Annotated in this window: 50 protein-coding genes and 4 pseudogenes; 14 read left to right on the forward strand and 40 right to left on the reverse strand. The window is 47.6% G+C overall.

Annotated features, from left to right (window positions below):
- The 6 genes from Q0393_RS04105 to Q0393_RS04130 form a co-directional block, all read right to left on the reverse strand.
- Window positions 1-749, reverse strand: a 749-nt coding sequence (locus tag Q0393_RS04105) for a threonine/serine dehydratase (RefSeq protein WP_298978089.1), incomplete at its 3' end; no start/stop codon positions are given.
- 103 nt (window positions 750-852) lie between these two features.
- Complete coding sequence (locus Q0393_RS04110; RefSeq protein ID WP_298978091.1) at window positions 853-2,322, reverse strand: tRNA (uridine(54)-C5)-methyltransferase TrmA; 1,470 nt, start codon at window positions 2,320-2,322, stop codon at window positions 853-855.
- Window positions 2,319-4,019 (reverse strand): Na+/H+ antiporter NhaC family protein, encoded by a 1,701-nt coding sequence (locus Q0393_RS04115; RefSeq protein ID WP_298978093.1) that lies wholly within the window; start codon window positions 4,017-4,019, stop codon window positions 2,319-2,321. The genes Q0393_RS04110 and Q0393_RS04115 overlap by 4 nt, the downstream gene beginning before the upstream one ends.
- Window positions 4,020-4,689: 670 nt before the next feature.
- The gene (locus Q0393_RS04120) at window positions 4,690-5,922 is read right to left on the reverse strand and encodes an ankyrin repeat domain-containing protein (RefSeq protein ID WP_298978095.1); all 1,233 of its coding nucleotides are present in this window, start codon (window positions 5,920-5,922) and stop codon (window positions 4,690-4,692) included.
- A gap of 386 nt (window positions 5,923-6,308) precedes the next feature.
- Window positions 6,309-8,486 (reverse strand): cation-translocating P-type ATPase, encoded by a 2,178-nt coding sequence (locus Q0393_RS04125; RefSeq protein ID WP_298978097.1) that lies wholly within the window; start codon window positions 8,484-8,486, stop codon window positions 6,309-6,311.
- Window positions 8,487-8,489: 3 nt separating this feature from the next.
- The gene (locus Q0393_RS04130; RefSeq protein WP_298978099.1) at window positions 8,490-8,714 is read right to left on the reverse strand and encodes a heavy-metal-associated domain-containing protein; all 225 of its coding nucleotides are present in this window, start codon (window positions 8,712-8,714) and stop codon (window positions 8,490-8,492) included.
- Window positions 8,715-8,846: 132 nt separating this feature from the next.
- Between Q0393_RS04130 and Q0393_RS04135 the strand changes: the two genes are divergently transcribed.
- Genes Q0393_RS04135 through acpS form a run of 3 tightly spaced genes read left to right on the forward strand, consistent with a single transcriptional unit; the run spans window position 8,847 to window position 10,488 of the window.
- Window positions 8,847-9,581 (forward strand): YebC/PmpR family DNA-binding transcriptional regulator, encoded by a 735-nt coding sequence (locus Q0393_RS04135; RefSeq protein WP_297988357.1) that lies wholly within the window; start codon window positions 8,847-8,849, stop codon window positions 9,579-9,581.
- Between the two features lie 9 nt (window positions 9,582-9,590).
- On the forward strand, window positions 9,591-10,085 hold the full coding sequence (locus Q0393_RS04140; RefSeq protein ID WP_298978109.1) for a peptidylprolyl isomerase: 495 nt from the start codon (window positions 9,591-9,593) through the stop codon (window positions 10,083-10,085).
- A 28-nt stretch (window positions 10,086-10,113) separates the two neighbouring features.
- Complete coding sequence (gene acpS, locus Q0393_RS04145; protein ID WP_298978110.1) at window positions 10,114-10,488, forward strand: holo-ACP synthase; 375 nt, start codon at window positions 10,114-10,116, stop codon at window positions 10,486-10,488.
- Between the two features lie 1,060 nt (window positions 10,489-11,548).
- On the opposite strand, the gene Q0393_RS04150 is transcribed toward acpS, so the two are convergent.
- Entirely contained in the window at window positions 11,549-12,892 is a 1,344-nt protein-coding gene (locus tag Q0393_RS04150; protein ID WP_298978112.1) for a class II 3-deoxy-7-phosphoheptulonate synthase, read from the reverse strand.
- A 104-nt stretch (window positions 12,893-12,996) separates the two neighbouring features.
- Between Q0393_RS04150 and rarD the strand changes: the two genes are divergently transcribed.
- Window positions 12,997-13,869 (forward strand): EamA family transporter RarD, encoded by an 873-nt coding sequence (gene rarD, locus Q0393_RS04155; RefSeq protein ID WP_298978114.1) that lies wholly within the window; start codon window positions 12,997-12,999, stop codon window positions 13,867-13,869.
- Window positions 13,862-14,272 carry a hypothetical protein gene (locus Q0393_RS04160; protein WP_298978116.1) on the forward strand — a complete coding sequence of 137 codons (411 nt, stop codon included), beginning with the start codon at window positions 13,862-13,864 and terminating at the stop codon, window positions 14,270-14,272. The genes rarD and Q0393_RS04160 overlap by 8 nt, the downstream gene beginning before the upstream one ends.
- Before the next feature lie 272 nt (window positions 14,273-14,544).
- On the opposite strand, the gene Q0393_RS04165 is transcribed toward Q0393_RS04160, so the two are convergent.
- From Q0393_RS04165 to lgt, 6 genes are all read right to left on the reverse strand, one after another.
- A complete protein-coding gene (locus tag Q0393_RS04165) occupies window positions 14,545-15,981 on the reverse strand; it encodes an ankyrin repeat domain-containing protein (RefSeq protein ID WP_298978118.1) in 1,437 nt (478 codons plus the stop codon).
- A gap of 373 nt (window positions 15,982-16,354) precedes the next feature.
- Window positions 16,355-17,329 (reverse strand): hypothetical protein, encoded by a 975-nt coding sequence (locus Q0393_RS04170; RefSeq protein WP_298978119.1) that lies wholly within the window; start codon window positions 17,327-17,329, stop codon window positions 16,355-16,357.
- Window positions 17,330-17,504: 175 nt separating this feature from the next.
- Window positions 17,505-18,242 (reverse strand): fumarate reductase iron-sulfur subunit, encoded by a 738-nt coding sequence (locus tag Q0393_RS04175; RefSeq protein ID WP_298784469.1) that lies wholly within the window; start codon window positions 18,240-18,242, stop codon window positions 17,505-17,507.
- A complete protein-coding gene (locus Q0393_RS04180) occupies window positions 18,235-20,253 on the reverse strand; it encodes a fumarate reductase flavoprotein subunit (RefSeq protein WP_298978120.1) in 2,019 nt (672 codons plus the stop codon). Before Q0393_RS04180 ends, Q0393_RS04175 begins: the two co-directional genes overlap by 8 nt.
- A gap of 10 nt (window positions 20,254-20,263) precedes the next feature.
- A complete protein-coding gene (locus tag Q0393_RS04185) occupies window positions 20,264-20,947 on the reverse strand; it encodes a fumarate reductase cytochrome b subunit (RefSeq protein ID WP_298978121.1) in 684 nt (227 codons plus the stop codon).
- Between the two features lie 94 nt (window positions 20,948-21,041).
- Entirely contained in the window at window positions 21,042-21,860 is an 819-nt protein-coding gene (lgt, locus tag Q0393_RS04190; protein WP_298978122.1) for a prolipoprotein diacylglyceryl transferase, read from the reverse strand.
- Window positions 21,861-21,948: 88 nt separating this feature from the next.
- Here lgt and Q0393_RS04195 point away from each other — a divergent pair, with 88 nt between their 5' ends.
- Entirely contained in the window at window positions 21,949-22,191 is a 243-nt protein-coding gene (locus Q0393_RS04195) for a hypothetical protein (RefSeq protein ID WP_298978124.1), read from the forward strand.
- Window positions 22,192-22,467: 276 nt separating this feature from the next.
- Here Q0393_RS04195 and Q0393_RS04200 read toward each other — a convergent pair whose 3' ends face one another.
- The 13 genes from Q0393_RS04200 to exbB all read right to left on the reverse strand — a co-directional run bounded on the left by Q0393_RS04200 (window position 22,468) and on the right by exbB (window position 34,785).
- The gene (locus Q0393_RS04200; protein WP_298978126.1) at window positions 22,468-23,007 is read right to left on the reverse strand and encodes a hypothetical protein; all 540 of its coding nucleotides are present in this window, start codon (window positions 23,005-23,007) and stop codon (window positions 22,468-22,470) included.
- A 19-nt stretch (window positions 23,008-23,026) separates the two neighbouring features.
- Complete coding sequence (locus Q0393_RS04205; RefSeq protein WP_298978128.1) at window positions 23,027-24,184, reverse strand: DNA polymerase IV; 1,158 nt, start codon at window positions 24,182-24,184, stop codon at window positions 23,027-23,029.
- Window positions 24,181-25,182, reverse strand: a complete 1,002-nt coding sequence (locus Q0393_RS04210) for a bifunctional 3,4-dihydroxy-2-butanone 4-phosphate synthase/GTP cyclohydrolase II (protein ID WP_298978130.1) — start codon at window positions 25,180-25,182, stop codon at window positions 24,181-24,183. The genes Q0393_RS04205 and Q0393_RS04210 overlap by 4 nt, the downstream gene beginning before the upstream one ends.
- A 16-nt stretch (window positions 25,183-25,198) precedes the next feature.
- Window positions 25,199-26,035, reverse strand: coding sequence for a WG repeat-containing protein (locus tag Q0393_RS04215; RefSeq protein ID WP_298978132.1), 837 nt, complete (start codon window positions 26,033-26,035; stop codon window positions 25,199-25,201).
- A 15-nt stretch (window positions 26,036-26,050) separates the two neighbouring features.
- Window positions 26,051-26,539 (reverse strand): HIT domain-containing protein, encoded by a 489-nt coding sequence (locus Q0393_RS04220; protein WP_298978134.1) that lies wholly within the window; start codon window positions 26,537-26,539, stop codon window positions 26,051-26,053.
- A 1,089-nt stretch (window positions 26,540-27,628) separates the two neighbouring features.
- Window positions 27,629-28,429 (reverse strand): indole-3-glycerol phosphate synthase TrpC, encoded by an 801-nt coding sequence (trpC, locus tag Q0393_RS04225; protein WP_298978140.1) that lies wholly within the window; start codon window positions 28,427-28,429, stop codon window positions 27,629-27,631.
- A gap of 2 nt (window positions 28,430-28,431) precedes the next feature.
- Window positions 28,432-30,276, reverse strand: a complete 1,845-nt coding sequence (locus Q0393_RS04230) for a hypothetical protein (RefSeq protein ID WP_298978141.1) — start codon at window positions 30,274-30,276, stop codon at window positions 28,432-28,434.
- Complete coding sequence (locus Q0393_RS04235; RefSeq protein WP_298978143.1) at window positions 30,255-30,614, reverse strand: YkgJ family cysteine cluster protein; 360 nt, start codon at window positions 30,612-30,614, stop codon at window positions 30,255-30,257. The genes Q0393_RS04230 and Q0393_RS04235 overlap by 22 nt, the downstream gene beginning before the upstream one ends.
- Window positions 30,607-31,848 (reverse strand): methyltransferase, encoded by a 1,242-nt coding sequence (locus tag Q0393_RS04240; RefSeq protein ID WP_298978145.1) that lies wholly within the window; start codon window positions 31,846-31,848, stop codon window positions 30,607-30,609. The genes Q0393_RS04235 and Q0393_RS04240 overlap by 8 nt, the downstream gene beginning before the upstream one ends.
- The gene (locus Q0393_RS04245) at window positions 31,845-32,792 is read right to left on the reverse strand and encodes an NAD(P)-binding domain-containing protein (RefSeq protein WP_298978147.1); all 948 of its coding nucleotides are present in this window, start codon (window positions 32,790-32,792) and stop codon (window positions 31,845-31,847) included. The genes Q0393_RS04240 and Q0393_RS04245 overlap by 4 nt, the downstream gene beginning before the upstream one ends.
- Window positions 32,793-33,136: 344 nt before the next feature.
- Complete coding sequence (locus Q0393_RS04250; RefSeq protein WP_298978148.1) at window positions 33,137-33,985, reverse strand: energy transducer TonB; 849 nt, start codon at window positions 33,983-33,985, stop codon at window positions 33,137-33,139.
- Window positions 33,982-34,365 (reverse strand): TonB system transport protein ExbD, encoded by a 384-nt coding sequence (gene exbD, locus Q0393_RS04255; protein ID WP_295151962.1) that lies wholly within the window; start codon window positions 34,363-34,365, stop codon window positions 33,982-33,984. The genes Q0393_RS04250 and exbD overlap by 4 nt, the downstream gene beginning before the upstream one ends.
- Window positions 34,366-34,785 carry a TonB-system energizer ExbB gene (exbB, locus tag Q0393_RS04260; RefSeq protein WP_040304198.1) on the reverse strand — a complete coding sequence of 140 codons (420 nt, stop codon included), beginning with the start codon at window positions 34,783-34,785 and terminating at the stop codon, window positions 34,366-34,368.
- A gap of 285 nt (window positions 34,786-35,070) precedes the next feature.
- On the opposite strand from exbB, the gene Q0393_RS04265 reads away from it, so the two are divergent.
- From Q0393_RS04265 to tsaD, 3 genes are all read left to right on the forward strand, one after another.
- Window positions 35,071-37,140 (forward strand): TonB-dependent receptor, encoded by a 2,070-nt coding sequence (locus tag Q0393_RS04265; protein ID WP_298978150.1) that lies wholly within the window; start codon window positions 35,071-35,073, stop codon window positions 37,138-37,140.
- 362 nt (window positions 37,141-37,502) lie between these two features.
- Window positions 37,503-38,897, forward strand: coding sequence for a cell envelope integrity protein CreD (creD, locus tag Q0393_RS04270; protein WP_298978151.1), 1,395 nt, complete (start codon window positions 37,503-37,505; stop codon window positions 38,895-38,897).
- Between the two features lie 292 nt (window positions 38,898-39,189).
- The gene (gene tsaD / locus Q0393_RS04275) at window positions 39,190-40,197 is read left to right on the forward strand and encodes a tRNA (adenosine(37)-N6)-threonylcarbamoyltransferase complex transferase subunit TsaD (protein WP_298978153.1); all 1,008 of its coding nucleotides are present in this window, start codon (window positions 39,190-39,192) and stop codon (window positions 40,195-40,197) included.
- Between the two features lie 271 nt (window positions 40,198-40,468).
- Here tsaD and Q0393_RS04280 read toward each other — a convergent pair whose 3' ends face one another.
- From Q0393_RS04280 to Q0393_RS04290, 4 genes and pseudogenes are all read right to left on the reverse strand, one after another.
- Window positions 40,469-40,951 (reverse strand): hypothetical protein, encoded by a 483-nt coding sequence (locus tag Q0393_RS04280; protein ID WP_298978155.1) that lies wholly within the window; start codon window positions 40,949-40,951, stop codon window positions 40,469-40,471.
- Window positions 40,952-41,276: 325 nt separating this feature from the next.
- Window positions 41,277-41,690: pseudogene (locus Q0393_RS04285) on the reverse strand (7-cyano-7-deazaguanine synthase); the annotation flags it as partial.
- 421 nt (window positions 41,691-42,111) lie between these two features.
- Window positions 42,112-42,204, reverse strand: a pseudogene (locus Q0393_RS10760) (hypothetical protein); the annotation flags it as partial.
- Window positions 42,162-42,410 (reverse strand): annotated as a pseudogene (locus Q0393_RS04290) (7-cyano-7-deazaguanine synthase); the annotation flags it as partial. The pseudogenes Q0393_RS04290 and Q0393_RS10760, both read right to left, overlap by 43 nt.
- A gap of 55 nt (window positions 42,411-42,465) precedes the next feature.
- Between Q0393_RS04290 and ybeY the strand changes: the two are divergent.
- Window positions 42,466-43,095 carry an rRNA maturation RNase YbeY gene (gene ybeY / locus Q0393_RS04295; RefSeq protein ID WP_298978156.1) on the forward strand — a complete coding sequence of 210 codons (630 nt, stop codon included), beginning with the start codon at window positions 42,466-42,468 and terminating at the stop codon, window positions 43,093-43,095.
- A gap of 214 nt (window positions 43,096-43,309) precedes the next feature.
- On the opposite strand, the gene Q0393_RS04300 is transcribed toward ybeY, so the two are convergent.
- The 10 genes and pseudogenes from Q0393_RS04300 to mscL form a co-directional block, all read right to left on the reverse strand.
- The gene (locus tag Q0393_RS04300) at window positions 43,310-44,116 is read right to left on the reverse strand and encodes a hypothetical protein (RefSeq protein ID WP_298978159.1); all 807 of its coding nucleotides are present in this window, start codon (window positions 44,114-44,116) and stop codon (window positions 43,310-43,312) included.
- An 8-nt stretch (window positions 44,117-44,124) separates the two neighbouring features.
- Window positions 44,125-44,925: a hypothetical protein gene (locus Q0393_RS04305; RefSeq protein WP_298978160.1), complete on the reverse strand. Its 801-nt coding sequence runs from the start codon at window positions 44,923-44,925 to the stop codon at window positions 44,125-44,127.
- A 187-nt stretch (window positions 44,926-45,112) separates the two neighbouring features.
- Entirely contained in the window at window positions 45,113-45,661 is a 549-nt protein-coding gene (locus Q0393_RS04310; protein ID WP_298978162.1) for a hypothetical protein, read from the reverse strand.
- A gap of 280 nt (window positions 45,662-45,941) precedes the next feature.
- The gene (locus tag Q0393_RS04315) at window positions 45,942-46,853 is read right to left on the reverse strand and encodes a hypothetical protein (protein WP_298978164.1); all 912 of its coding nucleotides are present in this window, start codon (window positions 46,851-46,853) and stop codon (window positions 45,942-45,944) included.
- A 640-nt stretch (window positions 46,854-47,493) separates the two neighbouring features.
- Window positions 47,494-48,822 (reverse strand): annotated as a pseudogene (gene priA / locus Q0393_RS04320) (primosomal protein N'); the annotation flags it as partial.
- A 1,021-nt stretch (window positions 48,823-49,843) separates the two neighbouring features.
- On the reverse strand, window positions 49,844-50,329 hold the full coding sequence (locus Q0393_RS04325) for a prepilin-type N-terminal cleavage/methylation domain-containing protein (RefSeq protein ID WP_297923772.1): 486 nt from the start codon (window positions 50,327-50,329) through the stop codon (window positions 49,844-49,846).
- A gap of 94 nt (window positions 50,330-50,423) precedes the next feature.
- Entirely contained in the window at window positions 50,424-51,482 is a 1,059-nt protein-coding gene (asd, locus tag Q0393_RS04330; protein WP_298978166.1) for an archaetidylserine decarboxylase, read from the reverse strand.
- Window positions 51,483-52,610, reverse strand: coding sequence for a metallophosphoesterase (locus Q0393_RS04335; protein ID WP_298978168.1), 1,128 nt, complete (start codon window positions 52,608-52,610; stop codon window positions 51,483-51,485).
- Window positions 52,611-52,613: 3 nt separating this feature from the next.
- Entirely contained in the window at window positions 52,614-53,252 is a 639-nt protein-coding gene (locus Q0393_RS04340) for a Crp/Fnr family transcriptional regulator (RefSeq protein ID WP_297962290.1), read from the reverse strand.
- Window positions 53,253-53,261: 9 nt separating this feature from the next.
- Entirely contained in the window at window positions 53,262-53,663 is a 402-nt protein-coding gene (mscL, locus tag Q0393_RS04345) for a large-conductance mechanosensitive channel protein MscL (RefSeq protein WP_005872182.1), read from the reverse strand.
- A 114-nt stretch (window positions 53,664-53,777) separates the two neighbouring features.
- Here mscL and gltX point away from each other — a divergent pair, with 114 nt between their 5' ends.
- From gltX to Q0393_RS04365, 4 genes are all read left to right on the forward strand, one after another.
- On the forward strand, window positions 53,778-55,094 hold the full coding sequence (gene gltX, locus Q0393_RS04350) for a glutamate--tRNA ligase (protein ID WP_298978170.1): 1,317 nt from the start codon (window positions 53,778-53,780) through the stop codon (window positions 55,092-55,094).
- On the forward strand, window positions 55,081-55,377 hold the full coding sequence (locus Q0393_RS04355; RefSeq protein ID WP_298053459.1) for a YggT family protein: 297 nt from the start codon (window positions 55,081-55,083) through the stop codon (window positions 55,375-55,377). The genes gltX and Q0393_RS04355 overlap by 14 nt, the downstream gene beginning before the upstream one ends.
- Complete coding sequence (locus Q0393_RS04360) at window positions 55,374-57,038, forward strand: lytic transglycosylase domain-containing protein (protein WP_298978172.1); 1,665 nt, start codon at window positions 55,374-55,376, stop codon at window positions 57,036-57,038. Before Q0393_RS04355 ends, Q0393_RS04360 begins: the two co-directional genes overlap by 4 nt.
- 181 nt (window positions 57,039-57,219) lie before the next feature.
- Window positions 57,220-57,435 carry a hypothetical protein gene (locus Q0393_RS04365; RefSeq protein ID WP_298978173.1) on the forward strand — a complete coding sequence of 72 codons (216 nt, stop codon included), beginning with the start codon at window positions 57,220-57,222 and terminating at the stop codon, window positions 57,433-57,435.
- Window positions 57,436-57,671 lie beyond the last annotated feature (236 nt).

Below are 57,671 nucleotides of genomic sequence, written 5' to 3' on the forward strand. Positions count from 1 at the left end.
AGCGGCACCATGCGGGGCACCAGGACGGGGGCGAGGGACTCCATGCCCTCCACCGCGATGCCGTCGGCGATGGTGCGGACCGATTTGGAATTTAGAGGCTTTTTCGCGATGAAGCTATCGTGCATCGCGGGCGCACCCTTGGCGGCTACGGCGATGATTTTGATATCCGGGTTGATCTGCTTGGCGCAGCTGCAAACCCCCGTAGCAAGCCCGCCGCCACCAACCGGAACGACGATGTATTCAAGATCTGCGACCTCTTCGATCATCTCAAGTGCGATCGTGCCTTGGCCCGCTTGGACGAACTCGTCGTTGAAGGGATGCACGAACGTCAGATTGTGCTCTTTGGCATATTCCAGCGCAAACGCGTACGCCTCGTCGAAATTATCGCCCTGCAAAATGATCTCCGCGCCCAGGGCCTTCGTACCGCTTACCTTAAGTAGCGGCGTGGCCTCAGGCATTACGATCACGGCGCGCACGCCGAATTTTTGCGCGCTCATCGCTACGCCCTGGGCGTGGTTACCCGCGCTTGCGGCTATTACTCCATGTGCCCGCTCCTCATCCGTAAGATGCGCGATTTTATTATAAGCGCCGCGAATCTTATATGCGCCGGTGCGCTGCAAGTTCTCGCTTTTGAGATACACTTCCGCGCCGTAAAGCTTGCTGAGCTTCGGCGCCAGAGCAAAGGGCGTTTTATAGACGAAATCGTTTATCGTGCGCTTTGCTTGGATGATTTTATTTAGATCAACCATCTATTTCCTTTCGTAATTTTAAATTTTGTTATTATACATATTTTAGGCGAAATTTTATCCCACGCGAAACCTAAATCCGCGGCTTCGGCTCTAGGCTCACACTCTAACTCCTGCGCTTTAGCAGCACGCCGCATTCGATATGCGCCGTATGCGCGAACTGATCGAAGATCGCAAACCTGCGCACCTCATGCGTAGCGCAAAGTGAGCGTAAATTTTCAAAAAGCGTCTGCGGATTACAGGAGATGTAGATCAAATTTTGAAAATTTTTTATGAAATCAATCACGCTAGGCTCCAGCCCAGCGCGCGGCGGATCGATCAAGACGTGCGAAAAATCGTAGCTGAAAATATCGATCCCCTTTAGCCGCTCAAACTCGCGCCTGCGCGCAAACGCGCTCATCAGCTCATCCGCGCTAAGGCGGACGAATTGCGCATTGCAAACGCCGTTGAGCTCGCAGTTTATGCGGGCATTCGCAATCGAGCTTTTTGAAATTTCGCTCGCCAGCACGCGGTTAAATTTAGCCGCAAGCGGGATAGTGAAATTGCCATGCCCGCAGTACAGCTCCAGCAGATCGCGCGCAGCGGAGCTTTCTGGGCGTACGGAATGTTTTTCGCAGCTCGAATTTTGCGCGGCGGAATTTTGCACCCCAAAATCCTTACGAGTGGAATTTTTATCCGCAGAGCTTTCGTATGCGGAGGCACAGTTAAATTTCACGGAATTTTCGCCGCTACATTCTGCGCAAGCGGAATTTGCTTCAACAGAATTCCTGCTGGCAGCGCCCAATCCGGCGGAATTTTCAGAAGCGAAATTTCGATCCGTAGAATTCTGCAGGGCAGACTGCTCGCAGCTCGAATTTTGCTCGGCAGAATTCTCTGCTATGGAATTCTTTGCGGCGAAATTCTGTGCAGCGCGCACCTCGCCCATGCCCTCTTTGCCGAAGTCCACGCAGCTTCTCGCCCAGGCGATCATCTTTTCGTTCACGCCGCGGTTTGGCTGGATGAAGGCGTTTTCGCCGAAGCGAAATTTATAAACTCGCCCGTCCACGCAAAGCTCGTCCGTGAGGCTTAGCTCTCCGCTTAGCAGCTTCTGTCCGCGTGCGCGCGCCATAACCCTAATGCCAAGCTTGTCCGCTAGTTCGCAAATCGCCCCCTGCTCGCGCTCACCCAGACGCTTGTGATAAAGCAGCGTTGCCAAAATCCCGCTGGCGCACGAGATAAACTCGACGCCGAAGAGCCTTTCTTTTAAAGCTTCGCTCCGCCTAAGCGCCTCTAGCAGCCGCGGCATTAAATTTGCGATAGGAAGCGCTACTTTAGGGCATTCGTTAATTAAAATTTTCTTGCTACGTGCGCCGCCCATCGTGTAGGCAAGATCAAATGCGCTATGCCAAATATCGTGCCAGATGCCAAATTCCGCCCTGATGCGGTAATTTTGCGGCTGTGAGGCAAAAAACTCAAACTCGCCTCCAAAGAATTCTCTAAATTTATCGGCGATCAGACGCTTTTTGTATAAAATTTGATCCTCATAAGACTCGCCGAGCGTGCAGCTGCCGCAACTACCGAAGCTTTCGCAATTCATACATCCACTCTTTTACCCACCACGCGTAGTAAAAGAATGATAGCCGCGATACCCAAGATCAGACATCCCCACACGCTAAGCCCAAAGCCCGCAGGCAAGTAGCCGCAAACGATACTAATGCCGCAAACTACCAGAGCATAGGTCATCTGCGTGCTTACGTGCTCGATGTGATCGCAGCCCGCGCCCATCGATGAAAGAATCGTCGTATCCGAAATCGGCGAGCAGTGATCGCCGAAGATCGCCCCCGTAAGCACCGCGCTTACGTTTACGCACATAAAAACGTGAAATTCCTCGCCGCTAAGGCCATATTTTTGCCCCACGGCGTGCGCTAACGGTACGGCCAGAGGGGTGACGATGCCCATGGTGCCGAAGCTCGTGCCCGTTGAAAAGGAGATGAACGAGCTAAGCACAAAGATCACGATCGCAAGAGCAAAATGCGGCGTAGCGTCGCTTAGAAGCTCGACTAGGTAGCGCGAAGTGCCGAGCTCCTTGATAACCGAGCTTAGCGACCACGCAAAAAGCAGGATTATGACGGTATTTAGCATACTTTTCCAGCCGCCAACCCAGACCTCGATCGCCTCTTTGACGCCGTAAATTTTTTGCGCGATGCCCAAAACGACGGCGATGATCGACGAAAAGAGCGCGGATTGAAACAGCACGACCGAGGCGTCCGCCGCGCTAAATGCGGTGCGGATCGAGGTAAAGCTAAGAGGGGCTGCCTTGACCGCCTCCAAAGTCTCGCCCTCCAGCGAGCTGTAGCCATTAAAATAAAATCCGATGACGGAAAGAACGATCATCGCTCCTAGCGGGATTATCGCGTTTATCTTGCGGAGTACGACGCCCTCTTTGGGTACGAAAATTTGATCCTCTAAATTTTTGATCTTAAAATCCGCAGCTCCGCTCTTTCCGCCGCGAGATGCGATCTCTGCGCGATACATCGAGCCAAACTCCCTACTCATCACTGCCGTGGCGACTACGAAAAAGATCATGAAAATATTATAAAATCTATACGGGATCGTCTCAACAAACACGGTGAAGGCGTTTATATTTTCTATACCGATCTGCGAGTAGGCCTCTTTGATCGCCGAAATTTCGACTCCGACCCAGGTGGAGATCACCGCGATGCCGGTGATCGGCGCGGCGGTCGCGTCGATGATGAAGGCGAATTTCGCGCGCGAAATTTTAAATTTATCCATAAGCGGCCGCATGATAGGGCCCACGATTAGGGCGTTTGCGTAATCGTCAAAAAATATCACGATACCCATCAGCCAGGTGTAAATTTGACCCAAAACCGGAGTGTCTGCGTGCTTGCTAAGCCAGAGCGCAAGCGCCTTCGTGCCGCCGCTTTTGGTCACCAAAGCGATGAGCCCGCCGATACACATAACCTGAAGCAAAATACCCGCATTCCACGTATCCGCCATCGATTTTACTACGCGCGAGCACAGGTTCGTAAAGGCAAAAAGCGCCGAAGCAGCGATGCCGTGATCTACCATACCGACGAGAAAAGTCCCGCTTAGCACGCCCAAAAACAGCGACAAAATCACGTCTTTGGTGATGAAAGCAAGCACGATCGCCACGACCGGCGGGATCAGCGTCAGCATGCCGTAAAGCTCGCTGTTTCGCACGGCGGGCTCCACGTCCGCAAGCGCCAGCGCGGGCAAAAAAATCGCCGTAAAGATAAGCAAATTTTTCAACATTTTAATCCTTGATGATTGATAAAATTTTAAAATTTAACCTCCGATCGGGGGTTAAATTTTAAAATTCTGCGCGCCTTGCAGCAATTATTCGTATTCACGCGCTTTCTTTTACGGCGATTTTTGAGCGCCTTAATCGCACAGCAAGCTCTGCTATTTTGCTGCGTTTGCAATTTTGCGAACGCATTTTTAAGTAACTTGTCGCGCAGTAAAATCTCTCCGGTGCAAAATACCGCGCGCAGCGTAATCAAAAACGTTTTATAAGCGAATTTAAAATTTTACTTAACATAGCAAAAGACCCAAACTAAGGTAAAATTCCGCAATACTGCAACACTTGCTTTGTCGCAAAAGCGATAAATTTCTCGCGCAAAATTTGACAAAATCCCGCTCTTGATCGCAGACCAAAATCCATCAGTAAAAATTTTATCGCGCATAAATTGCACAAATCGCCATTTTTAAAGCTCGTCTGCGCGTTTATAAAATTTCAGTGCATGCAACCTGCGCAAGCAAAGCGATAAAATTTTAAAGCGTTAAATTCTACCAACTCGCACTCGAAAAATCCGCTAAATTTATAGAATTTACAAAGCGGCAAAACTCTAAATTTAAAGCTCATAAGGCTTTTGCAAACCCAAAACGACGACGAAGCGGCGAGCGACCCTTTAAATCAAGCCCGCTAATTTTCACGCTCAGGTGCATCTTGCGGATCGCTCGTAAAATCATCGCTTGCTTGCGTAGGACTCAATCCAAGAGAGCGCAAATAGCTCTGCGTAGCCGCTTCACCACCCGCAAGCGCGTAGTCTAGCGCATTTAACCCCGCCTCATCGATCGCCTTTTCGTTTGCGCCCGATTTTACGAGCAATTCAACGATCTGCTTGGTACTTTTTTGCGCCGCAAACATCAGCAGTGTCTTGCCCACGCCCGAACGCTCACAGCCGTCGCTACGCTCGCCTAACGATGCTAGAGCCTGGGCCTCGGCGCTGCCGATCTGGCGGACATTTACGCTAGCATGCGAGTAAATTAGCAACTTTACGAGCTCATAATTTTTTGCCGCGGCGGCGAAAAATATCGGAGTTTGCCCAAGTGAGTTTTTATAGCCAACCAAGGCGCCTTTAGAGATCATAAATTTAGCGCTTTGAACGTTATTCATCGCGTAAAATAGAGAGTTTTCCTCGCCCGCATTCACCTGCGCGCCTCGCTCGATCAAAGCGCCGCTAAAGCGCTCGTCATATCCTAGCAAAAGCGCCAGATCCAGGGCATTATCAAGCTCGTAAATCGCAAAATCCTTGCTAAAAAGTAGCGTACGAAACTCATCTGCGCCTACTCCGCCTTTTAGCGCCAGCTCAAGCTCACCGTAATCTCCCGCCTTGCGATCCTTTGCAGCGTATGCGATAAATTCCGCTATAACGGCGCTTGCCAGCTCATCGGCGTCGTTTTTATTAAATTTGGCGGCGAAATAATCTTTTAGCGCCTCCCTGGCTGCTGAGATCTCGCCCATAAAATTACCATAAGCGATGAAATTTCCAATCTTGCGCTCGGAGTAAAATTCTAAGACTTCAAGCGATTTTTCGCTAATTTGCGCGTAGTTTTTCTCTTTAGCATAGCTCAAAAAGCCCTCGCCATCCATCCCCGCAAATGCCAAGGTTCGCTCAAGCCTTTTTTCGTTCAGCAAGGCTTCGTTACCGACACAATCGATATTTTCGTCCCTGATCTCAGAAGCCGCGCTTTTTAAATTTTGCAAAAATTCTGCGCCAGCTAGTGAGCCTTTACAGCCAAAATCGCTTTGCAGCAGCTCTTCGTCCGCAGGCTCCTTACTAAAAAAGCCGCACGGATCGCTTAGTATCTGCTCGCAAGAAGCGCCAAAAAGCGTGCCGCAAAAAACAAACGAACCCATTATAATTTTTCGCATCGCTACCTCGAATTGCATTTGAAGCGTTATTTTACCTTTAAATTTATTTATTAAAACTTAGTGCGGGCGGTGGAATTTTATGGAATTCCTTTCAGCCTTATAAAATTTTGCGGAATTTTTAAAATTTTACGGCGCAGCGGCGAGCAGCGTTAAATAATGGTAGTTATAGGCGCAGCAATGGAGGGCACTATATGAGGGCACAGCGATCGGCAGGCTAAAATTTTAAAATTTACGCGCGCCCTAGCGGTAAGATAAAATTTCGCGCTGTACAGATCTAGCGGAATTCCGCGCGCGATTAGCCGCGGAATAAAATTTTGCATGTTTTGCGCGGAGTAAATTAAAATTTCGCCGCGCAAAATTCCGCGCCTAGCGTAAATTCCGTCGCGTTAAAATTTAGCGAATTTCAATCTGATGGAATTTAGCACGACCGTTACAGAGCTAAAGCACATCGCCGCGGCGCCGTACATCGGCTTTAAAAGCACGCCGAGCGCTGGATATAGCGCGCCTGCTGCGATCGGGATACACACGGCGTTGTAAAACAGCGCCCAGAAGAGGTTTTGCTTGATCGTCCGCATGGCAGCGCCCGATAGGCGAAATAGATATAGCACGCTTGCAAGGTCGTTTTTTATAAAGATCGCGTCGCCCGCACCCTTGGCTACGTCGCTGCCGCCGTTCATCGCGATGCCGATGCTAGCCGCTTTTAAGCTCGGTGCGTCATTGACGCCGTCGCCCACGAAAAGCACCCGCTTGCCCTCATCCGTCAGGGATTTGATGAACTCATATTTGCCGCTTGGAAGCACTCCGCTTCTCACCTCGTCGATGCCAAGGTTGCGAGCGACGAAATTTGCCGTTTTTGCGTTATCGCCCGTTAGCATGACGGTTTTTACGCCGCTTTTTTGCAGCGCTTGCACGACGTCCCGCGCTTCGGCCCTGATCTCGTCACTAAATGCGATGAAGCCCGCATACGAGCCGCCTATCGCGCAGTAAACGACGCCGAAACCCTTGTCTAAAAGCTCCTCCGCTTCTACTTCGACGCCCGCATCCACGCCGCGCTCGCGCAGAAAGCCCGCGCTGCCGCAAAGAATTTCGCCGGTTGGATTTTTAGCGACGATCCCCTTGCCCGCGATGCTTTCGAACTCGCCGTTAAATTTAGAAATTTCGCCGAATTTCAGCTCGGCAAATTTTACGATCGCCTTTGAGATCGGATGCTCGCTAAGCTTTTGCGCGCTTGCTAAAGCGTAGAGATCCTGGGCGCTCAGATCGCTGAAGCTTACCGAAATTTCGCCCTTGCTAAGCGTGCCGGTTTTATCGAAAACCGCGACGTCCGCGTCCTTTAAAATTTCTAAAATTTCGGGATTTTTGATTAAAATTCCAGCCTTTGCGGCGTTTGAGATCGCGCAAACGATCGCAATCGGCGTCGCAAGACCTAGCGCACACGGGCAGGAGATGATAAGCACGCAGATAGCGGCGGATGCGGCATATGAGAGCCGTCCGTCAAGCGCCATCCACGCTATAAAGCTAACAAGCGCGATCAAAATCACCGCGGGCACGAAGATATTTGAAATTTTATCCGCAAAGCGCGCGATCGGCATCTTTTTGTTGCCCGCCTCGTTTAGCAGATTTTTAATCTCGGCAAGCAGCGTCTGATGCGAAAATTTCGTCACCTTCACGTAGATGACGCCGTCGGTGCTGACGCAGCCTGCATTTACCTCATCTCCCACGCTTTTATAAACCGCCAAGCTCTCGCCGCTGACGAGCGAAGTGTCGATCTGCGCGCCGCCCTCGACGATAAGCCCGTCGCATGGGATGCGCGAGCCGTTTTTTACGAGCACTTTATCGCCCGGCTTTAGCGATTCTGCGCGCACTTCGGCTATCGTGCCGTCGTCTTTGATCAAAAGCGCGGTTTTGGGGCTTAGATCGATTAGCCCCTTGATGTAGTCGTTCGCCTTCATCTTGCTGCGCTCTTCTAGGTATTTGCCGAGCAAAATAAAGGCGATTATCATCGAGGCGGACGAGAAATAAAGATTTGTAAATTCATTCTGCGCGCCGTGCGTATAGACCCACGCCGCGGCCGTTAGCGAATAGGCAAACGCGAAAAAACTTCCCATCGCCACGAGCACGTTCATATCAAAGCTTCTGTTTTTCAGCGAGCCGTAAGCGTGATAAAAGAAGTTCTTGCCGCAGTAAAATAGGCTCGCGCACGCCATCACCGCGCAAAGTAGCGCCTTTGGAACGAAGCTCAAAAACCCGCTCATCTCCACAGCCATTACCGCCGCGGCTAAAATGAGAGCGAGAATAAGCCTAAAAAGCGCCGCTTTGAGGTTGCGCCGCTTTTTGCGCTCCAAATCCTCGTAATCCACGGCGATGTCGTAGCCCAGCTTTTTGATCTTGGCTTTTAGCGTTTCCTCAAGCGCCGGATCAGCAAGTACGAACTCGCCGCTGCCGTTTGCGAAATTTACGTGCGCCTCCTGCACCCCCTCGATCTTGCGACTTACCCGCTCGATCGCATTGGAGCAGTTTACGCAGCTCATCCCGACGATATTTAGAGTGATTTTGCTTGGCATCTGTTAGTTTTCGCAGGCTAGCTTTTCTGCGACGCTAAAGCCCAAATCGTCCATCTCCTCTTTAAATTTAGCCTCGTCGCGCGGATCTAAGCTTAAACTCACCACTCCGCTTGCTACGTCCACCTCGATCTCGCCGAAATCATCCTTAAGCGCGTTTTTGATCGTCCTCGCGCAGTTTTCGCAGTGGATATTTTGCGCCTTAAATTTTACGCTTTGTTTCAAAGTCATGGGTCTCTCCTTCGGATTAAAATTTCAAAACTTATACTACTTTTTAATAAATTTTATTTCAACGCCCGCTCCTGAAATTTAAGGGTTTTTCGTTATAATCACCCGTTTTAAATTTAAGCTTTAAGGAATTTTATGGGACGAGCTTTTGAATACAGACGCGCTTCAAAAGAAGCTAGATGGGGGAAGATGAGCAAACTTTTCCCAAAACTGGGCAAGGCCATAACGATGGCTGCGAAAGAGGGCGGCGAAGATCCGCTGATGAACTCCAAGCTGCGCGCCGCGATCGCCACGGCAAAGGCGCAAAATATGCCCAAAGACAATATCGACGCGGCTATCAAGCGCGCTAGCGGCAAGGATAGCGCCGATATCAAAACGATCTTTTACGACGGCAAGGCGCCGCACGGCGCACTTCTCATAATCGAATGCGCCACCGACAATCCGACCCGCACCGTCGCGAACGTAAAGTCGATTTTAAACAAAGCCAAGGGCGAGTTTTTGCCGAGCGGCAGTTTGAAATTTATGTTTTCGCACAAGGCTGTTTTTGAGACCAAGCTGCCGAGCCGCGACATCGAGGAGCTGGAGCTTGAACTCATCGACTTCGGTCTTAGCGAGCTTGAGATCAACGAGTTTGAAAACGACAAGGGCGAACTCGAAAAGACGCTACTAATCTACGGCGAATACGAAAGCTTCGGCACTCTAAACGAAGGTATCGAAAAGATAGGGCTTGAGATCATCAGCGCAAGCTTAAAATTCGTCGCCAACGAAAAGCACGAATTTAGCGAGGATCAGCTTGGCGACATAGACGCGCTACTAGAGCGGCTAGAGGATGATGACGACGTGCAGGCAGTTTACACCAACATCGCATAGGAGAAAAAAATGGAAAGCTTAAAAATTTACGACATTGACGCAGAGGCTTTGGCGCGCGATAAATACGCCGTGATAAAAACCGAAAAGGGCGATATGAAGCTGGAGCTTTTCGCAGATGAAGCCCCGCAGGCGGTTACGAATTTCGCTAGCCTCGCGCGCAGCGGGTTTTACAAGGGGTTAAATTTTCACCGCGTAATTCCAAATTTCGTAATCCAAGGCGGCTGCCCACGCGGCACCGGTACAGGAGGTCCCGGCTGGCGCATAAAGTGCGAATGCGACCGCCAAAAGCACAAGCACGTGCGCGGCGCGCTATCGATGGCGCACGCAGGGCGTGATACGGGCGGTAGTCAGTTTTTCGTCTGCCACAGCGCGCAGCCGCACCTAGACGGCGTGCACACGGTGTTCGGAGAAATCGTGGATCAGCCCAGCCTAGCGGTTTTAGACGCGATCAGACAGGGCGATAAGATCATCGATATCGAGATTAAAGAGAGCCTACAATCGTGATTAAATTTAAACCGCGGGGCGTTCGTCCGTGATAAAGATCGGCACGGACATAACCGCGGTGCGCAGGATCTCGGCGCTGCGCGCAAAATACGGCGTGAAATTTATAAAGCGCATTTTGAAAAAATCCGAGCGCTCCTCAGCACTGCGCGACGAAAGTATCGCGGGCATCTATGCCGCCAAAGAGGCGCTTAGCAAGGCGCTAGGTACCGGCATCGGCGCGGAATTCGGCTTTAAAGACGCTAAAATTTACAAAGACGCCCTGGGCGCGCCGCATTTAAAAATCCGTAAAAAAATCCGTAAAAAATTTCATATCAAATCCGCAAGCCTTAGCATCACGCACGACGCAAACGTCGCAATCGCCGTAGTCGCACTGGTGTTAAAAAAATCCAAAAAACGAGCCTAAAATTTTATCGCTTTTTTCTTGAGTGCGGGATTTTTAAATTTTAAAATCTCGCCCGGGTTGCGCGTCCTAGGAATTTTATCGCGCAATCGCGCAAGCAAAAACCTTGCGTAAATTTTGCACGGCAGAATTTCGAAATTTCATTGCGCCGCAGAATTTTGATTTAAATTTGAGGCACGGAATTTTATAGCGTCACGATACGCGACGGTGCAACTCAAAAGGTAGAATTTCAACCTGAATTTTAGAAGCAGAAAGATAGATTTTCGGTTTAAAATTTGCTGCGAAATCGCGCTCTAAAATTTAAAGTAGACGCAAAGCCGCTTTCGTCCGACGCACGTATCATCAAGGATTAAGCGAAAGTTCATGGGCCGACCGAACATACATCGCTGCGGCGGCATCTGTTCGTCGCACCCATCTCAAGCAAGAGCTTTTATGCCGTACTTATGTCGAATACCGCAGATAGCGCGGCGTTCTCTTTTGCTATGTACGAAAAAACGAAGGCGAGCTTGCGTAGCTACATTTACCGCTCAGTCTGGCGCTAGCTTGAGCGACATAGATAGGCGGCATACACAGAAGCGAGCGATTAAAATTTACACGAAGAAATTTAAAGATGAAATTCCGCGGGCTGCAAATTTAGCGCTAAATTTTTAAAATTTCACGGCGGCGTAAATTTTAAAATTTCATGCAGGGCGGATTTAAATTTTAAGCCGCGAGCTCACAGGGCTAAATTTAGCCGCCAAGAAGTTTGCAAGTCTCTGCAAAAAGAAATTTTATCGCGGCGCGACGCCGCAAAATTTTCAATTGCTCGTATTTGGGCGGCGGGCTTATGCGGCTTACGTTTTCGCGCGAGGTATAAATTTCCAATCGTCTATATTTTAGCCGCCTTAAGACTGCATCCAAAGCCGCCCCATATTTAGAGCCGCGTAAATTTTAATCGCCCGCGCCAAGATACGATTAAATTTAAAACGCAAAGTGCACTCATAGCGCCGGCTTACGTCAAAACGCCTAAAACTACGACTAAAATTCCAAGCCGCGACCGAATTCCCGCGCAACGAAAGGCGGACTACTCCGCCTTTTTTAGATTATCGGCGAGCAAAAACGCAAGCTCTAGCGCCTGATCTGCGTTTAGGCGCGGATCGCACTGCGTTTCGTAGCGCTGCTTTAGCGTCTCTTGCGTCACGTTAAATGAGCCGCCCGTGCACTCGGTGACGTTTTGACCGGTCATCTCAAGGTGAATGCCGCCCGCGTGCGTGCCCTCCGCAGCGTGGATCTCAAAAAAGCTCTGAACTTCGCTTAAAATTTTAGAAAACTCGCGCGTTTTGTAGCCGTTGGCGGTCTTGACGGTGTTGCCGTGCATCGGATCGATGCTGTACAGGATCGCCCTGCCCTCGCGCTTTAGCTCGCGCAAAATTTGCGGCAGCCGCGCGCCGATCTTATCCGCGCCCATGCGGATGATGACGTTTAGCCTGCCCGCTTCGTTTTGCGGATTGAGTTTGTCGCAAAGGCGCAAAATTTCATCCGCAGTGCCGCTTGGGCCGATCTTGACGCCGAGAGGGTTTTTGATACCGCTTAAAAAATGCACGTGCGCATCGTCCGCGCCGCGCGTGCGCTCGCCGATCCAAAGCATGTGCGCCGAGCAGTCGTACCAATCGCCGCTGGTACTGTCGATGCGCGTCAGGCACTCCTCGTAGTGCAGCAGCAGCGCCTCGTGCGAGGTGTAAAGCACCGTCTCGGCAAGGCTCGGAGAATTTGCGGCGCTCAGTCCGCACGCCTCCATAAATTTTAGCGTGCGCGAAATTTCATCGCTGAGCTCGTTAAATTTAGCCTCCAGCTCACCTTTTTTCAAAAAGCCCAAATTCCACTTATGCACCTCGTGCAGGTTCGCGAGACCGCCGCGAGAAAAGGCGCGCAGCAAATTCAGCGTCGAAGCGCTTTGATGATACGCCTCGATCATGCGGGCAGGATCTGGCTTGCGCGCCGCTTCGCTAAACTCAAAGCCGTTGATTATGTCGCCGCGGTAGCTAGGCAGACTCACGCCGCCCGCCTCCTCAAAGTCGCTGCTGCGCGGCTTTGCGAACTGCCCTGCGATGCGACCTACCTTGACGACGGGGCAGCCCGCCGCGAAGGTAAGAATAATCGCCATTTGAAGCATTACCTTAAACATATCGCGGATATTATTTGCGCTAAAATCATTAAAGCTCTCCGCGCAATCGCCGCCTTGAAGCAAAAACGACTTGCCCTCGCTGGCGCGCGCAAGCTCGGCCTTTAGGTTGCGAACCTCGCCCGCGAAAATTAACGGCGGCAGCTTGTAAAGGCGATCTTTAGCGGCCTGCACCGCACTTTCATCCTGATAAATCGGCTGCTGTAAAATTTTATAATCTTTCCACGACGTCCTACTCCAGCTCATAGCCCCTCCTAGGTTTTGTAAAATTTCGCGATTATACCCAAATAAGCTTTTATTAACCCAAAAAATCTTAAAATAGCGCCTTTAGGCAATTTGGAAGGAATTTTATGGAAGAAAACCGCACTAAAGGGCTAATGCTTGCTCTCGCTACCTTTGTTATGTGGGGCGTTTTTCCGATATTTTTCAAGCTCATAAAGGACGTGGATGCGGTGCAAATTTTAGCGCATCGCGTCGTTTGGTCCTTCCTGCTGCTGCTCGTTTTTCTCTGCTTTGCGCACCGCTTAAAAAATGTCGTGCGACTTCTTAGCACCCCCCAAATCGCTCTCACGCTGCTTTGTACGGGACTACTTATCAGCACGAACTGGGGTATTTATATCTATGCGGTAAATTCCGATCAAATTTTAGCCACCAGCCTCGGATATTTTATAAATCCGCTATTTTCGGTGCTTTTGGGCGCTTTGTTTCTGCGCGAGCGGCTAAGCGCGGCGGCGAAATTTTCCCTGCTGCTAGCCTTTGCGGCGATCGGCGTGCAAATTTACGCGCTGGGTAGGCTGCCGATAATCTCGCTCGTGCTGCCGCTTAGCTTTGCATTTTACGGCCTCATTCGCAAAAAAGTAAAAGTGCCTAGCTTTGAGGGGCTGTTTTGCGAGACGACGCTGATGCTGCTGCCCGCGCTTGCATTTCTGATCTACTGCGCGCTGAAAGGAAGCGGCGCCTTTGGCTTTAACGTAAGCGGCGCGCTGCTGTTTGCAAGCGGACTGATTACGATTTTGCCGCTGCTTACCTTCGCCGTAAGCACGCAGTATCTGCCGCTATCTACGATCGGCTTTATGCAATACATCAGCCCGTCGCTAAGCATGCTGATCGCGGTATTTATCTACGGCGAGGAGCTTGAGACTTATAAAATTTTAAGCTTTTCGCTAATTTGGTTCGGGCTCGCGGTCGTGGGCTTGGACGGCTTAAGGAGAAAAAATGGCTAATTTCGCTTTGATGTTCGCAGTCGCCCTTGCGGTGGGCGCGCTCGTGTATTTTCAGGTCCAAAAGGCTTCCGCGCGCGCAGATGCCGCAGACCCCGAGCTTAACTCGCAAAGATATATGAAATTTTGCGATATTTTAGAGGATAAACTGCAAGATTTAAAGCGGCTAGAGCTGCACGACGAAAGCGCTCGCGAGAGCTATCTAGACGAGCTTGAGGCTCTTAGCAAGGAGCTAGTTTATATCAAAACGATGCATCAAAGCAACCTAAACCCTGCCGTGTGGGAGGGCAAGCTATTTGAGTTTCTAAGTAAAACGGACGCGCTCATTGAAAAATACGCCGCTAGCTCAGAGCGCTCGCTACAAGACTGGCGCAAGCAGCTGGAGATAGAATTTAAGAATTTGTAGCGCGAAATTTTAAGCGGCGAATTTCGCGGGTGTCTATATCGGTAGAATTTTAACGCCTAAATTTATATAATTTAACGCGCCGCAACTCTCGGAATTTTTAAAATTTACATGCGTGCCGGAATTTTGCAAACCGCTTGCGTCATGGCGACAAAATTCGATGCGTTTTACAAAGCAAAACGACGCAAATTTTAAATCGGCGTAATTTATAGAATTTTGCAAGATACATAGCAGCTGCGAAGCCGATAATCGCGTCTGTAAATTTTATATAGAATTTACTCATTGGCAGACGCGGTATCTGCAGTCTTGGATCCCGCTTGCTCTAGCTGCTTAGACGCATCGCGCCTTAAAATTTTATCGTATTCCTCCACCTTTATCACCTTGCCTTTATACTCTATTTTAAGATAATATTCCAATTTTTCTAACTGCAAATATCTAAAAAATTTATCCAAATCAAAGCCGCTTGCACCCTTAGGCTCATCGCCACAGAGCGAGGAATAGCGCTTTATAAGCGTATCGTAGATACCAAGTAGCGCTGTATTTGGCGTTACCGAGCCGCATCTATTAAGATCGGGCAGCGAGCCTTTGTTAAGCTTGATTACATCATTTTCCGAATACTTTGAGCGCTCCGTCATCATATATCTAAGCAGCTCATACCTAGAGCTGTTTAATAAAGTCCAATCTAAAATAATCTCATCGTAACAATAATTATCCATATGCTCTAGGTATATTTTCTTATACTTCCTCAACGTATCCAAATCCTTACGGCAGTCATCGTATTTTTTTTGAATACGCTCATCGTCCGGAAGTCCTGCTAAATCGTATTTAAGCAGCAAATTTAGCATACTTGCGTCATATCGTTGCGGCAGCATCTGATAGATGGAGCAGTTCAGCTGCCGCTTATCTTTGCGGTGTTTGAGTGTAAAAGCAATACAATTATCGTCCGTCCAAGCCGTAATCTCAGGTCTTACGCCGCTGCTAAGCATAAGCTCCGTCATCTGCAAAAATCCGCCTGCTACGGCGTAATAGAGTGGATCGGATACCGCACTAGTACCTTCGCTTTTAGGCGTTATGGAATATGTCTTTACCTGTGCGTCGCTAGTAACAACCAAATAGGAGTCACCGTATCTAGGGTATGTAAGCCACGGACGAACATATTTAACGCTAGAAAAGCTAGCTCCGTGCTTAAGTAGAACTTCCACGACGGCGGTAGAGTTATTTTCGATAGCATAGCTTAGCGCCGAATGAGAAAAATCGTCCGTGCGGTTGATATCCGCTCCGTGATAGATCAGCTCCTCGGTGGTGTTTGCATCGTTGTAAAAGCTAGAATACATTATCGCCGTTATGCCAAAATGCAGCGGATTGCCCGCAGTGATGCGCTGCTCTCGCATAAATGCCAAAATACGCGCAGTGTCCTTGGAGCGCAAAAGCTTGCAGAAATACTCCATTCGCTCATCGCCATGCACTACGCACTCGTCCAAATCTAACTCGGCGCCCAGCCTTTCGTGCCAGTACCTCGCTCGTGCAGCGCGATCCTCGTCCGTTAGCGGCCGATTGGAGGAATTGCCGGAGGTCGCGATGCGGCTTGCCGTGGAATTTTGCGCGGGCTGAGTTTTGGACCTATCCATAAACGCACTGCCTGCGATCAGACAAAATACGCCCGCCGTAACAACCAAGCACGCTATGATGAGCTTGGATTTTATCTCTTTCAAAGCAACCTCCGCAAATAAAATGACAAATACTACCGAGTGTGAGCTTAGCCGAATATAAACGGGCGGAATTTCACAAGGTAATTTCGCTCGAGCGGAATTCGCAGGGCGAGGTTTAAGAGAGTTTAGGCGCAAAATTTTGCATACGGAATTTTACCGATAGAATTCCGCGCAGAAATGCCGCAGGTGCAAAAATTTTACTGACGAAATTTATCCCAGCGGCATGCGGTTAGAATTTCAACAAGCGCTTCTACGCATAAAATTTAGCGCTAAATTTACGCCGTATTTGCACTCAGTATTGCTACGAAATTTAGTGGCGGCTACCATAAAATATTGAAATTTTAGTTTTAAATTTACCGCCCCTTCGCATATCCTCCTAGATAAAAACCGTATAGTCTTTTTTAATATAGTCTATATTTATATTTTTCTGCAAAAAGTACTTTCTAACTTCGTCATAAATTTCACTGCTATACAAATAAATCAAATAGTAGTGTGCCGCTATGGCAACGGCATTGTATAGATACTTACCATATCCAGGTCTGGCGACTTTTATAAACGGGAAAATTTTAAATCCTTTTAAAGAACGGTTAATATAGAAATAGACGATTAGTTTTAGAAGCATATTGATTATATACATAAAAATTAGCGCTACCAAGAAAAGACCCAGAGAACCGACACATAATACAACTAGCACAATAAAAGATGAGGTGCGAAAATTTTCAGTTGAAAAATTTCTACGCAATACTTCCTCTTCCACTTTGCACTGCCTTTTAACGACCCCTTTATCTAAAAATTCTATGTATTGATCGGTAAATCTTATTTCGCGTTTATTGCGTATTGCGGTAAAGATATAAGTAATAACGGCGATTAGTAATAGCGCCATGCAGGACAGCAAATATTCGTAAGTATTGATATATCCGAAGTCTATAATATCTCGAATAAGAAGTAGCGGCAGACCCGATACCGGAAGAATTATAAAAAGCCGCGCATAAACAAAAAATTTTTCATAATTTTTGATGATTATCGGCTCTTTGTCGTAATCTCTAGCCTTAGAATTTTTAAATAAAATAGCATTGTCTGGATCTAAATTTTGAAATTTTCTACCGCGCTCTGCGTTTAAATTTAGACCGTCTAAATTTCGATCATTAGAATTTAAAGTTTTAGAATCTGTATTGTTTAAATCCGAGGCATCGAAATTTAAAACATTTAAATTTGAGTTAACGGATTTTGAGGTATTAAAATTTTCGCCATCGAAATTTTGAGCACTAAAATCTTCCTGCGAGCCTTGCTCTAAATTTTGACGCCGCTCATTTAGAATTTTCTTTAGCTCTTTGAGCCTTGCTTCGTTCATCCTTATCCCTCGCCTGCGATCTTAAGCGATCATATTTTACTTCTTTATACCTTGGGATAGTATTAAATTTAAGGCTACCTTGCTTGCCAGACTCAAGCATTTTTGAAATTTATTTGTTGAGTAAAATTTAGTGAGATAAAGAGATAAATTTAAGCGGGAAGAACCCGCTTAAATTTTATTTGCCGCAGCCGCATTTGCCCTGAGCGGCAAGCTTGCGGCGGACATAGGCGATTTTGCTTTGAAGCGGGAGATGCTTAGGGCAGTGGTCTTCGCAGCCTAGCAGCGTCATACAGCCGAATACTCCGTCATCATCGCCGATTAGCTCGTAAAAATCCTCGTCGCTGCGTTTATCCAGCGCATCGATCTGAAAGCGCGCTATGCGGTTGATGCCGACGGCGCCGATGTAGTCTTTTCGCATTATCGCTACGCCGCATGCAGCTACGCAGATACCGCACTCGATGCAGCGATCCAGCTCGAAAACCTCCTGCGCGACCTCCGGCTCGACCTTCTCCTCAAGCTTGGAGATATCGGTTTCGTGATCGGTGTGGATCCAGCTCTCTACGCGTTTGCTCATCGCGTTCATCCAGTTGCCCGTATCAACGCTGAGGTCTTTTAGCAACTTAAAAAATGGAAGTGGCATAAGCTCGATCACGCCGTCCGGATAATCCTTAGTAAGCGTGCGGCACGCAAGCTGCGGCTTACCGTTTACGAGCATACCGCAGCTACCGCAGATACCCGCGCGACAAACGAAGTCGAAGCTTAGCTCGGGATCAAATTTCTCACGAATCACGTTAAGCGCGATAAACAACGTCATGCCGTCGGTCTCTTCGATCTCATAAGTAACGAAGTGCGGCTTTGAAATTTTGCTTAACGGATTGTACTTAAATGCCTTTATTGTTATTTTTCTACTCATATCCTATACCTGCTCTTTCATTAGGTGCTTTGTATTTTGGCTGCAATTCATAATGCATCAATGCTTCTTGAATTTCATATCTGCCTTTGCCCTCGGCTTGCATTTTCTCGCGAATTTCATCGACCTCTTTTTGGCGCACGGCGCTGTCTGGATGCTCGATAATATTGCCTTTGGCGCCGTATCCGCGGAATGCAGGCGGCATCTCCATCTTCATAATATCAAGTGGCTCGTAGCTTAGAGTAGGCATAGTATCGCCCTCTTTCCAGTTTGCAAGCGTTCGTTTTAGCCAGTTTAGATCGTCGCGTTTCGGATAATCCTCGCGGAAGTGCGCGCCTCGGCTTTCTGTACGATCAAGCGCACCCTTGGCGATACAAAGCGCGAGCTTTAGCATCTTCGGTACGCGATAAGCCTCCTCGAGCTCCGGATTTCCGAAAAGCTCTTTATTGCTTACTTTGACATCCAAGGACTGCTTATAAAGCTCCTCGAGCTCTTTTACGGCTTTGGCTAATCCCTCACCGGTTCGGAAGATCGCGCAATGCTCCCACATCACGTCTTTCATCTTGTTTTTGATCTCGAATACGTTAAATTTACCCTCTTTTTCAAGCAGGCTCTTAATATAATTTTTCTCTTTATCTACGAATTTTTCGATATCGTGCGTATTGATATCGACGTCGTGTCCTTGGCAATACTCCGCAAAATACTCGCCCACGATCATTCCCGCGACGACGGTTTCGGCGACGGAATTTCCGCCCAAGCGGTTAAAGCCGTGCATATCCCAGCACGCAGCCTCGCCGGCGCTGAAAAGTCCAGCTAGCGTTGGACTCTCGCCCGTAGCTTTTGTTTTGATGCCGCCCATCGAGTAATGCTGCATAGGAAGGATCGGAGCCCAGCCCTTGCCGCGCTTTCTGCCCTGCTCGTCGGTTATTACCTCGGTGTCGGCAGGATCGATACCGTTGAAAATTTCGCAAATTTCTTGCACGTCACGTAAATTTTTCTCGATATGCTCGCGTCCGAGGATTGATATGTCAAGCCAAACGTGCTCGCCGTAAGGGCTCTTTACCCCCTTACCTGCGCGGATATGCTCCATTATGCGGCGACTTACGACGTCGCGGCTAGCAAGCTCCTTTTTCTCAGGCTCATAATCCGGCATAAAGCGGTAGCCATCCACATCGCGTAAAATTCCGCCGTCGCCGCGGCAACCCTCAGTAAGCAAAATTCCGCTCGGAACGATAGGGGTTGGGTGAAACTGCACCGCTTCCATATTTCCAAGCTGCGCGACGCCGGTCTCAAGCGCGATAGCAGCACCTATACCCTCGCACACTACGGCATTCGTGGTGTGTTTATACACTCTGCCGTAGCCGCCGGTAGCGATTAGCGTGCCCTTTGATACGTATGCGATCAGCTCGCCGGTAACCAAATCGCGCACGATTGCGCCGTAGCAGCGGTTGTTTGCGTGAATTAGCGCGATCGCTTCTTTTCTATCATGAATATCTACGTTATGCTTTAGCGCTTCGTTTGCAACGGCAAAGAGCATCGTATGTCCCGTAGCATCGGCGGTATAGCAGGTTCGCCATTTTTTCGTACCGCCGAAGTCGCGGCTGTGGATAAGTCCGTGAACCTCATCTTTTTCGGTGATCGTGGTTTTTTGAGCGTTGATAATAGCGCTTCGCTCGCCTCTAGTAATCCTAGTCCAAGGAACACCCCAGCCCGCAAGCTCGCGGATCGCCTTAGGCGCCGTTTGCGCAAACATCCTAGCGACATCCTGATCGCAGCCCCAGTCGCTTCCTTTTACCGTATCGGCAAAGTGCACGTCCTCATTATCGCCCTCGCTCATCTTGGAATTTCCAAGCGATGCCTGCATGCCACCTTGAGCTGCTGCAGAGTGTGAGCGCTTAACAGGGATCAGACTCAAAACGATGGTGCTAAGCCCCTTCTCGCCGGTAGCGATCGCAGCTCTTAAGCCCGCCAAACCGCCGCCAATAACTAAAGAATCGCAATATATTACATTCATCCTAAGCTCCCTATTCTAAACTTAACCATTTGAAATCGGCGATTATCGAAAGCAAGAAAAATGCACCCCAAACGATGAAAACCGTCTTTTTGATGAGGGCTCTTTTCCTTTGAATCTCCGCCTTCGTGCCGTCTATGCTGATCCATTTCATATAAAGCCTATAAATTCCGATGCTAGCGTGAGTTACTACGAAAATCAATAAAACAAAATAAAATAGATGAAGCTGTCCGAATCGAGCGATAGCAAGATCTGCAGTGATCTTCGGACCGAATACGATCATTAAAATATGAGCCGCCGCAAAGAAAAATAGGAAAAATCCCGTCCAAAACTGAAACCACCAAAGCGTCGTGTCGCAATGCTTCATCCGCATTTTGTGCGCTTTAAACGCCCTATAAGCGGCGTAATTAGCTGGAAATTTTCTCATCGCCAAAAATGCGTGAATCACGAAAATCACGAAAATTATAAAAGCGACGATGTTTGTAACGAAATAAATTCCCCCAGGTTCGGCGAAATGTACGACGCCCTCAAACGCGCCCTTACCGATCAAAATCGTGCCGGTAAATATCATATGACACAGCATAAAACAGGCCAAAATCAGCCCGCTGATGCTTTGCGCCACGTCTTGCAAAGCCATAATGCGGCTTTTTTTGCCGTCTATGGATCTGCCCGTAAAGCCTTCAATGCGACCTAGCATAGGTTCTCCTTAAAAAAGATGATTATAAATCCCCGCTAAACGAAAATTTACATTTTTGTAAAGAGATTATATTACTTTTTAACTTTAGATTAATTTAATTTCTGCAAATTAGTTTTTTCTTCAAAGACTGCTTTAAGAAAACTGCTATCAAAAACATCACCAAAGATAAAATTTGCCCCATCGATAAATTTAAAAATATAAAGCCAAGCCCGTCGTCCGGCTGCCTAAAAAATTCTACGAAAAATCTAAACGCCGTATATAGCATCGCATACAGGCATATCAACTCGCCGTTAAATTTCTTAAATTTACGGTAGAAAAATAAAATCACGAAAATTACCAGCCCTTCCAAAACCGCTTCGTAAAGCTGGCTTGGGTGACGCAACGTGCCGCCCACCAAGATCCCCCATGGCTCGGTCGTTTCGCGCCCGAAAAGCTCCTGATTTAAAAAATTCCCCACGCGCCCGAAAAAATATCCAAGCGGCACGCTAAGTGCCACGAGATCGAGCAGCGCCCACATATCGGTTTTAAATTTTTTGCAAAACCAAACCGTCGCAATCACGAATCCGACGACCGCGCCGTGATAGCTCATACCGCGAATGCCCACGAACTCGCCGTTATGAAAGGGGTTGAAAATTTGCCACGGATGGCTGAAATACCACGCCGCCTCGCCCGAATAGATCGCGATGTATCCCAGCCGCGCGCCCAAAATGACGCCAACCTCGACCCAGATAAAGTAGCGATCAAGCATCTTATCGCTAAAGCCAAGGCCGTCTTTTTTTACAAAATACTTTGCCATAAATAGCGCCGTAAGTAGCGCCAAAACATACATAATGCCGTACCAGTGCACGTTTATACCAAACGCGCTGAATGCCACGGGATCAAAGTGAGCGTAAATTTCGTTCCAGTAATTCAAATTTTTCCTTTGTTTTAAATTTTAAAATTTAACGGCGCGCATCGGACGCTGCGTGACGCATGCTCGGCAAAAGACGCAAAGCGCGCAGGTGCAAGTGCAGAGGCCATGCTTCTGCGCCAGGTCGCACACGCAAAGCACGAAAGACGCGCTGTGCCGAGCGACGACATCGAACGATATACAGGGCGTCTCACGTAAAATTTCAAACGACGACGCCTTGTGCGGCATGCAAAGCTACGCACGGATTGCCGAAGCACACAGCACCGCGGCGCAGACGCACGCGCACGGTGTCTCGATACCGGTAGCACACGGCAAAGGTTGGATGATCGCATAACGCGACCAAAGCGCCGTGCCGTGCAGAATTCAAAACGACGCGCGCGATACGACAAGCACCGACGCACAAAACCGCAAGGCAGCCACTTTACATCCGCGCAGATAAAATTCACCTGCCTCGCTTAGCAGCTTGTCGAGCCCGCAGGAGCTGTACCGACTACAGCGCAAGAAATCCCGAAAGCAAGCTTTAGACCTATCTCTACATAGCGCTTTTCTGTGCCGAACGCGCAAAAATACCGAGCGCGCGTCCTAAATTATAAATTTTAAATTATAAATTTTAAATTCCAAGCCCCAGCGTCTCTTTAACCACGCGGCAAAAATCCGCCAAAAACCATCCGAGCGCCTTGTAGTAGCTGCTTTTGGCGTTTATCTGCACGTGCGTAGCAAGCGCGGAAAAGCTAGGAATGATAAATTGCGCCAGATAAAGCGTCAAAATTTTATGCGATTTCGCGTCCGTGTTTTGCTTAAAGATCATGGCAAGCAGCGCTAACATATTGGCCGCGTGAGCGCTTTTAAGCTCTGCAAAAGGCTTTTTGAAGCGGCATTTTTCATAAAACAGCTCCACTTCGCTTTCGCTTATGAGCTTGAAAAAATCCATCTCAAACGCCCCTTTTAGCACCTCAAAATCGCGCCCGAGCGCCGCATAGTCCTCGCCCTGTACTTTCTGCCAAGGCTCGTGGCCGTTTTTGTTCTCGATATTTTTATTTACGATGATCCAGTTTTTGCCCAAGCTGCGCAACTTCTGCTCATCTATCACGCCCTTGAAATTCGTCGCGAAGATTATGCAGATCACCGAATATAGCTCGCCTAATTTCATCTTTTTCCTTTAAATTTAATCAAATTTCGCTCGCCTTTTTCAGCTTTTCGATGCCGAATTTTTCCCAAATCCTGCTTAAAGATCGATCCAAGCTCTGCTGCTTCTTATCGATCTCGCCAAAGAGCAGCGAGCCGCCCGATCTGCCGCTAAAATTTGAAAGATTTAGCGCTACGTGGATTATCTGCGCGCCTTTTTTCACGTCGCAGAGCTCAAACAGCTCAAGCGCGGTCTCGCTCAGCAAATTTAAGCTAAACGCCCTATCCTGGCTGATCTGGTGCGAAAACTCCTCGCGCGATTTGTAGCGGATCTTTAGATCATACGTCGCAGGTTTTAGCCCCCTTGCGAGCACTTCGCCCGCTAAATGGCGCGCCAAAATTAAAATTTTACGCCGCAGCTCGTCCCGATCGGCGCACGGCGCGAAGCTGCGCCCAAAGCCGATACTTTTGCGCTCGCGCTTTGAGACGACCTCGCCCTCGTCCTCGCCGCTAAGGGCTGCGAAAATTTTCCTGCCGTTTGCGCCCATCTTTTCAAAAATTTCTCTGTGCCCTAGCGCGTCGCCGAAGCTTACGATGCCATATTTGCCGAGCGTTTTTTGCGCCGCTTTGCCGATGCCCGGGAATTTTGCCACAGGCACGGCGGACAGCTCGCGCGCGATTTGCGATTTTAGAATTTGTCGCACGCCGAAGGGCTTGGCAAGGCTCGTGGCGAGCTTTGCGATCAGTTTTGCTTCGCTAAGGCCTACGCTGCACGGAAGGCTAAAGCGGCGCATAATTTCGCTTTGCAAAAACGCCGCAAAGCTCAGTGCGTCCGCGTCGTATGCCGTGCCGCGTAAATTTAGAAAAAACTCGTCGATGCTAAATTTTTCGATCTCAGGCGTAAAGCTTAGCAAAAACTCATAAATTTCGCGTGAAATTTTACAGTATTCGCCATGTCTGGCGCGCACCAAAATGAGCTGTGGGCACAGAGCAAGCGCCTGTTTTACGGGCTGAGCCGAGTGCACGCCGTCCGCTCTGGCCTCGTAGCTCGCGCTTAAAATCACGCTGCCAAGCTCGCTCTTGCCGCCGAAAATCTCCTCGTCGCCGCCTCCGACGACTGCGATCTTTTTGCCCGCAAGCGCGGGATCGGCAAGTCTCGCTACAGAGACAAAGAAGCTGTCCAAATCGATATGGGCTATCAAACTATGTCGATCCCAAAACCGCTAAGCCCCGCGTAGTCTTTCGGCTCGCTCTTGCTTAAAATTTTGATTTTTCTCACGCCCAGATGCGCTAAAATTTGCGCTCCGATGCCAAAGCTCTTAAAATCGGCGCGATTTTGCGCGGATTTTAGCATCAAAAGCACGCCGCCCTCTTTGCGCAAAACGTCCAGATCGCGCATGAAATCGTTAAATTTCGTATCACTTAAAAATTCCAGATCGCTTGAAATTTTATGAAATTTCACGTTCGTCTGCGCGCTCTTTTCTGGCTCGCCGAAAATATAGGCGCGGTGCTCGTTGCCCTCGTGATCGCTCACGTCGTAAAATTTCGCCGCTTCGCCGCACAGCGCGCCGTCACGCAGCTCGCTAAATTTAACGAGAGTTTCGTGCTTTAGGCGGTACTGCACGATCTGCGCGACCGAGATCATATTGATGTCGTGCTGCGCGCAGAATTTTTCCAGATCGTCCCTGCGCGCCATATCGCCGTCGTCTTTGACGATCTCGCAGATCACGGCGCTTTGCGAAAGCCCAGCCAAGCGGCACAGATCCGTAGAGCCCTCGGTGTGGCCCGTGCGGGCGAGCACGCCGCCGCTTTTGGCGATTAGCGGGAAAATATGCCCCGGGCGGACGAAATCATCGGCGCGAGCGCCCACGCGCGACATCAGCTCGATCGTCATATTGCGCTCATACGCGCTTACGCCCGTCTTGGCGCCCTTCGCGTCGATCGTGACGGTAAATGCGGTCTCGTGGCTGGAGGTGTTTTTATCGACCATCAAATTTAGATCTAGCTGCTGCGCGATCTGCGGGCTAAGCGCCACGCACAACACTCCGCGAGCGTGCGTGATCGCAAAATTTACCTTCTGTGCGCTGCTAAAGGTGCTCGCAAACACCAAATCGCCTTCGTTCTCGCGATCGACGTCATCGACCATAACGAGCATTTTGCCGTTTTTCAGATCCTCGATCGCTTGCTCTACGCTAACCATTATCTCTCCTTTAAATTTACGATATTATCTTGCCGTTTTTATTCACGATCGTTTCGCGACCGTCTAGTATGATTTTGACGTAGTCGTCGCTTAAAACTTTCACGAGTTCTATCTCGTCGTAAAATATCGGTTTTAAAATTTCATTTTCATCTTTATCTAAAAGCCCCCATTTATCGCCTTTTTTGACTTTAATGTATCCTTCGCAATATTTGATTTCGTCATAATATCCGCACAAAGTATTGTCAAAATCCCAAGCAAGCTCGTATATACAAGAAACTACCTCTGTGCCCGTTTTATCGATAAAGCCCCATTTGCCGTCCTTTTCAATCTTTGCTAAGCCTTCGCAAAAACTCCCGGCCCGATCATATATGCAAGGAATAACTTCTTTGCCCGTTTCATCGATATATCCCCAATAACCGTTCTTTTTAACGTCCGCCAAGCCTTCGCGAAAAACGCCAACGTCATCATATATACAAGGAACGATCTCTTTGCCGGTTTTATCGATAAAACCCCAATAGCCGCTTTTTTGAACTTCCGCCAGTCCTTCCTCAAAATTATAAGCATCATCATATATACAAGAAATCACCTCTTTACCCATTTTATCGATCAAGCCGAATTTATCGTTCTTATTAACCCATGCTAAGCCCTCGCAAAACTCCTCGGCCCGATCATATATGCAAGGAATAACTTCTTTGCCCGTTTTATCGACGAAGCCGAATTTATCGTTCTTTCTAACGCATGCTAGGCCTTCGCTAAAATACGAAATGTCATCATAGATGCAAGAAGCTATCTCCTTTCCCGTTTTATCGATAAAGCCCCATTTATCGTTCTTTTTAACCCATGCCGATACCATCTCGATCTTCCGAATTTAAATTTTAATCTCCGCGTAAGCCGCCTTTAGCTTCTCAAAAAGCGGGGCGAATGAAACGCCGTTTACGCGGACGTTTGCTATCGTCGTGATGAAATTCGTATCGCGCTGCCACCGCGGCACGAGATGATAGTGCACGTGCTCGGCTATGCCCGCACCCGCGGCGGCGCCGAGGTTCATGCCGATATTTACGCCGTTTGCGCCCAGAGTGCGCTTTAAAATCCCCACTCCGGCGCGCACGTAGCGGCTCATCTCCGCCCACGCATCATCGCTAAGAGACTCGATATTATCGACATGCTCGTAGGGTATGACCATAAACGCGCCCGGGCTGTAGGGGTAGAGGTTCATCACCCCAAAGCAGTGCCGCGCGCGAAAAAGCACGCCGTTGCGATCGTCGAACGCCGCATCCGCCGCCGCGTCGCAGAAGGGACAGCCGCTTCTTTTTTCGGTAAAATACTCGCTTCGCCAAGGGGCGCAAAGATAGTCCATCTCTTTTCCTTTCCGAAATTCCAAAATTCTATGGAATTTTAAAATTTGCGTTTCGCAAAATTCTATGAAATTTGGAATTTAAAACTTCTAAATTTCATAGAATTTTAAATTTACGCGACCCGCACTGCTCGCACGACGCGGAGTTATGCGCGCGACAGGGCGCGACATGCTTTGCAATCGCGGGGCGCTTCGGCGCAATACGCACTCTGCGGATCGAAGCCCGCGGCGGGCATTGGTGCGCATTTGACGGACACTCATCGCGCGGCAAACATAGCGTCTAATCCGCTCCACAGCCGTTCGCACAGCGTGCGATAACAAGCTCGCGATGCCAAAGCGCACGTACGCCTACACGACTGCGATATCGAATCTACACGGTCGTTTGCGCGGCGCATTATAACAAAACTTTGACGCACTCGCAGGCACGGTACGCGGTGCCAAACCTGCGCCGCAATCACCGTCGCGACACGCGGTAAAATTTAACGCGGCGCGATCACGGCATAGCTACGGCTCAATCGCGGCGTATCGCAGGATATCGCAACCCTAGCCCCTACGCCGTCTGCTTTTGTAGTAGCCCGCTTTGCGCAGTTATCGTACGCGCAGCTCCTCTGGGCGGCTTAGGTCGCGAGCTGCGATTAAATTTACGGCGCCGTACAATCGCCAAAACTGAGCTTGGGTAGTACGCTAGGTATGCAAGGCGCTACGATAGACGCGCAATTCTCGGCGCTCAATGCTACAAGCGCAACCCCACGCGTGAAGCTTCGCAAACGTAAAGCTAAATTTAAACCCGCGCTTTTGCACCAGCTCGTGATGCGACGGAAAGTTATACAAACGAAAGGCGTAAATTTAAACCTCGCTCCGCAGCCGCTCGCGCAGCGCGTGATAATAAACTCACGACGCCAAAGCACAGCGTGAACGCTTACGCAGCGCGCGATATTAGATCGCGTCGCAACCGCTAAATTTAAAGAAATGCTAAATTTTAAAGTCAGCCGAATTTTACGAATTTTAAAATTTACCGCCTTAAAATTTCGCTCTCTTTGCTAAATTTAACTTCTCGTTCCGATCTGATCTTGCGCGATCAAACAAGCGGGTTTAAATTTCGCCACCCGCGCCGAGCTTTATCTCGCGCAGTGCCGTGCCGACGTCATTTTGGCGCATAAAATGCTCGCCGATCAAAAACGCATCGACGCCCGCTTCGTGCAAGCTTAAAAGCTGCTCGTGCGAGTGTAGGCCGCTTTCGGCGACGATGATCTTACCGTTTGGAATCAGCGGGATTAGCCGCTCGCTCAGGCTCGTATCGACCTCGAAAGTCTCTAAATTTCGATGGTTGATGCCGATAATATCAGCGCCTGCGAAGACCGCCTTTTTCAGATCGTCCTTATCGTGGATCTCGCACAGCGCCTCAAGTCCCAGCCTGCGGGCAAACTCGAGCAGCTCTTTTAGCTGTTTGCCTTCCAGAGCTTTGGCGATCAGCAGGATAAAATCCGCGCCGTAAACCAGCGCCTCGAGAACCTGATAGCGATCGACGATGAAATCCTTGCGCAAAATGGGTATGCGGGTATAGCGGCGGATCTGCGGGATGAACTCGATGTCGCCTCTGAAATAATGCGGCTCGGTTAGCACCGAAAAGGCGCTTGCGCCTGCATTTTCGTACTCCACGGCAAGGCTTAGCGGCTCAAAATCCTCGCGGATGATCCCCTTGCTCGGGCTTGCCTTTTTGATCTCGGCGATGATGCGAAGCGGGTTCTTCTCGTCGCTTCTAAGCGCGCTTATGACGTCACGCGGCTCATAGGGATTGGCGCTTAGCGAGCGGCCGAGCAGATCCTCGGGCAGCTTTTCTTTGCGAAGCGCGAGATCCTCGCGAATGCGTTTTAAAATTTCGTCTAAAATCATCGCTACTGCCTTGGCGTCTGGATTTTAGAGCCGGTAGGCTCTTTCGACGTAGAATTCTGCTCTGGCATAAAATCCTGCCTCGATACGGAATTTTGTCTTGACGAGGCAGAATTCTGCGCGGCGGAATTTATGGGCGTTGCAAAATTTTCAGACGCCGCGGAATTTGGTGTCTGATTTTGAACTGCGGAATTTGCAGACCCAGCAGAATTTTGCGAAGCGGAGTCTTTTGGCGTTAAATCACGCGTTGCAGCGGAGCTCGGACGCGCGGAATCTAACGCAGAGCTTTCGGGCGCCGTAGATTTTATGGAATTAGGCGAAGGGGTTTTTGTTGCCGGGCTTTGCGGCGCCTGATCTTTCGGCGCGGAGCCTTTTATCGTAGTGGGGTTTTGCGATATAGAATTCTGCGGCGCTACACCTGTGCCAGCGGCGCACGCATCGATCGCCTCTAAATGCTCTTTGCCTTCGGGGGAATTAAAAAATTCTGCGTCTTTGATCTTAGCCATTTCATTTTTAGCCTTGTCGCACTCGCCAAGCTTGTAGTATCCCCAAGCAAGCGAGTCCAGATAATACGGTGAGTCGGGGTCTTTTTGTAGAGCGCGGCGGACGAGCTCGATCCCCTTGCGAACGTCCAAATCGTGATCTATTAGGATGTAGCCGTAATAGTTTAGATGCACGGGGTCTTTAAGCTGCGGCGCAATATTTTCAAATTTTGCCACTACACTAGATAGGGTCTTGGCGTCCACGTTTTTGCCCGCACTTTCATATTCGTAGATCGCTTCGATCGCCAAAAAGTCGTAATTTTTAGTCTTCATAAACTCATCGCGTGCCATTTTAATCGCGGTTTTATAGTCTTTTTTATGCGCGTAGGCATCGATTAGAAGCTCGCGCTTGTAGTCGTATTTCTTCAAAAGCTCGATTATTTTATCAAAGTCGTTTGAGTAGTAATAAATCGCTATCATATCGTCTAAGAATTTATTATCCCCTTTAGCTTCATACAGCACTTCATCGATCTTAGCGACATCTAAATAGCGTTTATTCGCACGATACACATCAGCTAGCAGCTCGCACGCCATACCCTGGGCACAGCCATAGATGCGCCTGTGCGTCTCTATGATGCGGATCGCTCCATCCGAATCATCGAGTTTATTTAGCAGCACGTCGCATAATCTGATGAGATTTTCGTCAGTTTTGTCTAGCTCATAGGCTTTTTCGAAGTAGGTTTTGGCTAAAGTAAAATTCTCCATCGCATAATATGTCGCTGCTAAGATCGCGTAACTACGCGAAACGGGATCTACGGTGACTAGCTTAAGAGCAGCGGTATTGGCATTTAGATTATCTTTAATGCCTAAGTAGTAGCCGATTTTTACTCGCAGATACTCGGAGTCTGAGCTTAGGCTTTTTTCGCCGAGCTTTAAATAGCGCGCCGTATTTTTACGATCTTTGATCGCAAAAGCAGTCTTTAGCGCTTCTAGCAGATAAACGGACGAGCCCGTTTTATTGTATGCCTTTTCGTATAAAAACATCGATGCGACGGGATCTTTATGCAGTAGCTCCAAAGCTGTAAGCAAATCGAAATTTAGCTCGGCGTCTTCTTGCGCTCGCATCGCGTGGTTTAGCTTTTCTTTGGTTATACTTTTAGCGCTTACGCCGCGATTTATCAAGCTCTTTTTAATTGCATCTTTTGCACCGTTTTTTGTGCCAATGCTGGAATTCTTATCAGACGCCTTTTTATCCGTAACGGACTGCTTCGCTGCTGCAGCATTCGCCCCCCTCTCCGCGCTTAGATACTGTGGCGCTAAAATCATCGCCGCGATTAAAATTCCGCTTAAAACCTTACCCCGATACATTCTTCCTCCAATTCTTTAGTATGCGTTTTAAAATATTCCCAAAACGGAAAGCTGCGGCACTGCTTCGGACGCAGCTCGTAAATCCCGCAGTTGCGCTGCGCCTCGTCAAAAAATACGCACGCCAAACCGCCTTCAAAGGGCTTTTCTTTTACGCTAAATCTAGCGCCTATCTTGTCCAAATACGTCCTTTTAAGCTCCGCGGGCGAAATTTCAAATTTTACCGCAAGTGCCGCAATCTCACTCTCATCTATCCAGATATAGCCGCTCTCTCCCGTGCAGCACTTACCGCCGCAGCGCTCGCACGCGCTTGCATCGAAGCTGAAGCCGAACTCACTCATAATCCACGCTCGTTAAATCCGCGCTTTTGTAGATCGCGTGGGCTTGTGCGGTGCGCTTTCCGTGCGCACTAGCATAGATCGGAATGGTGATCTCACAGGGCGAGCGCGAGTTCTTACGAGCTTGCAAAAGCGAGAGCTTAGCGGGCTTTGAAATGTCAGGATAGACAAAACCAAGCCTCGTCAAATTTAGCCTAAACTCGCCTAAAAGCTCGCAAATTTTAGCTAGCTTGCCCGCCTCATAGCAAAAAATAAGCGTACCGCCAGGCTTAAGATGAGCATTCGCAGATCGCACGAAATCCCGTAGGCTAAGGCTTGCTGCGCTCTTACTAAGCGCCATATGAGGCTCTTTGCTAAGCGAAATGCGCTCTCGATAAAAAGGCGGATTTGAGACGATAAAGTCAAAACGCTTTTTGCTTTTAAACTCCGCGAAATCCGCGTGCAAAATCTCGGCAGGTAGATCGTTTTGCAAAGAATTTAGCCTTAAGATTTCTAAATTTCGCTCTTGAATTTCTAGCAAGCTTAGATTGATGCTTTTAAAATCGCGTTTTAGCAAAAGCCCTAAAATTCCACATCCTGCGCCCACATCCAGCACGTCGCCGTATATCGCTCGCGGATTTAGCGCGCTTTTTAAACTACGCTCATCGCAAACTGCAAACCAGTCGTCACGCAAGCACTCCGCAGCAAAATCCTCGCTCGCTTTGGCGTCTTTAAATTTGCTCGCGAAATCTTTATCGTGCGTCTTTTGAGATTCTAAAGACTGCGCGATTTGCTCATCACAAAATTTAAAATTTTCACCGCTTGCAATGTCAGGCTTTAAAGCATGCCAGGCTTCGTCGTTTTGAAAATCTGAATTTTTGCAGCGCTCGCTTTGAAATTTCGCCCGAAGTCCCGCTTCAAATTCCTTTTTAAATTCCGCCTGAAGTTCAGCGCAGCCCTTACTTCCAAAATCGCGATCATTCCCCACGCTATGGTTAGCGGCATACGACTCTTCTTTGCTAAAAGCGCAATCCTCGGCGCAAAATTCCGCTTCGCTGCCTGCGAAATCCGCAGAGCAAAATTTTGCATTAAAGCTCCTATCTGCTACGCCTTTAAATTCCGCGCCACAGCCCAGCGCCCAAGAGCCATTTTGCGATGCTGCGTCAGCTTTACGCACGCCTGAGCTTCTTATAAAATTCCACAAAAAAATCGTATCGCTCGTGTAGCGATAACCTTTTTTCGGCTGATAAAGCCTCATCTGCGGATATTTTTGATGATGGTATGAGCGTGATTTATCGCCACCACGATCGATCCACCACTTCTGCTAATGAGATCTCCGCCGACGTAAAGCCCACTAGTGGCGGTTTGAAGATTTTCATCCACGATCGGCACGTCGTTTTCATCGTAAGCGATGCCGCATTTTTTAAGAAAATCGATCGGGCTCGTGCCGCCGATCGCGTATATCACGCGGTCAAATACGAGCTCGGCGCCATTATCAAATTTTACCAGCACCTTGCCGTTTTCATTCTCAAGAGCCTCTATATCGATACCTAAGCGCAAGATGATGTTGCCGTATTTGGTCTCGCGCATTACGTCGCTTTCGTTCGTCTCGTTTAGGCGGGTAAATTTAGGCTTGCGATAGCAAAGCGTCACAACATTGGTTTTACACAGCGCTATAGCGTATTCCGCAGCTGAGTTACCACCTCCGACGACTAAAATTTTTTCATTAATCGTGCATTTATCAAGATTGAAATTTACCCGTTGCGTGATCGAAGGCGGAATTTTATAAGCGGGCTTATTAGGCTTGCCCATCCTGCCAATTGCGACGATGACGTTGCGCGCGCGGTATTCAGCCGAGCTAGTCGTGATATAAAACTCATCTGCGTGCTTTTCGATCTTTTCGACTTCACTTTTGAAATTCGTATCGATTTCGTCGCTATCTAAGAGCTCGTCGAAATAATTTAGCACGCTTTCTTTTGTGCCGGTTTCAAACGAAATAGAGCCGCGCGTCTCGCTGTCAAAGCCCTTATATTCTTTATCGACGCGCTTTTTATCTTTGTAAAACTGCCTAATCGTTTGAGAGTGGTTGTCGCCTTTTTCAAGCAGAAGCACATGCGCAAGCCCGTTTCTTTTAGCTTCTACTACGGAAGCGATGCCGCAAGGACCGCCGCCGATCACCGCCAAGTCGTAAACGTCTATCATAAATTTCCTTTAATCTTTTAAATTTCATACAAAATTATAGTAAAAATTCCATTAAAATCAGTGGAATTTCCTAGCAATTTCGCAGCTTAAATTTAAAATTTTAACACTTTAAGATGCTTGCTTGGCTAAATTTGAAAAGACATAATTTTCTCCATTTAAATTTTAAATTTCACGGCGCTAATCCGTTTGTAAAAACTAGCGCGGCAGAAGCGGCAGCAAGAGCAGTAAATTTTAAAATTTTACTTCGCCAAGATGGAATTTTGCGAGCTAAGATAAAGCGGCAAGAGCGGTGAATTTTTAAAATTTCACCGCCCAGGCAGAAGTTTTTAATAGAAGCTTTAAGGCTAGTTAAAATTTAGCGTATACTTTATGCTAAAGTTAAATTCCATATCTTTCTCGACCTTTGGAAAGCTACCTTTTGTACGCTCGACCGCGCTTAACGCGCCCTCATCAAGCGAATCGACTTTCGAGGAAGACGTAACGCGAAGACCTTTAACATCTCCGCTTGCCGTATATGTAAAGTGCACGCCTACGACGCCGATTTTACGCATACGTTGCGCATTTTTAGGGTAGTGCGACTGCGCGTAGCGCGAAATGATGGCGAAAATTTTCTTGCCGACATCGCTATTGCTAGGATCGCCGCGGCTTGTTATAGCGTCGCTACCGCCGCCTGCACTACTGGAGCCGCCGCCCCCGCCGCTACCCAGCGAAATAGGCTTTGTGGGGTCAAATTTTGCCGTTAAATTCCTATCGCTGCTTTGAACTTTATGCTCTTTTTTCGGCTTAGGTTTTTCGACCGGCTTTGGCTTAGGCTTTTCGACCGGTTTTGGTTTTTCGACTACAGGCTCTGGTATAGGCTCCGGTTCAGGAATCGGCTCTGGCTCCGGTATTGGCTCCGGCTCCGGTATTGGCTCCGGCTCAGGCGGAGTTGGTTCCGGTTCGGGCTCGGGCTCCGGCGGAATGGGCTCGGGCTCAGGATCTGGTTCGGACTGATCGGAAGGAGGCGGGATATTGGGCTCATCCGATATATCGCCCTGCTTGGCCTCATCCATTATGCTATCGATGGAAAAGGCTATCATATCGGGCATGCTAGGCGGCTTCGGTGCCGACGATAAAAGAACAAAAACACCTACAGCGATGATGCAATGCAGCACCAAAGATACAATGAAGCCTATTGCGCTATCTTTATTCATTGCTCTTTTTCGGTCACGATCGCAAATTTTTCATGGCCCGCCTTTTTTAGGACATCCATGATAGAAATGAAAGAGGAAAATTTCGAGTCTTTATCGTTTTTCAACACGACAAGATCGTTTTTATCGAGCGCGGCAATTTTTTCCTCAAGCTCATCCTCGCTTATTGCGACATCGTCTAGATAAATTTTAGATTCGCTATCCACTTTGATGGTAACTTTTTTATCCTCTTGCGGATTTTGCGAGCTTGAAGAAGATGGAAGATTTACCTTGATATGACCCTGCGCAATGAAAGTAGAGACACTAAGCACAATCGCTAACAGCACCAGCATAATGTCGATGAACGGGACAATATTTAGCCCGTCTCGTCTAGGAATGCTCATTTATTTAACCTCATCGTAGCGGTTTAGAAGCACATCGACCTTGCGGACGAAACCGTTGTAGATGATGAGCGTAGGCACGGCGACGACTAGACCGGTAGCGGTAGCTTTAAGCGCGAGCGAAAGACCTTGCATGATAGCCTTGGTATCGATACCGCTTGCAGTACTCATATCAAAAAATGTGATCATAATGCCAATAACTGTGCCTAAAAGACCGATGTACGGAGCATTTGAATAAACGATATAAAGCGTCGTCAAATTTTTTGTCAGAGCCTCTTCATATAGCGCCTTGCTTTTGTAATCGCTCGCCTTAACCTTCGAATAAAAAAGCAGCCTTTCGATAGTAAACCACACGACCAAAAAGCTCATAAATCCGAGGATTGCAAAGATAATGTAATCCACGTAATGCGCCAAAAATTCCATAATGCCCATAAGCTCTCCTTAAAAATTTTAAAAATTTTTATAAATTCAGCAAAGTGCCTTGCCAAAAAAGTGAGCGATTTTATCAAAAGTAGATTTAATTTTTACTAAAATTTTGATGATCGATATTTAAATTATATTTTATCATTTAGCTTTATTTAATGATAATAAAGCATTCGGTGATAGAATTTTAATGATTTTAAAATGTCTTGATAATTAATATAAAATAAAGGATTAATTTTATATTATTCGCCATTTTTTAATCTCATTATCATTTAGGAGTTTAGTATGAAAAAATTTCATCTGGCTTTGTCCTTGTGCGCAGTTCTTTGCTTAAGCGCACAAGCAGACGAGAAATCAAGCGCTACGGACGTATCCAAAAGCAAAGATTCAAATAGGCAAAGCCTGGGCGTAATCGAAGTTACTAGCGATTCTAGCACGCCTAGCACTGTGGATGATATCAAAATCAATACTCGCAACGCTACGCTCATCAAAGATGTATTTCGCGACATCCCAGGCGTTTATGTGGGCGGCACCAACGGCATGAATCAAAAAATTTATATGCGCGGCGTGAGCGATCGCGGTCTAAATATCACGATTGACGGCGCGAAGCAAAACGGCAATACCTTTCATCACAACGCCGATTTACTAATCGATCCTGATCTTATCAAAGCCGTAGAGGTCGATGTAGGCGCGCGCTCAGTCGTGAACGGCTCGGGCGCTTTGGGCGGCTCAGTTGCCTTCAGGACGGTAGACGCTTCTGACATGCTTGAGGACGGTCAGGATATCGGCGCCAAGCTCAAAGTGGGCTATACGAGCAATAACGAAGGCTATTCGCAAAGTGCGATGCTCTACGGCAGAGCGTTTGATAGCCTAGATATGCTTGCCGCATTCAAGCACTACGGATACGGCTTCGGCGAATCGGGCAACGGCAAGCCTACGGGCGGCGACGGCAACGATATAAATTATTTATTAAAAGCGGGCTATAGCTTTTTGGATTTTCATAAAATTTCGCTCTCTACCGAGCATATGCAGTATAAAGGTCTCTATCCGCTGCGGGCGGAATTCGGCTCATGGCTAAACGGGCAGCTGGATAACCGCAAATACGAGCGCGATACACACACGATCAAATACACGTATAATCCAAGCGACCTGCTAGAGCTCGACATCACGGGATATTACACCAAGCATCAACGCATCGGATCGACTTCGACGAACGTAAAATGGGGCGTCGAGACCAAAGGCGGCAAAATCGGCGCTAAGAGTAAATTTGAAACGGGCGATCTGGCTCATACGTTGCGTTACGGCTTTGATTACTACCGCTCCGAAAACTACGTTAAGCCCGGCAATCTACGCCCCGAGAAGGTCGATAATTATAGCTTTTATATCGAGGATGCTATGCGCTACGGCGGGCTTACGGTAACTCCGGGTATCCGCTACGAAAGGCACGAGCTAAAGACTTACAACGGTAGAGGCGCTAATATCTCTAGCTACAAATATAAATTTAACGAAGTAAGCCCCGCCTTGGCGCTTGATTACGAGATCGGCGCGGGATTTGGAGCGTTTGCAAGCTATGCGCGAGTATTTAGAGGACCTGACGTAATGGAGAGCATGATGGCTGCGGGTACTAGCCGCGGCAGACCACTAAGCTGGATGGCCAATGAAAATTTAAAGGCCACTACGGGCAACGCCTACGAAATAGGCGGTCGCTACAAAAGCGAGCTAGGAGAGAATTCCTCGGTAAGCCTAACCGCAAAATATTTCAGGACGGAATATAAAAATCTCATCGTAGATAACAATGCGGCGGGCGGAATCGTCGGCTGCCCGGGAGGCGCACAGGGCGCCTTATGCAGGGCTAATGCAGGCGGTGCGGACATTGACGGCGTCGAGCTTTTCGCAAGATTAATATTAGATGATTTGAGCCTTGCTGCGGGTTACACCCACCAGCACGTAGAATATAAAGACCGCGTGCGCAGCGGCTCGGGCTATCTAAGCTCAAACATCATCGGCTACCGCGACTATGGCGATAAATACACCTTCAATGCCGAGTACGCAATCTCTGCGGCGGATCTACTGCTGGGCTATAACTTGCTCTTTTTCGACTCCAAAAACGTAGCCTCCGCAGCTAGCGACGAAAAAACAAAAGTGCCTAGCTACGCGGTTCACGATCTATACGTCACCTACGCTCCGGATGGCGGACGATTTAAAGGGCTTGAGATCAACGCGGGCGTTTACAATCTCTTTGATAAAGCCTACGCATCGCACTCGCAGCGCAGCGCCGATTTCACCGGTGATTCAAACGCTATCGACTGGGAGCCGGGACGAAATTTCAAGCTAAGCGTGGCGTATAAATTTTAAAGCTTACGCGAGATGGCGGTATGAAATTTTGCACGCTAAAGCAGCTAAATTTTAAAAATTCAAAGCCCTTGGAATTTCAAAATTCCTAGGGCTTTGTAAATTTGAAATTCCAAGGGCTTTGAATTTCAAGCTTTTAAATTCTACTAACAGAAATTTTCTCATAAAATTTTTGCGAATAGCAAAATTCTCATTCAAAATGGAATTCTAGCGTGCAGCGGAATTCCAAAAATTCAAAGCGATATCCGCAGCGCTTCACATCCAAAGTTCCTTTAGAATTTATAAGATTCCTCCCGCTTCAAGCGCCGTCCGTTTACTCTTCATCGTTAAAATTCCGTTTTAAATTCTACTTAAAAGGAGAGCCTTTGTTAAATTCTACTAAAAACGCCATTCGTGGCGCGTTTTGGACGAAGCCGTTTATAGTTTTAGTGCTGCTTTTGCTGCTGTTAATCCCACTAAGCTTTATCGATAATCTTACCTACTCGCGCTCCGAAACCAAGCAGCTCGCGCAGGATTCGATCCTCACGCCGGTGGGTGGAGAGCTGCAAATCCAGGGCCTTGCGATCGTAGTGCCTTACGCAGAGATAATCGAAGCGATAGACAAAAGCAACAACGAGCTCATAAAAAGGCGCGTAGAGAAAAATTTCATCATCGTGCCTAAAAACTACTCCCTCGCGGCAGAGATCGACCCCACCTATTTAAAGCGCGGAATTTTTCGCGTTCCAATATATAACGGCGACTTCGCGCTTAAGGCGGACTTTGAGGCGATAAACTATACCGAGCTCGGCGTCGATCCTGCGCGGCTAAATTTCGACGAAGCCGTGCTAGTGCTCGGCGTAGGCAATCAAAAATCCTTCACCGCCTCCCCCGCTTTAAGCTTAAACGGCAAGGAGCTTAAGCAATATCACGGTAACACCGAAGCTAAAATTTTTGATCGAAGCCTAATCTACAAGCTCCCCGCTTCCGCGCTGTCGTCTGATTTTAGCATCAGCGGCACGCTTAAAATCCAAGGCGGCGAGGCACTTCATCTAGCTCCGATCGCGCAAAATAGCCGTTTTGAAATTAGCTCTACTTGGGCATCGCCTAGCTTTGGCGGCGGCTTTATCGCCAAATCGCGCGAGGTAAGCGCTAGCGGTTTTAAAGCTTCGTGGGAAGTTACAGGCTTAGCCGCAGGCATTGCTCCTGCGTGGCTTGCAGATCAAGATGACCGCGTCGCTATGACGAACTGGCGCAGCAACGACGATAGAAATGACGCCGTAAGCATCGGCTTCATCGAGCCCGTGAACAACTACTCGCTGATTAAGCGCTGCACGGATTACGCGCTGCTGTTCTTAGCGGTGCCGTTTTTAGCGATCTTTTTGTGCGAGGTTTACACTCACGAGCGCATCCACCCGATCCAGTATCTACTCATCGGGCTTGAGGACGTCGTTTTCTACCTGCTGGTACTTTCGCTTTCCGAGCATATGGGATTTGCGCTTAGCTATGCTGCTTCAGCGATCGCGGTAAGCGCGATAGTATTTTTCTACGCAAGCGCGATTTTCAAAGGCGCGCGCTGGGGCATTTTCATCACTTGCGTTCAGCTCGTTTCATATGCGATCCTCTATGTCATCTTAAATTCCGAAGACTACGCCCTATTAATGGGAAGTCTGATGATATTCGCGGTGATCTCTTTGGTGATGTATTTTACGCGCAAGCTCGACTGGTACGACACGGCGATCCCAAGCGGCGAGAAAAAGCAGGAGCAAGAGCCTGAAATTTAGCCTTTAAATTTGCCGCTAAATTTAATCGCAACGGCCTTTGGAGCTTTAAAATCCAAAGGCCTTTTTAAATTTGCTCGCTAAATTTCAACTGCCAAAATTTCATCTATCTGAAATTTTACCCGCCGCGGCAGACAAACTGCGACCGAGCCGAACGGCGCGCTTTAAATTTAGTCCCGCGAGAGTGAGCACGTCGCGACCAAATCTAGGGCGCGCCGCTTTAAATTTTAAAATTTCATCTATTCCATAGCGCCGATTTTTGAGTATAATGAGCGAAAAATTTTAAGGATTTTGTGTGATACTTGCTATTGAGAGCAGCTGCGACGATAGCTCGGTCGCGGTGATGGATGAGCGCAGTTTCGAGCTAAAATTTTACGAAAAAATAAGCCAGGAGGCCGATCACTCCAAATACGGCGGCGTCGTGCCCGAGCTTGCCGCGAGGCTGCATACGGAGGCGCTGCCGCGGATTTTACAGCGCGCAAAGCCCTATTTTAGCGAGCTTAGCGCCGTCGCAGCGACCAATACCCCGGGACTTAGCGTGAGCCTGATCGGCGGCGTAAATATGGCAAAAGCGCTCGCGCTCGCGCTAAATCTGCCGCTCATCGGCGTAAATCATCTCATAGGCCACGTCTACTCGCTGTTTTTGGACGGCGAGGCGCGATTTCCGATGGGCGTTTTGCTCGTTAGCGGCGGGCATACGATGGTTTTGGATATCGATGCGGCGGGGGGTATCGAAATTTTAGCGACCACCGGCGACGATAGCTTCGGCGAGAGCTTCGATAAGGTCGCCAAAATGCTAGGCCTCGGCTACCCGGGCGGCGCACTCATCGAGGAGCTTGCAAAAGGCGGCGAGCCGAGGTTTGAGCTGCCCGTGCCGCTGAAGGGCGATAGGCGGTTGGAGTATAGCTTTTCGGGGCTTAAAAACGCCGTGCGCGTGCAGATAGAGAAGCTAAAAAAGGCGGGCGAGCTGGATGAGCGGGCGATGCGCGATCTGGCGCGCTGCTTTGAGGACGCGGCGTGCGCGCACATACTGGATAAATTGCAGCGGATCTTTGAGCTGCGGCGCTTTGCGCGCTTCGGCGTCGTGGGCGGAGCGAGCGCAAACCTGCATCTGCGGGGGCTTTTGACGGATTTGTGCGAGCGGGCGGGCTGCGAGATGCTTTTTGCGCCGATGAAATTTTGCTCCGACAACGCCGCTATGATCGCGCGCGCGGCGATAGAAAAGCTGCGTAAAAAGGAATTTACGGCGCCCGCAGAGCTGCAGATCATCCCGCATCTAAATCTACGCTCGGCGTTTGAGTGAAATTTTAAAATTTACAGATAATCTGCGCCCGCTAGCGGATTCTTGCGCACTGGATGTTTGAGTAAAATTTTATCTCGCGCTCGCTCACGGTTGGGTTTTGGATAAAATTCACTTTGAATTTACACATCGCGTTTCGAGCCCACGCCACGTTTTGCTAACTCCTTTCGTGCTTGCACCGCCATCGGTACCGCTGCCGCTGCGCGCCCCCTTGTCGTTTATAATGTCTACTAAAATTTGATCGACTTTGTTAGTTTGTCGTTTTTATCCTTTCTTAATCGTGCAGAAAAGTTACGACTTCGTGTTCTTTTGGAACATATTCCCTATTTTCAATACCGCCGCTGCCATACTCAGACAAGGCTTCATTTAAAATTTCATAAAGCTCATCTATCGAAATATCTCCAATGTCAGAATTTACGCTTTGAAATTTATATTTGACCTTAAATGGATTTTTCGTGAAATATTTACTCGTTGTCTCATCGTAAATTCGCCTTATGTCTAGCTCGATATTTGTATCTTTATAATGGAGCAACCAAATATCCTCGCCCGTATAGCCATCTCTTGGATCAGGTAATTGAGGGCTACCGATGAAGATAAGGTAAGTCTGTTTTTGTTTATCTACTACCCAATTTAACCATCTAATATCTTGATCGCTCAATAAAGGTTTTCTAAATTTTGTCCTAATTTTATTAACAGTGTCTATAACATTGTATTTCTTCAAGTCCTCTTTCGAAATATATTCCGCTACAAACGCCATTTTCTCCTCCTTAAAATTTAATTCTCGGATTATACTACGATATGTTTATATCCGCCTATGCGCTAATAAATATATCGTAGGGTTAAATTTATAATTGATTTTCGCCTCAAACCACATGCAACGCTCGCATTAAAATTTTTCAAATTCCGAAGCGCAGTTTAAATTTACAGCCACAGCTCGGCGCGCGCTAAAGCGCAAGTCGCCGCGCGTTTAAATCTAGCCGCAAATCATGCGGCGTTTCAAATTTAAACACTGCGCGGATTGCCACGCTACGCGGGCTCGGTAAAATTTAACCGCGTCGCGATTAAATTTCGCCGCGGCGCGTCTAAGCTTCTATCGCGTAGGGGATTTTATCTTTTGCGCCGGCGCCCGCAAAGCCTTTAAGCCGCAGTAGGCAGCTGTCGCAAAGCCCGCACGCAGCGTCCTCGCGCTCGTAGCAGCTCCACGTAAGCTCTAACGGCACGCCGATTCTAAGCGCCAGCGAGACGATCTGCGCCTTGCTAAGGTGCACGAGCGGGGTTTTGATGCGTGGATGAAAGTCGCGGCTCGTGCCCAGATCGAGCGCTCGCTCAAACGCGCCGATGAACTCCGCGCCGCAATCGGGGTAGCCGCTGCTATCCTCCTGCACCACGCCGATGAAAATCGCGTCGCAGCGCTCCTTCTCGGCAAGGGCGGCGGCGATGCTCAAAAACACGCCGTTGCGAAACGGCACGTAGGTGCTCGGCAGATCCGAAAACACGCTCTCGCCGCTTGGCGGTGAAATTTTATCGCTTCGGCTTTGCAGTAAAATTTTACCCCCTGCGTGCTTGGGTGGAATTTCATCGCCCTGCTGCAGCTCGGCTTCACTTTGAGGTAAAATTTCGCCGTCTTGAACCAGAATTTTGATGCCCTGCGGTGGGATTTTGTCGTCGCAGGCTAAAATTTTGCTGTCTTGCGATGAAATTTTATCGTCCCCTAGTGGAATTTCGCAGCCTTGAATTAAAATTTCACCGCTCTGTGTACGGCTGCTCCGCGCCGAATCTACGGCGAGCGGAATGTCTGCGGAGCTCGTCGAGAAATTTAACGCAGTAAAATTTTGCTCGCCAATCTCGGCATTAGTAAAATTCGCCGCAATAGAATTTTGCCCTTCTAGACGGGCGCTCTTGGAATTTGCCGCGCTGTCAATCTCGGTGCCGGTAGAATTTGCCGCGGCGCCAAGCTCCGCAGCGCCCTTTCTTATCGGCAAAGTACCGTCCGTAAGGGCACTGCCACCAATTTGCGCGATGAAGCGAGCATCTAAAATAAACCTCTTTGCAACCCCCAAATCGTCGCAAATTTTACCGAAGCACTCGCGCTCCTTGTCCATCGTGCGCTGATCGTAGTCAAAGTGCAGCGCCACGATCTCGTAACCTTCGCGCTTCGCGATATAGGCGCAGGTCGCGCTGTCCATGCCGCCGCTGATCACGCATAAAGCTCTCATTTTCGTCCTTTTTTTTGCTAAAATTATACGAAAATTTTATAAAAGAGGGGTAAAAATGATACTTTGCGAGCAGCCCTATCCCGAAATTTTGGACGCTATCGCGGCGGAGCTGGGCGGCGGGAGCGTCGAGCTAATTTTCGTGCGCGGCGAGGAGATGCGGCAGCTAAATGCGCAAACGCGCGGCATCGATAAGACGACCGATGTGCTGAGCTTCCCACTCGATCCTGCGGCGTTTGCAGGCTTCGGCGAGGATTTTAGCGAAGAGAATTCCGCGCATGAAAACAGCGGTGATAAAAATCCAGACGCTGCGAATCCCGCTAGTGAAAATACAAGCGCCGCGAATTCTGCGAGCAAAAATTCTAATACCATAAATTCTGAAAATTCCGAGGGCGAAAGTTCTGGCGATGAAAATTTAAAAAATGAAAATTTTGGCGGCGGAAATTTCACCCCCGCGCTACTCGGCTCGGTCGTGATAAATTTAGACCTCGTGGAGCTGAAAGCCGCGCAGCTGGGGCACGGCAGGGATGACGAGACGGCGCTGCTTTTTACGCACGGCATGCTGCACGTGCTAGGTTACGATCATGAAAGCGACGACGGACAGATGCGCGCCAAGGAATGCGAGATCATCAAGAAATTCCGCCTTCCAAAAAGCCTGATCGTACGAACGGAAGGAAGCGAGGAGTAGGCGCTGTATATCAAAAAAGGGCGAGCAAAAGCATGTACGGCGACGCAAAATCCGAACAAAATTTTAAAAACGCAGATACGAAAGCAAAAAATAAGCGACCCAAAACCACAGCGATAAAAGGATCTTTTAGGGTAAATTCGCCGTAATTTCCCAACCAGAATTTCGCATGCTCAAAGTTATCAATCGCAACTAAATGCGTTGCATGATTTACTCCTTAACGGTAAATTTTCGTATTTAAATACAAATTTCTACAAACGGATGTTTGCGAAACTTTGTCTTTAAATTTGCTAATTTTAATAAAAACCGCTTTAAGACCGTTTATTAAATTTACGGAATCGATAAAAAGTAGATAATCTTCGCTCTTATATTTTATCGGTCCGAAATAAATCAGGGTATCTCCTGCGATCTTGTTTCGATAATCCTCAAAATCTGCCCTGCTATAATATGAATCGTATGAGGGGTCTTTTATAATTTTACTGCACTCTTGCGGATCTAGAATATACATAAAATTTGCAAAAGACATCTCGTATTGCCGAAAATCTCTATACGTCATAATATACAAAAGCTTATTATCAAATTTATATAACGTAAATCCTCTCCCCGTAAAGCCGTCTCTAATCGTTGTATTCATATCCATATACCAGCAATCGCCCATATTTTTCTTTAAAACTGGGTTATTGTAATCCGTCGTATCAAAAACCAGAGGCTTGATTACGCTTATATTTTTCCATTCGAATAGATCATCGTAAAAGTCGTTGCAGAAGTCTCTTTCTTTTGATAAATGCTCTTCATACTCTTTTTTGAGCGTTGCATTTCTATCTATTTGCCAAAAGCTAACGGTTTTTCCGTTGAAAGTGGTTTCTCCTTCTACCATACCGGAAGGATTGTTTCTTACTACTTTCCTATCATTAGCTTTCCATAAAGCTATTTTTAAATCAAAAGGAATTTCCGTATCGCTTACATCGTTTGCATTCGCAAATAATACGAATGCGATCATTAAGATGAAAATATGAACCCACATAACCGCCCCTATCGATAAAGCTTCGTATTTACGTATGAATTGCTACAAACAGGCATTTGTAAAATACCGTCTTTAAATTTCCTGATTGCGACATTGAGCAGTTGTCCGCTATGCGTATTGTCGAAATCTATGAAAAGTAGATAGTCTGTATCTTTATAACGTATCGGTTCGGCATAAAACAGACGCGGTTTATATATAATGTTTTTTAAACTCTCCAAATTTGCCTTGCCACGAGGATCTTTTATGATTTCACTGCACTTTTTGGGATCTAAAATGTAAGCAAGATTTGCGAAATCATCCGTCTGATATATATAAGGAGTGGTTTTGTAAATCATAATATACAAAAGCTTATTATCAAATTTATATAATGTAAATCCTCGCCCGCTAAAGCCGTCTTTAATCGTTTTATTCATATCCATATACCAGCAATCGCCCATATTTTTCTTTAAAACTGGGTTATTGTAATCCGTCGTATCAAAAACCAGAGGTTTGATTATATTTATATTTTTCCACTCGAACAGATCATCGTAAAAGTCGTTGCAGAAGTCTCTTTCTTTTGATAAATGCTCTTCGTATTCTTTTTTGAGCGTTGCATTATCTTCTATCGTAAAAAAATAAAAACTCTTGCCGTTAAAGGTAGTTGCACCCCGGATCATAGGTTCGTGAAGAGCTTTTCTTACAACTTTTTTATCTTGAATTTTCCATAAAATAGGTTCCAGTTGCCATGGCATCGATGGATGCTTTATATCATCCGCTTTTGCGAACGATACGGCAAACAATATCGCTAAAATAAAAGCACGAATTTGCATCCCTTGCTCCTTAAAATAGGCTTTTGGAATCTTAAAAGCGTTTTTTGTTATCGGTCATATAAGCTTATACAACATAATTACTTAATCAAAGTATAAAATACATTATCATATCCGCACAAATATGAATTTATGCATATACCGCCGATCTATACGGCAGGCTTTCAGTGTTTAAAATTACCGATCAAGTTTATTCACACTCATGAATGTATGGATCTTTTAGGGTAAATTCGCCGTAATTTCCCAACCAAAATTTTGCATGCTCAAAATTATCAATGGCAAATGTCGCATGGTGCTCGCTATACACTCTGCGCGACCTGCATTTTTTGCCTTCGTAATCATAATGATCTGCGAGCTTTTTATAAAATTCAATGCTTTCGTTATCAAAGTCGTAACCCAGCGCGATATCTTGATTTCGCCCGTCGTAAAAATGGATATAGTCAAAATCGAAGTTGTAATAAACCTTGCAATGACCATTTTCGCCGTTTATTATGGCATCGCTGCAATATTTTTCTAGTTTTAATTTCTCTTTTTCAAACTCATGCCGTAGCTTGGTTTGCTCTGGCGGGTCTAAATTTTGTGTTTTCTTAGTAAAAAATTCCTCTTCATACCTAAGCGCTTTTTGTAATAAAACGTCCGCATACTCGGCTCTTTTAGAATAAAAATATAGAAAATAAGAGGCGTATAATATAAAGATGAAACCTGCGAAAATCATAAAATTTCTAAGTAGTTTTTTCAAATCGTTGCCTTTATATGCTCTATATCGGTGCAAATAGTTTTGCCTCTTTCAAAAAGAGCGATGACTTATTATATCCCGTTAAGATTAAATCGCATTTGCAATTTGATATTATATTTTGATTTTAATCTGATATAAGAATGACGGGGCGTAAAATTTATCGTCGTATCATGTAAATTCCGCGGGCAAAATTTATATAAATAAAATTCGCTTAACTGCACGCTTAGCCAAAACTCACGGAGTCTATATTTGTTCCTGCGGACAAACCCTCAAGCGCGCCGATTTAGAATTTAAATTTCTTAAATTCTATCTTTTCATCGAAAACCGACATCGTGCGCCGTAACTCGTCTATATCGACATTTAGCACGGCTAAGAAATACTCCCGTAGCTGCACGTATTCATCTTTGTTTGCCATCAAAATATTCATTATATCGACATTGGCGTTTTCTTTATATAGCACGAGCTGATCGTGAATGCCGAAAAATCCGAGGCTGCCATTATGTAGATGCATAAATATCTTAGAGCCGTAAAGCAGGGTAAGTACCATAGTAAAAATACAAACTATATTTCTAATATTAACACTCACGCTTTCGTCGTCTCCGCCAAACTTAAGCGCGAGTAAAACCCAAACGGCGATAATGATCTTAAGGGCTAACGGCATTTGCTGCCTCCAACTCCATCTGCAATCGAAGCTAATCGCCATCGCACCGATCTTTTGTAGCTCAAAAAATTTCACAATTTCGCCCTTTTTATAATACGCGACGGCGGAGTTCGTCATCACGAAATATGCTTCGCCCTCGCGCCTAGCCGCTTCTATGAGCGGTAAGAGCACTAGAATAAACATCCGCAATACGCCTAGCTCTGGCGGACCTACCACGATGATGGCAAAAAACAAAAATATTAAAAATGCGCAGCACATCGCAGGGAATTGATATTTAACGTAATCGCGATAGAGATGATCTGTTATGATTAATGGGGCTCTGTCATAATCTATGATTATGGTATGATCCTCGCTCGAAAGGCTCGCATTCTTGTCGGTATACGTTTCTGCACTATCATCTGCAAACTCCGAGCCATCTAGTTTTAAATTCAGATCGCAAGCATCAGGCTTATCACTATCCGTCTGCGATCTGCGAGGCGCCTTCGTGTGCCTTCCACGCAAGGCCTCTCTTAGCTCATCTAAATTATCGCTCAAATCGTCTCCTTAAATTTTGCCCGAAATTTTGCCACTCTTTTTTAGCCCGTTCCGCAAACAAACGCTGCAAAAAGGCGTCCGCGGCGAATAAATTTTGCTTGAATTTTAAAAGCTCCGTCTAGCCGAAGTTTACGGGATCCATATCGATCTCGACGGGCAGATGCTCAAGCGCGCGCGCGGCATTAATCAGCGGCACGTGCGAGCTAGCGCGCAGCAGAATTTCAAAGCGAAATTTCGACGCGATATAGGCGATACCGGCCTTACCGTAGCCGATGATCTCAAAGCTCTCGCTCGCCTTCTCTTTCAAATGCTGCGCGGAATTTCCGGCAAGATTTTCGGCTGCTAAATTTATAAAATTTTGCGCGGCGCCGTTTCTTTCAGGCTTTAAATTTACGCTATCCCTATCTACGTCGCGAGCTGAAATTTGCGCGGTATTTTTCAAATTTGAAGCATTTTGGCGGTTTAAATTTGCATTGCTCCCGCGCAAATCCGAGCTTTGAAATTTAAAATTTGACATCTGCTTACTGCCATGCTGCGCAGAATTTTCTAAATTTAAAGCGCTTAAATTTGCTCTCCTCGCGTCCAGCCCGTCATGCGATACAAACGCGCTACTTCCCGCCTGTTTGCGACGTAAAAGCTCAAGCGCCACGTTCATTATCTCGCTAGCCGCCTTTTCGTTTTTATGCGAGATCAGCACGCGCAAAAGCCGCATATACGGCGGATAGAGCCCCTCGCGAAACTCAGCCTCGTCGCGCAAAAAATCATCATAGTTTTCGATATAATCCCTAAAAAAACCGCTCTGGCGCGTCTGTATGACGACCCTGCCCTGCCCCGAGCGGCCGGCGCGGCCAGCCACTTGCATCGCAAGCGCCAGCGTCTTTTCGCGCGCCCTAAAATCGGGATAGCTCAGATGTTCGTCGATCCCCATTATCACCGCAAGATCCACGCCATGGTAATCGTGCCCCTTACTAAGCATCTGCGTGCCTACCAAAATGTCGATTTTATGGGCGTTGAAGTTATTTAGCAGCGCCTCGAGCTTGTGCTGCGTGGTAATCTCGTCGCGATCAAATTTTGCGATGCGAGCGCTCGGGAAATGCGCCGCGAGCTGTGCGGCAAGCTCGCCCGTGCCGATCTTGCGCGCCTGCATTACCTCGCCGCCGCAGTTTTCGCAAGACGCCCTGTAAAACGTGCTAAAGCCGCAGTAATGGCACTTTAGCGCCGCAGCATCCGCGTGGTAGCTCATCCCGACGGCGCAAAACGGGCAGCGCACGATCTGCCCGCAGTTTTCGCAAACCATATATTTGTAGTTCGCGCGCGTCGGCAAAAACACGACCGCCTGCTTGCCGGCTTCGAGGCTGCGCCCGATCTCGGTTAAAATTTTAGGGCTCAGCCCCGTCTCGCTCTCATCGAAAATAAAGCGCTTGGCGCTGCTAAAATAGGTGCCGCGCAGGCGGAAGTGCGGCTGCTTTGCGTAGGTGCTAAGTGCGGGCGTCGCGGAGCCCAAAACCACGCGGATGCCGAGCTTTTTGCCGACGAAAATCGCGGCGTCGCGGGCATTTAGGCGCGGCGCAGCGGCGGATTTGTAGCTGTCGTCGTGCTCCTCGTCCACGACGATAAGGCCTAGATCGCTAAAGGGTAAAAATAGTGCCGAGCGGGCACCCGCGATGAGTCGGATCTCGCCTGCGTTAAATTTCGCTAAAATTTCGCGCTTTTTTTTGGGCGAAATTTTGGAGTGCCAGACGCCGAGCCGCTCGCCGAAATAGCTCTGTAGCCGCTTCGTCATCTGCGGCGTGAGCGAAATCTCGGGCATCAAAAACAGCGCCTGCTTGCCCGCAGCGAGCGCCTGCGCGATTAGCGCGATATAAATTTCGCTCTTGCCGCTGCCCGTATCGCCGAAAATCAGCGATGTCTCATTGGCTTCGGCAAATTTACGCGCTTGCTCCTGCGCAGGGGTGAGGTTTGGAATTTTACCTATTTGAAGCGGGAGTAGCGGCTGCGAAATGGGACTTTGGGCGGTAGCGGCGGAATTTTGAATTAGGACGGAATTTTGCGGAGCAACAGATTTTTGCGGAGCAGTATCGAAATTTTGAATTAAAGTAGAATTCTGCAGGGCGATGAAATTTTGAATTGAAGTAAAATTTTGCCCAGAAGCGGAATTTTCTCCCTCGACAAAATCCCGCTCTTTGATAGAATTCGACGCGATGGCGGAATTTTGTTTGTGTGCCGAACCTGGCGCGGCAGCAAAATTTATGGCGGTCTTCATGGCGGCGGAATTTTGATCTGATGTGAAATTTTGCACTGAAGCGGAATTTTGCCCGTCGTCAAACGCTTGGATAGAATTGGCGGTAGAATTTAACGCTAAATTTTGCGAGATAATATTTTGCGCCTGCTTTAAATTTTGCTTTTGCGCGGAATTCGGCGCGATGACGGAATTTATAACGGTAACGGAATTTTCCATGATAGTAGAATTCCTCGTCAATGCAAAATTCTGGATTGGGGCAGAATTTTGTATGGCACTAAAGTCATCGTCGAGCGTAGAATTTTGTGTGGTGATGGAATCCTGCTTGGAAATAAAATTTTGTTCGCGGGTAGAAGTTTGCTTGCAAGCGGAGACCAACTCACTAACGGGAATTTGCTCGCAAGCGCAATTCCGCTCGGTCGTAGGATCCTCCTGCAAATTCCGCAAATCCTGCGTAGTCTCGCTTGCAGGCTCGAAAATCCCAAATGCAACGCCCTTTTCGCAGACATAGTAGTACGCGATAAAATTTGCAAGTGCGATCTGAAATGAGGTAAATTTAAGCTGCGAAATCTCTAAAATTTCCTTGGTTTTGAAGGTCGGTTTTGCAACCTCGCGCAGGATCACGGCGGATTTAACGCTCGATTTTATGGTAACGGATACGATTTGATAAGCTGAGATTTTAAAATTTGAACTATAAGTAAGCGGTTTTAGGCTGGCGCCCAAAACCGCAACTTCATAATAGAGCATTTAGCTATTGAGCTAAGGATTGACAAAGATCATCAGCGTGATTGCAGTCGAATGAGCCTACATTTCTATCTTTATTTGCACCGGAAGTAGGTATACTAGCTCTTGTTGGATAATAAGTAAAGTTAGTACTTTTGCCTGCTACGGTAGCCGTATATGTAGATGTAGCATTATCGTTGCCATTTCTAACCAAAGTCCAGCCGTTTCTACCGCCATCTCTCATAGGATAGATAGGTTGCTGCAAAACGCCATCAAAAAGAGTGGCATTGTCTGAACCCTCCAAAGCAGGCCACGTAGTCACGCCCCTCATCATATTCTCGCTTCTAACTAGCGAAAGTCCGCTTCTAATGGCAGCGATGTCTCCGCGCATCTTAGCGATCGTAGCATCATCGCGCGTAGCAGCTAATCTAGGCACCGCGATGCCCGCCAAAATACCTAAAACGACGATGACGAAAACAAGCTCTATCATCGTAAAAGCTTTTAAATTTTTCATGTTAAATCCTTTGATTTAAAGTGGGATGATTATAGCCAAATTTAAATAAAATTAATTTTAGTTGAAGAAAAAATCCTGCATTTTAAATGGAATTTTATGAAATTTCATTAAATTCTGCGATTTTTTGTCCGAATTTCACGGACGTATCAGTCGGGGTTTCAAATTTTAAAAACTCGCTTTGCGCTACGAGCACGATCGTCGAACCCAGCTCAAAATTTCCCAAATGATCGCCCTTTTTAAAGTTTAAATTTTCATATTCGTAAAGCGCCTCAGATCTACTTGCGCATGCATTCGTCTGTATTCGTGCATCGAAATCAAATCTCATCTTGCCGACGTTTAAAGCACCCACGAAAACCATCCATAAAATCCCGCCGTTACGTATCTTGCACTTTAAAATCACTCGCTCATTTTTAGCGTAGAGGTTTGGAATTTTAAGTAAAAATTTCTTCGCCACGCTGTAGAGATCGGCAGGGATATAAAGCGCCTGCAGCACGCTCAGATCGCACGGCGCATGATAATGATGATAATCGCGCGGGCTTAGATAGATGTTTGCGTAGCTTAAATTTACGCCCTTTGTATTTACGCCGCCTCGGGCGTCCTCTGCGCTCGTTTCGCGGCTCGCGCCGTTTTCATTGCTATAAATTTCAGCCTGCACGCCGCTTGTAGCATAAGTTGCGCCGCTTTCATCGCTTCTAATTTTTGCTTGCGCGGCGCGAAATTTCATCCCTGCGCCGGCATCTTTTGTGCATCCGGTTCCAACCTCGCCGCTCCCGTTCGTAGCAACCGCCCCGTCATCTAAATTTTTAACCGCTCCGCCGCTTTCGCTTGCCGTAAAAGTGCGACCAAGCAGCTCGCTAAGGCTATATTCGCAGCCCTTCACGCTAAAAGCTCGCATATCGGCGCAGGTCCCGCTCTCAAAGATCACGCCGTCGCTAGGGCTTATAAAAGCCGTCTCATCTGCCGCTATCTCGCGCGGACTCAGCAAGCGGCGAGTAAAAAGCGCGTTTAGGCTCGCGTAGCTTTGCGGCGGATCAAATTCGCTCATATCGATTTTAAAAAATTCCACATATTTGCGGTTGATAAAATTTTGTATAAATTTAGGGAATTTCACCGCGGCGATAACTCCGAAAATCCTCGAAATAAAACTTCTCATCTATGCCTTTCTAAGCTTAAGCAGCGCGATCTCGGCATCCGCAAAGACCCTTATCGGCGGGCCCCAAAACCCTACGCCGCTGCTTACGTAAATTTGCTTCAGCCCGTCGTTATACAGCCCGTAAAGATACTTCTGGCTAAGCAGCACTAAAAGCGTCCACGGAAAAATTTGCCCCGCGTGCGTGTGTCCGCAGATACACAGATCGACCTCGTCGCGCACGAAATCCACGACGTATTTTGGCTGATGAGCGAGTAAAATTTTAGGCTTATCGGGATCAGCCTGCGCTAACGCAGCGCTTAGATCTGGCTGCATGTATCCGAAGCGAAAGCCGCTAAGATCGTGCACGCCCATTAAATTTAGCCCTTCAAATTCCACGCTTTCGTTTTGCAGCACTCGCACGCCCGCTTTTTGCATCGCCGCGATAAGTCCGATTGCTTCGCCGCGGTAATATTCGTGGTTGCCCGCGACGAAAAAGATAGGCTTTTTGATCGCCTCAAGAGGCTGCAAAATATCCCCGAGCTCATCTGAGCGCAGATCAAACATATCGCCTACTATTAGCAGCGCGTCATAATTTAGCGAGTTTATCTGCGCTACGACGCCTTGTAAAAACTCCTTTTTCAAAAACTCGCCCAGATGCACGTCCGAGATGACGGCAAAACTTAGCTCGCGAGCTAAGTTTTTGATTTTTATTTCGCGCTCGGTGATTTTTGGAATTTTTAGTGCATTATAAAGCCCCTTAAAAATATAGCTAAACGCCATTATTACAAAGGTTACATCGATAAAAGTTTTTAAAAATTTTCGTCTGTTTTCGCTAAATTTAACCACATGCGCGGCGGCGCTTAGCACATCGTAAGCAAGGCAGATAAAAAAGAGCGAAAAGGACGCTGCCATGCAAAATACGCAAGCTTTATAGAGCAGCTCATTTTTAAAGCTTCCATTAAGCCCAAAACCCGCAAAAAATATTGCATCTAAAATTGCTAAAGCTACGCAAAGTAAGCTCAAGACAGGGCGAAACGTAGCGAAGCCTTTATATGGCGCAAAACGCGCACTGATCGATCTGTAGACGTAAAGATTAAAAAACAGAAATAAAACCGTGCCGACAATCGGGAAAATATAGGCGCTTTTCAAACTCTAGCCTTGGATATACTCATCCAGCTTATCTTTATCAAAGCCCGTGATTTCTTGCTTATCGTCTAAAATTAGCGCGCCGCTCTTTTTAAATTTAGTGATGGTGCGCGAAAATGTTTCGGGGGTGACATTTAGAATTTTGGCTATTCTAGTGTACTTTGTGCTCATAAAAATATCAAAATTTTCGTTGATAAACTTAGCGATTTTGCCGTCGCAGTTAAGCACGACTTGATTATCAAAGACCGCATTTAGCGCGCGGATCTTCTCAGACATCGATTTTAAAAGCTCCAGGCAAATTTTAGGATCGCTCATAAACTCGTTTTTAAATTTTTCATAATCGATCTTTAGCACCTCGCCGTTTGTCGAAAACACGCCGCTTGCAGGATAGCTCGTCTCTTCGAAATTTACCATCTCCGCCACGAGCGAGATGGGGCGTATCTCGCGCATATGGATCTCACGCCCCTTTGCGGAGGTTTTATAGATTTTTAAAATTCCTTTTAGCAGGATTAATAGATACTGCGAGCGCTCGCCCTCGAAAAATAAAATTTCGCCCTTTTTGTAGCTTTTATGGATGCTAATCTGCTCCAAACGATCGATTTGCGCTGCGCTTAGAGCTTTAAAATAAGGGATTCTCTCAAGCATCGCCGCGACCTATTTTTTAAGCAGGTCTCTTATCTCGGTAAGAAGTTTAATCTCTTCGCTAGGCTCCGCAGGTGCGGCAGGTTCCGGCGCAGGAGCAGGTTTTTTAAGCTTATTGATCGCCTTGATCGCGCAGAATATACAAAATGCGATGATTATAAAATCGACCGTTACTTGGATAAACGAGCCGTAGTTTATCGTAACGGCCGGGGTCTGCCCCACCGCTTCTTTTAGCACGATCTTAAGATCGGTAAAATTCATGCCTCCCGTAAGAAGTCCTAAAACCGGCATCATGATGTCGCTTACGAGCGAGGTTACGATCTTACCGAAAGCCCCGCCGATGACGACGCCCACCGCCATATCGATGACGTTGCCTTTCATCGCGAATTCTTTGAATTCCTGAATGAAACTCATATTGTCTCCTTAAATAAAATGCGCCGATATTAGCCTATTTTTGCTTTGTTTTTGCTTTTTATTAGGAAGTAAAAAGTATAATCCCAGCTTAAATTTAAACCCAAAGGACCTAAATTGTATCGCTTCGCTCCGTCGCCCACCGGCGATATGCATATCGGAAATTTACGCGCGGCTATCTTTAACTACATCTGCTCGCTGCAAGATAAAAGCGGCTTTATTTTGCGCATCGAGGATACCGACACTGCGCGCAATATCGAAGGCAAAGATCAAGAGATTATTGAAATTTTAAAGCGCTTCGGCATCTCGTGGCAGAGCCTGTATTATCAAAATAAAAATTTAAAATTTCATCAGCAGTTCGCTGCTAAGCTACTCTCCGAGAAAAAGGCGTTTTGCTGTTTTTGCAGCGAGGAGGAACTGGAAGCGAAAAAGCAAGCCGCAAAGGACGCGGGCGAGGCGTATCGCTACGACGGGCACTGCGAGCATTTAAGCGACGAAGAGGTGCTTGGCTGCGAAAAGCCTTTTACCATCCGCCTCAAAAAACCTGATCACGCGCTGGAATTTACCGACGCGATCAAGGGCCGTATCGCATTTGAGCCGCAGAATATCGACAGCTTCGTCATCATGCGCGCGGACAAGACGCCAACTTATAACTTCGCCTGCGCCTGCGACGATATGATGCAGGGCGTGAGCTTCGTAATCCGCGGCGAGGATCACGTCTCAAACACCCCGAAGCAAAACTGGATCCGCCAAAGCCTCGGCTACGACGGCGAGATCAAATACGCCCACCTGCCAATCATATTAAATTCCGAAGGCAAAAAGATGAGCAAGCGCGAGGATAGCTCCTCGGTAAAATGGCTGCTTCAAAGCGGCTACCTGCCCGAGGCGATCGCAAACTATCTGATCCTGCTGGGCAACAAAACGCCGCGCGAGGTCTTTAGTATGGATGAGGCGGTGGAGTTTTTCGACATCGCTAAAATTTCAAAAAGCCCGGCTAAATTTGACGAGGACAAACTCGCCTTTATAAACCGCGAGCATATCAAAAGAGCGAGCGAGCAGCGCCTAGCGGAGCTTTTTGAGCTTGAGTCCAGATTTGCGCCTTTGATAAAATTTTACACTCAAGAAGCGAGCCTTATCCCGCAAATTAAAGAAAAGATCGCAGCGATCTACGGCGCGAAAGATATCCCGCAGGAGTGGGCGGCGCAGGCGCAGGCGCTGCGAGAGGCGATCTTAAATTTATTAAGCTCAAACGGCGCTCCAATGGAATTTAATGATTTCAAAGCGGCGCTTTCGCAGGCTACAAATTTAAAAGGCAAGAGCCTGTTTATGCCACTTAGGTTTTTACTGACCGGCGCACCTCACGGACCGGAGCTTAGCGAGCTGTATCCGCTGATCCGCGCCGATTTAAAGGAGATACTCGATGCTACTAAATAGCGTATTTTACGGCATTTTAGTGAGTATTCACTACGTGATTCAAGCTTATATGATGCTAATTTTCGTCGCCTGCGTTTTGAGTTTCATCCGTCCAAATCCGTTCGGTAAATTTTATAAAATCATCCGCGTGATCTCTGCGCTTACGGAGCCCGCGTTCGCGCTGGTGCGCCGCTATCTGCCTACGACTTTCGGCGGCTTTGATCTTTCGCCGCTTCTCATCCTACTCGTGCTTAACTTCTTTGACAGCGCGATAATCTATATCATCAATAGGACGGTCATTTGAAAATATTTCTGAAATTTAGCCTTGTTTTGGGACTGCTGTGCGCCGCAAGTAGCGGTAAAATTTTAAGCTACGAGGAGATCAAAAACGAGCCAAAATCCCTAGCCAAGGACTATTACATCTATCGCTTGATCGATGAGACGAAATACAACAAAGCGGAGATTAGAGCTTTAAAACAAAGCATCTTTCGCTACAAGGGCAAACTAAAAGAGAAGCTAGATAGAATTTTCGGCGCCATTCGCCCTCCTAAGCGTCCGGATCGCTGCGCAGGAGTAACGGCGGCAAATATTTTAGATGCAAATTTAACATGCAAAAAGGCGCGCTCATATCCAAATTTTATCGCCAAGCTAAGCCCGTCCGTGCGCGAGACACTCGCTTCGCAACTAGAGAGTCACCAAGACGCGGCTTCGCGAAACGCCGTAAATTTACTGCGCGGATTTAACGACGAAAATCCGAGCGAGTATTTTATGCAGAGCCGCAACGCGCAAAACTACTTTTTATATTACGACTACTTAAAAGGTGCGGGCAAAGACGCTCTGATCGATATCGACGCCGACGCAGCCTTCGTAAGCGAACTGGCTTCGCAAAAAGGCTTCAAAGCGGTTCTCAACGACGCGCTAATCAACCGCAAATACCCGCACTTGCGCCGCTCGCTCACGGGCGTCGATCCGCTGGCCGTGGAGAAAGACGTAGCGTTTATGCTGGGCGTAAATGCCGTCATGCAGAATGATGAAGGGGCGGCGCTTGCGTTTTTTAGCCGCGCAGCAGCGAGCTTTGAGAAGCCTCACGATGTACACAATGCGAAATTTTGGATCTACCTGCTAAATGGAGATCAAAATGTCTTGCGCCAGCTTGCTAGCAGCGATTATTACAGCCTCTACGCGCTGTACGCCAAAGAGGTCTTAGGGGATAGGAATTTAAACATAATCATCCCAAATCCTGCTAAAAATTCCATCGAAGGCTACGATATTACCGATCCTTTCGCTTGGGTTCGCACAAAAAATAGCGCTGATCGGATGTCGCGCCCGCAGCTTTTGGAATTTGCCAAAAAATTCGACACCAAGCAAAGCATCGGCGAGTACTCATACATCATGAATAAAGCAAGCGGCGGTAAGGACAACTTCTATCCAACGCCGTTTATGGAATATATCGGCGATGGCGACAACCGCCGCAAGGCGCTAATTTTAGCGCTTGCGCGCCAAGAGAGCCGCTTCGTGCCCGCATCGGTTTCTACCTCGTACGCACTCGGAATGATGCAATTTATGCCGTTTTTGGCTAATGAGATCGGCAAAAAGCAACTCAAAATCGACGGCTTCGATCAAGACGATATGTTCCGCCCGGAAGTCGCTTACCGCTTCGCCAACATCCACATCGACTGGCTGGAGCGTAAAATTTACAGCCCGGTTTTCATCGCATACGCTTACAACGGCGGGCTCGGGCTCGTCAAAAAGATGCTTCAGCGCGGCGATATGTTTAATAAGGGCAAATTCGAGCCGTGGCTTAGCATGGAGCTCGTGCCGTATGCCGAGAGCAGGGACTACGGCAAAAAGGTACTCGCAAATTTTATCATCTACTCGCAGATCCTCGATCCGCGCGCGAAAGTCTCGGTGCAACAGGAGCTACAAGATCTGCTGATACCGAGCAGAAGCGACAGCTTCCGCTAAGCCAGCAGCGGGCTTGAAGGATGATTTTAAGAGGCGGCGAGCGAGAAATTTTAAAAGCCGCCGCCTCAAAAGCGCGAAATTTGCCCGCTAAGAGCTTAGACGAGCAGATCAAAACGGCGAAATTTCATCTTTTAACGCCAAATAAGGGCTCTTTCCCACCCTGCATGAAAGGCGGCACGCCATGCAAATTATCGCGACCGCAGTTCTCATAGTAGCCGCCTTTTTGTGCGTATCGTTATTGAAAGACGAAAAGAAGCGCTCCGCAAATTTAGCGGCTTGTTTGTTTTTTATGGCGCTTGCGTATTGCGTGCAATTCGGCGTAGGAGACGATAGCTACACCCGAGCGGGCGGCGCAGCGCTGATAGTCTTTTTTATCTTTGCGCTTGCTTTTTTTTGAGCTTTATTTCTGGGGCGACGAGCTTTAAAATATAAAAATTTATTTAAATTTTGTCGCAGCGTTTTGTGAGCGATTAAATTAACGCCCGAGCGTAAAATTTTAAGTAGCGTGAAATCAAAATCAGGCGTTTTCGGCTATGGAATTTAAACAGATAAACTATCCGCAGCTTATCCGCCGCAAAGGCTGCGACAAGTTTAAATTTAGCCGCTTTGCAGCTTGTTTGCTTGTTTGCGATG

It is taken from the genome of uncultured Campylobacter sp., assembly GCF_938015785.1.
Taxonomy (GTDB): Bacteria; Campylobacterota; Campylobacteria; order Campylobacterales; family Campylobacteraceae; genus Campylobacter_B.

Coding starts and splice junctions, on each gene's coding strand:
- mscL (WP_005872182.1), bottom strand. CDS start 53,663: ATGAGTTTCATTCAGGAATTCAAAGAATTCGCGATGAAAGGCAACGTC.
- Q0393_RS04135 (WP_297988357.1), top strand. CDS start 8,847: ATGGGACGAGCTTTTGAATACAGACGCGCTTCAAAAGAAGCTAGATGG.
- exbB (WP_040304198.1), bottom strand. CDS start 34,785: ATGGAATTTTTGGCGCATTACGTGGATTACATTATCTTTGCAATCCTC.
- Q0393_RS04265 (WP_298978150.1), top strand. CDS start 35,071: ATGAAAAAATTTCATCTGGCTTTGTCCTTGTGCGCAGTTCTTTGCTTA.
- Q0393_RS04340 (WP_297962290.1), bottom strand. CDS start 53,252: ATGCTTGAGAGAATCCCTTATTTTAAAGCTCTAAGCGCAGCGCAAATC.
- Q0393_RS04175 (WP_298784469.1), bottom strand. CDS start 18,242: ATGAGTAGAAAAATAACAATAAAGGCATTTAAGTACAATCCGTTAAGC.
- rarD (WP_298978114.1), top strand. CDS start 12,997: ATGGAAGAAAACCGCACTAAAGGGCTAATGCTTGCTCTCGCTACCTTT.
- Q0393_RS04280 (WP_298978155.1), bottom strand. CDS start 40,951: ATGGCGTTTGTAGCGGAATATATTTCGAAAGAGGACTTGAAGAAATAC.
- exbD (WP_295151962.1), bottom strand. CDS start 34,365: ATGAGCATTCCTAGACGAGACGGGCTAAATATTGTCCCGTTCATCGAC.
- Q0393_RS04355 (WP_298053459.1), top strand. CDS start 55,081: ATGCTACTAAATAGCGTATTTTACGGCATTTTAGTGAGTATTCACTAC.
- Q0393_RS04210 (WP_298978130.1), bottom strand. CDS start 25,182: ATGGTTAGCGTAGAGCAAGCGATCGAGGATCTGAAAAACGGCAAAATG.
- Q0393_RS04125 (WP_298978097.1), bottom strand. CDS start 8,486: ATGCCAAGCAAAATCACTCTAAATATCGTCGGGATGAGCTGCGTAAAC.
- Q0393_RS04130 (WP_298978099.1), bottom strand. CDS start 8,714: ATGACTTTGAAACAAAGCGTAAAATTTAAGGCGCAAAATATCCACTGC.
- Q0393_RS04115 (WP_298978093.1), bottom strand. CDS start 4,019: ATGTTGAAAAATTTGCTTATCTTTACGGCGATTTTTTTGCCCGCGCTG.
- Q0393_RS04120 (WP_298978095.1), bottom strand. CDS start 5,922: ATGCGAAAAATTATAATGGGTTCGTTTGTTTTTTGCGGCACGCTTTTT.
- Q0393_RS04160 (WP_298978116.1), top strand. CDS start 13,862: ATGGCTAATTTCGCTTTGATGTTCGCAGTCGCCCTTGCGGTGGGCGCG.
- Q0393_RS04150 (WP_298978112.1), bottom strand. CDS start 12,892: ATGAGCTGGAGTAGGACGTCGTGGAAAGATTATAAAATTTTACAGCAG.
- Q0393_RS04170 (WP_298978119.1), bottom strand. CDS start 17,329: ATGAACGAAGCAAGGCTCAAAGAGCTAAAGAAAATTCTAAATGAGCGG.
- trpC (WP_298978140.1), bottom strand. CDS start 28,429: ATGATTTTAGACGAAATTTTAAAACGCATTCGCGAGGATCTCGCGCTT.
- Q0393_RS04220 (WP_298978134.1), bottom strand. CDS start 26,539: ATGGACTATCTTTGCGCCCCTTGGCGAAGCGAGTATTTTACCGAAAAA.
- Q0393_RS04230 (WP_298978141.1), bottom strand. CDS start 30,276: ATGTATCGGGGTAAGGTTTTAAGCGGAATTTTAATCGCGGCGATGATT.
- Q0393_RS04250 (WP_298978148.1), bottom strand. CDS start 33,985: ATGAATAAAGATAGCGCAATAGGCTTCATTGTATCTTTGGTGCTGCAT.
- Q0393_RS04240 (WP_298978145.1), bottom strand. CDS start 31,848: ATGAGGCTTTATCAGCCGAAAAAAGGTTATCGCTACACGAGCGATACG.
- Q0393_RS04245 (WP_298978147.1), bottom strand. CDS start 32,792: ATGATAGACGTTTACGACTTGGCGGTGATCGGCGGCGGTCCTTGCGGC.
- Q0393_RS04140 (WP_298978109.1), top strand. CDS start 9,591: ATGGAAAGCTTAAAAATTTACGACATTGACGCAGAGGCTTTGGCGCGC.
- Q0393_RS04365 (WP_298978173.1), top strand. CDS start 57,220: ATGCAAATTATCGCGACCGCAGTTCTCATAGTAGCCGCCTTTTTGTGC.
- Q0393_RS04300 (WP_298978159.1), bottom strand. CDS start 44,116: ATGTGGGTTCATATTTTCATCTTAATGATCGCATTCGTATTATTTGCG.
- Q0393_RS04185 (WP_298978121.1), bottom strand. CDS start 20,947: ATGCTAGGTCGCATTGAAGGCTTTACGGGCAGATCCATAGACGGCAAA.
- Q0393_RS04200 (WP_298978126.1), bottom strand. CDS start 23,007: ATGAAATTAGGCGAGCTATATTCGGTGATCTGCATAATCTTCGCGACG.
- Q0393_RS04110 (WP_298978091.1), bottom strand. CDS start 2,322: ATGAATTGCGAAAGCTTCGGTAGTTGCGGCAGCTGCACGCTCGGCGAG.
- Q0393_RS04305 (WP_298978160.1), bottom strand. CDS start 44,925: ATGCAAATTCGTGCTTTTATTTTAGCGATATTGTTTGCCGTATCGTTC.
- Q0393_RS04180 (WP_298978120.1), bottom strand. CDS start 20,253: ATGAATGTAATATATTGCGATTCTTTAGTTATTGGCGGCGGTTTGGCG.
- Q0393_RS04325 (WP_297923772.1), bottom strand. CDS start 50,329: ATGAAAAATTTAAAAGCTTTTACGATGATAGAGCTTGTTTTCGTCATC.
- asd (WP_298978166.1), bottom strand. CDS start 51,482: ATGAGAAGTTTTATTTCGAGGATTTTCGGAGTTATCGCCGCGGTGAAA.
- Q0393_RS04215 (WP_298978132.1), bottom strand. CDS start 26,035: ATGGTATCGGCATGGGTTAAAAAGAACGATAAATGGGGCTTTATCGAT.
- Q0393_RS04235 (WP_298978143.1), bottom strand. CDS start 30,614: ATGAGTGAGTTCGGCTTCAGCTTCGATGCAAGCGCGTGCGAGCGCTGC.
- ybeY (WP_298978156.1), top strand. CDS start 42,466: ATGATACTTTGCGAGCAGCCCTATCCCGAAATTTTGGACGCTATCGCG.